The following is a 56,533-nucleotide window of genomic DNA, read 5'->3' on the forward strand; positions in this document are numbered from 1 at the left end:
CTGGGTGACCTCCGGCAGGGCCGGGGCGGGACGGGTGGCGCGGCCGGTTGGGGCCGGAGCTGAGGGGGCGGGCGCCTGACGTGCGGGTGGACCGGCGGAAATCTCCAGGGTGACGGTCCCGCCCGGCCGCAGCAGACCATCGGGGACGGCGCGTTCGACGCGTCCCCGCGGCTGCGTTCCTTCGACGGTGCGCACCTCGACCCGGTATCCGTCGGACTCGAGGACGTGGCGTGCGTCCGCCTCGCTGAGGCCGACGACCTCGTCCAGCACCGCGTGGGTGGTTCCCAGCTCGTAGCGCCCGTCGAGGGCGGGGAGAGTGCCGTTGAGTGCGGCGGGCGACAGGTTCGCGGTCTGGAACCAGGACCGGGCCGCCTCCTGGCCGCCGAAGAGGTTGCCGTCGGCGCACTGGCGCACCGGCGACGTGCACAGCGGGGAGGTGGTCGTGCCGTCGTTGTAAATGTACGGCGCGGCGGCGAAACCGCTGTTGAAGCCCAGGAATGCCGAGGACTGGTGGGACTCGGTGGTGCCCGTCTTGGCGGCGGCCTGGCCGGACCAGCCGCTGGTGCTCGCGGCCTGCGCTCCGGTGCCGATGGTCAGGTCGTCGGCCATGCCGACGGCCAGCGCGTCAGCCACTCCCTTGTCCACCACGTTCTCGCAGTCGGGGCGCTCCAGGTAGACCTCCTGGCCGTTCCGGTCGGTGACCGAGGCGATGGGGTCGGGTTCGCACCACCGGCCGCCGGAGGCGACGGTGGCGCCGACGTTCGACAGTTCCAGCGGGTTCACGGGCGTGGGGCCCAGGGTGTAGGAGCCCAGGTTGGCCGCCTTCATGTATTCCGCGATGGAGCGTTCCCCGTCGTGGGTGCCGGGCTGCGCGTAGCTGCGCAGGCCCAGCTTCACGGACATGTCCACCACCGCCGGCACCCCGACCTGCTCGATGAGCTGGATGAAGGTGGTGTTGGGGGAGAAGGCCAACGTCTCGCGCAGCGTCATCCGCGGCTGGTAGGTGCCGGCGTTCTCCACGCAGTAGATGTTGGGCGGGCAGTTCTCCGCGCCGCCGGTGCCCAGGCCGCTGGCCTCGTAACGGGCGGGGACGTCGAGTTCGGTGTCCAGGCCCATGCCCTGTTCGATGGCCGCGGCGGCGGTGAAGATCTTGAACACCGAACCGGCGCCGTTACCCACCAGCGAGCTGGGCTGCGGCAGGAGGGTCTCGCCGTTGTCCAGGTTGAGGCCGTAGTTCCGGGAGGAGGCCATGGCGAGGATATCGCGGGAATCGGAGCCGGGTTCGACGACGTTGAGCACCTCGGCCACTCCGGCGGCCATGGGGTCGACGTTCCCGGCGACGGCGGCGCGGGCCGCGTCCTGGGTCTGCGGGTCCAGGGTGGTGGTGATGGTGTAGCCGCCCTCCTGCAGCTGCTCGCGGCTCAGGCCCTTCGAGTCGAGGTAGGTGAGGGCGTAGTCGCAGAAGAAGCCGCGGTCGCCGGCGGCGATGCAGCCGTTCGGCAGGGTGGCGGGGGAGTCGAGGACTCCCAGCGGTTCTACGATATAAGCGTCGGCCTCCTCTGCGGAGATGTAGCCGTGGGCGGCCATCGCCCGCAGTACGGAGTCCCGGCGGAGGGTCGCACCCTCGGGGTTGGTGTAGGGGTTGAGCCCCTCGGAGGACTGCACCATGCCCGCGAGCAGTGCCGACTGCGGCACAGAGAGCTCGGCGGCGCTGACGCCGAAGTAGGTCCGGGCGGCTGCTTCGATGCCGTAGGAACGGTTGCCGAAGGGCACGAGGTTGAGATAGCCGGTGAGGATCTCGTCCTTGCTCAGGTCGCGGTCCAGATCCGCGGCCAGGCGCATCTCCCGCAGCTTGCGGGGGATGGACTGTTCGACTGCGGCGGCCTGCTCCGCTTCCGTTTTCGCCTCGATGTGGAGGAGGTAGTTCTTGACGTATTGCTGGTTCAGCGTCGAAGCGCCCTGTTCGACGCCGCCGGCCAGCAGGTTGGTCGCCATGGCGCGGATGGTTCCCTGCATGTCCACGCCGTCGTGCTCGTAGAACCGGTGGTCTTCGATGGCGACGATCGCGTCCTTCATGGGTTGCGCGATCTGATCGCCTGGCACCTCGTAACGGCGCTGGTCGTAAAGCCACGCCATGGGCTGGCCCGTGGCGTCGGTGATGGTGGTCACCCCCGGCGTGTCACCGTAGCTGAGGTCGGAGAGGCTGGATTGCATCGTCTCGTTCGTCCGGGTGATGCCGACCCCGGAGATACCCGCCACGGGGGCGAGGGCGAGGGCACCCGCGACACCGGCGACGGTGGTGGCGGCAACCAGATTGGCCAGGGATTTCCAAACAGACACGCCCTTTACCCTACGCAGATATGGGGTAGCGGGAAACTAATGATTGCCCCCCGGAAGTGTGACGTACTCGACTTCGTGTTAAGACTGTGAATAGACTTACATGCATATGGCCGGGCGGCCGGATGCAGAGTCTGATCGCAAGGACTGTTTGAAAGGAACGAATGATGGCTACCCCTCTCGTCGGAGACACCCTCCGTTCTCCGTTTGACCAGCAGCCTGTCTGCTATGAACGGGGTGAGTGGATTACGCAGGCAAAGTGCCGCACCGGTGATCCGGATGCCCTCTTCGTGCGTGGTGCGGAACAGCGGAAGGCGGCTGTCGTCTGCCGCCACTGCCCGGTTCTCACTGAATGCCGCGCCGATGCGCTGGACAACAAGGTGGAGTTCGGGGTGTGGGGAGGTCTGACCGAGCGTCAGCGCCGCGCACTGCTGCGCAACAATCCGCACATCACCAACTGGGCGGAGTACCTCGCGTCCGGCGGGGAGCTCACCGGCATCTGATCCCGGTACGCTGGTGCGTATGACTACTTGGGAATACGCCACCGTTCCGTTGCTCACGCACGCCACCAAACAGATCCTCGACACCTGGGGCGAGGATGGTTGGGAGCTCGTCACCGTCGTGCCCGGGCCGAACCCGGAGAACGTGGTGGCGTACATGAAGCGGGAGAAGAACTAGATGACTACCGTGTCCGAGCGGCTCGCCGAGCTGCAGATCACCCTCCCCGCCGTCGCTGCCCCCGTCGCGGCCTACGTGCCCGCGATCCGGACCGGCAACCAGGTCTGGACCTCCGGTCAGCTGCCCTTCGTCGACGGTCAGCTGCCGGCCATCGGCAAGGTCGGTGCGGAAGTGACCGCCGAGCAGGCCGAGGATCTCGCCCGCACCGCGGTCCTCAATGCTTTGGCCGCTGTCGACGCTCTCGTGGGCATCGACAAGGTCGCCCGCGTGCTCAAGATCGTGGGCTTCGTGGCCTCAGCCGAGGGTTTCACCGGCCAGCCCGCAGTGGTCAACGGCGCATCCAACCAGATCGGCGAGATCTTCGGGGAGGCCGGGGAGCACGCCCGTTCCGCGGTGGGCGTCGCCGAGCTCCCCCTCGGTGCGCCGGTGGAGATTGAGCTCGTCGTGGAGATCGCGGATTAAGCTGCTCCCCGGTTCGGCAGGTCACGTAAACCGGGCTAAGCTGGTGCGCATGGAGCATCCTGCCTACAGCCAGCTTCGACCGGTCACACCTTCCGTCTCTGTGGTTCTCTGCCCGAATCCGGGCTACGCGGCCCTGGAGGGGACGAACTCCTGGGTCATCCGTGCGGAAGGGGACCCCCGCAGCATCGTGATCGACCCGGGCCCGGAGGACGAGGGCCACCTCAACGTACTCGGCGCCAAGGCCGAGGAGGTGGCGCTCGTTCTGCTCACCCACCACCATCCCGACCACGCTGACGGGGCGCACCGTTTCCGGCAGCTGACCGGCTCGCCGGTCCGGGCCTTCGACCCGACGGCCTGCGCCGGCGAGGTCCTGCCGCTGGCTGCTGCCGAGGTGATCGCCGTCGAGGGGGTCACCCCCCAGATCGAGGTCGTCCACACCCCGGGCCACACCGCCGACTCGGTGTGCTTCTTCATCTGGTCGGGTGTCCCGGGCGAGTCGACGCTGGAGGGCATCGTCACGGGCGACACCATCGCCGGCCGGCACACCACCATGATCTCCGAGACAGACGGCGACCTGGGCCAGTACCTGAAGACCCTGCACCTGCTGGAGACGCGGGGCAAGGACGTCACCCTGCTTCCGGGCCACGGCCCGGAAGGCGCGGACCTGTCGGCCTACGCCCGCAAGTACATCGACCGTCGTGATCACCGCCTCAACCAGATCCGGGAGATCCGCGGACGCCTGGGCGGGGACGTCGATCTGAAGACCCTCATCGATGAGATGTACGACGACGTCGATCCGGTGCTGCGGCACGCTGCGGAGCAGTCCACGCGCGTCGCGCTGCGCTACCTCGACGCGGAAACGCCCGCCTAGCACCTCGGGGACGGAAGAACCCGCCGGTCACCATCAGGTGGGCCGGCGGGTTCTCTGCCATCCGGGGACCTAGCGGGCGCGCTTGGCCAGGGACTCGGTGTCCACGATGAGGACGGACTTGCCCTCGAGGCGGATCCAGCCGCGGTGGGCGAAAGTGGCCAGAGCCTTGTTCACGGTTTCGCGGGAGGCGCCCACGAGCTGGGCGATCTCCTCCTGGGTGAGGTCATGGTGGACGCGCAGCGCGCCGCCCTCCTGGGAGCCGAACCGGTTCGCCAGCTGCAGGAGAGTCTTGGCCACGCGGCCGGGGACGTCAGTGAAGATGAGGTCCGCCAGGGAGGCGTTGGTGCGGCGCAGGCGGCGGGCCAGAACGCGCAGCAACTGCTGGGCGATCTCCGGGTGGTCGGAGACCCACTGCTTGAGCATCTCCGAGTCCATCATCGCGGCCTGGACCTCGGTGACGCACACGGCGGAGGAGGTGCGCGGGCCCGGGTCGAAGATGGACAGCTCGCCGAACATGTCGGAGGGGCCCATGACTGTGAGCAGGTTCTCCCGGCCGTCGGAGGCGTGGCGCGCCAGCTTCACCTTGCCGGCGGTGATGATGTAGAGACGGTCGCCCGGCTCGCCCTCATCGAAGATGGTCGTTCCCCGGGGGTAGCGGACCGTCTCCATGTCCTGGATCAGGTTGGCCACAGCCACCGGATCCACCCCCTGGAAGATTCCGGCGCGGGACAGGATCTCCTGTACACCTTCCACTTGTGCTCCTCTGTCATGTTTCGGTATGCGTAGACAGCGCGCCGGGACCGTTCTCGATGTCACACGAGGTCCCCCTGCGGGGTGCAGCTGTGACTTCCGGCGCAATGTGTTCCCCACCACCCTACCGTGGAACTGGTCACTAGTAGGCGGGGGGAGGGAAATTTGTCACATTACCAGCTCGTCGGCCCCCCGGTCACTCGAGGGCAGACTCGTCGCCCGTGCGCAGGATCACGGACTCGAGCTTCTCCATCTGCAGCGCGAACAGGGCCAGTAACAACGGGGCGGCCACCACGAGAACGACAATCATGTCTGCCCATCGTAATGGCTAAGCTGTCCACTATGCCGGTCACGTCTGATCATCCCCGCCCTCCCGCCCGCGGCACGGAGACTGACCTGGGACGCACCCGGCGGGCCCGCCGCATCAACCGGGCCCTGGCCCAGGTCCACCCGGATGCCTGTTGCGAGCTGGACCACCGGAACCCGCTGGAGCTGACGGTCGCGACGGTCCTGTCCGCGCAGACGACCGACGTCCGCGTCAACCAGGTCACCCCGGAATTGTTCCGCCGTTTCCCCACGGCCGCCGCCTACGCCGCCGCCGATCCTGCGGAGATCGAGGAGATCATCCGCCCGACCGGCTTCTTCCGCGCCAAGACCCGCCACCTCATCGGGCTGGGGGAGGCCCTGTCCGCGCGTTTCGACGGCCAGGTGCCCCGGGACATGGAGGACCTGGTGTCCCTTCCCGGGGTGGGCCGCAAGACGGCCCTCGTGGTGCGCGGCAACGCCTTCGGGCTGCCGGGCCTGGCGGTGGACACCCACGTCGCCCGGCTGGCGAACCGGCTCAAGCTCGCCGAGGGCCGGGATCCGCTGAAGGTCGAGCAGGCGCTGTGCGCGCAGATCGAGAAGAAGGAGTGGACGATGTTCTCCCACCGCCTCATCTTCCACGGGCGCCGGGTCTGCCACGCCCGTCGCCCGGAGTGCGGCGCATGCGCCATCGCGAAGGACTGCCCCTCATACAACCCGACCCCCGGAGCCTGGTCATGAACCGACAGAACGTCTGGACAATCGTCATCGGCGCCATCCTCACCCTCGCGGTCTTCGCGGCGGCGTTCGTTATGCTGAGCACCGTCAACGAACCCGCCGGGGCGCCGCAGGCGGCGGACCCCACGGCGTCGACCACAGGGGCGTCGCAAAGCGAAGTGGCCGACCGGCCGGACTGCCCCTCCACCGGGGCGGGCGGCGTCGCCCTGGACTGCCTGGGCGGCGCCAACTCGGCGGCACCGGCGGAGGGCATCACCGTGGTCAACGTGTGGGCCTGGTGGTGCGGACCCTGCCGGGACGAGTTGCCCTACTTCGACGAGTTCGCCGACGCGAACCCCGAATACACCGTCGTCGGAGTGCACGCCGACGCGAACCCGGGTAACGGCGCGGACATGCTGGATGAGCTGGGCATCCGCCTGGCCAGCTACCAGGACCTGGACAACACTTTCGCCGGCACCCTGGGCCTGCCCGGTGTCATCCCCATTACGGTGGTGTTCGACGGCGCCGAGCAGGTGGCGATGTTCCCGAAGACTTTCGGGTCGGCGCAGGAACTGGATGACGCCGTCGCAGAAGCCGTGGAGGGTACATGAGGACAGATTTCGGGCCGGATCAGCCCGGGGCCAACACGAAGCTGAATCCCGGGCAGGCGCCGCGCTGGATGCGGCGCCTGGTGTCGGAGGTCTCCGCCGCCCACTCGCACCCCGACGTCCGGGGCGTGGACGCCTGCATGACCAACCGGGAAGGGCCGGACCGCTCCGCCGCCGTCCTCATCCTCTTCTCCGGCGCCGACCACTTCGCGGCAAACCCGCCCGGCAACGCCGCCGTGCTACTGACCCACAGATCACCGTCGATGCGCTCCCATTCCGGACAGATCGCCTTCCCCGGGGGGCGCGTCGACTCCACCGACCTCAACCCCGTCGACGCCGCGCTGCGGGAGGCATGGGAGGAGACCGGCCTGGACCGCTCCACCGTCACCCCCGTCGCAGAGATGGAGCCCGTCCACATCCGCGCCTCCGGTTACCCGGTCCACCCGGTGCTCGGGCACTGGCACACGCCCGGCGACGTGGGGGTGGCCAGCCCCGCCGAAGCCGACGACGTCTTCCCCGCCTACGTCTCCGATCTCCTCGACCCCCGTAACCGGCTCATGGTCGGCTGGGCCGGGTGGAAGGGGCCGGCCTTCACCATCAACGACTACCTGGTGTGGGGGTTCACCGCGGGCCTCTTGTCCGCGATGCTGCACCAGGCCGGGTGGGAACGACCCTGGGACCGGGGCACCACCCTCGATCTCCAGGACACGCTGGCGAAGTCCCGCAACAACGAACCTCGCTATTCGGACCCGGGCAACCGGGTAAGATTTCTCCGGTAATCACCGGACGCCGCTTCCGGCACGCACACTGGACAGGAACACCGAACACTCGTGACCAACGCGCTCCTCGTCGACGGCCTCATTCTGCTGGCCGTATTGCTGGCGATCGCCACCGGTTGGCGCCAGGGCGCGTTCGCCTCCGTGCTCTCCACCGTCGGCGTGGTCGCGGGCCTGATCATCGGCGCCGCCCTCGCCCCGCCGGTCATGCAATTGACCGATTCCGTGGCCCTGCGTTTCCTGCTCGGCCTGGGCACGATCATCATGCTCGTCGGACTGGGCAATCTGGTCGGCGGCGTCCTCGGCTCCTCCGTCCGGGATCGGATGCGCATGCGCGCCTCCCAGACCGTCGACTCCGCGATCGGGTCGGTCTTCACCGCGGCCGCCACCCTCATCGTGGTGTGGTTGATCTCGATTCCCCTGGCCACCGGGCTGAGCGGTCCGGTCAGCCAGGGCATCCGCAACTCGGAGATCCTGGGTTTCGTCGACCGGAACACCCCGCCGGGGTTGGAGCAGCTGCCCGCCCGCGTCACGGTGCTCCTCAACGATTCGGGCCTCCCGCCGTTGTTCTCCCCCTTCGACGAACCTCCGGCCCGGGAGGTCGCGGCGCCGAACATCCAGATCGACGATTACGCCCTCGTCGAGGAGGTTCGGCCGTCCGTCATCCACATCCAGGGCGACTCCAGCGAGTGCCTGCGCCGTCTCATGGGTTCCGGCTTCGTCACCGCCCCCGACTACGTGGTGACCAACGCGCACGTGGTCGCCGGGACGGAGACGGTCCGTCTGGACACCGTCCTGGGGGTCCGGGACGCAGAGGTGGTCTACTACAACCCCGCCGTGGACGTCGCGGTCCTCCATTCGCCCGGGCTTGGGCTGCCGGCCGTGCCCTGGGCGGAGGTTCCGGCGGTCTCGGGTGACGACGCCGTCGTCATGGGCTTCCCCGAATCCGGCCCGTTCGAGGCTGCCCCGGCCCGCATCCGCGACAAGCTGCTCATCGCCGGGCCGGACATCTACGCCGCCGGCCGGGTGGAGCGCGAGGCGTACACCGTCCGCGGCACCATCCGCCAGGGCAATTCCGGTGGCCCGCTGCTGGACACCGAGGGCCGGGTGCTGGGCGTGGTCTTCGGTGCCAGCGTCGATCAGACCGACACCGGCTACGCCGTCACCGCCGCAGAGGTCCAACGCCAGATCGGCGACGTCACCTCACTGGTCTCGCCGGTGGACACGCAGGGGTGCGTGGCCGGCTAGATGTACTTCCCGGCGAAGTCGGCGACGGCGTCGACGAAACCGGCCGGGTTCTCCAGCTGCGGCAGATTCCTCGTCCCGGGCACGTGGGCGACCTCCACCGGGCCGGCGACCCGCTCTCGCGACCGGCGGGCCAGATGGTGCCAGGCCCGCTGCGGCGGCTGGACGAGCAGCGTGGGGACGGTGACCCGCATGCTCAGCCACCGCTCCGAGACTGCGGCGGTGAGCAGCCGGTTCGTGCGCACGATGGCCTGCTGGGCATTGCTGATCTGCGCGGACGTCAGGCGCAGCAGGAGCGCTTCCTCGAAGGCGGGGCCGCGGGCGAAGTCACCCGTGGTGTTGAGCCTGAGGTGGCGCCGGTAGGCGGCCGCGGCGAGACCGGGGAACAGCCGGAGGACGGACAACGGCAGGTGCGAGACCACTGAACGGGCGCACAGCCAGGGGAAGTTCCAGGGGCGCGCCGCGATCGCCCGGCGCAGGTCCACCGGATGGGCGGCGCTCACGGACACCAGCGCCGCGACCAGGTCCGGATACTTCGTGGCCAGCGCCCAGGCGACCGTTCCGCCCGTGTCGGAGCCGACGACCACCGCGGAGTCGTGGCCCAGCGACCGGATGAGTCCGGCGATGTCGCCCGCGGCGGTGCGCAGATCGCCGCCGGCGGTGGCCGGCGGCTTGTCGCTCATGCCGTACCCGCGGGCGTCGACAGCTGCGACGTGGAACCCCCGGGCGGCCAGCGGGGCGATGACCTCCCGGAAATCGAACCAGCCGGAGAACGCGCCGTGCAGGAGCACCACCAGCGGATCTCCCGGGTTGCCCGCCACCGCCGCGTGCAGCCGCACCCCGCGCGTATGGACCAGCTCATGGGTGAAAGGGCCGTCCAGCTCCACCACGGAGGGGGAGAGCGCGGGACGGTGGAGCTTGAACACGGTGGGGGTTTCCTTTCGGCGGGCCGTCGAGCCGGGGACGGAACAGAAACCGCCCGGCCGCTGCCGGGTGGGGGAGCGGTCGGGCGGAGAAAGCGGGAAAGGTCAGCTGTACATGCCGCGGTCGCGGCCCTCGATGCGCTTCGTGGCCTGGCCCGGGACCAGGTTCTTCAGTTCGTTGACCGACTTTATGGTGTGCTTCGGGGCACCGATCTTCTTCACCTTCCGCCATCCGACGAGGGCGAGCACGGCGGCGAGCAGGATCATCACGAGGAAGACGATGAGGAACGCGGCCCAGGGCTCCAGCCAGATCATCAGCAGCGCCGCGACGAAAAAGAAGAAGAAGAAAGAGGAGTAGAGAGCGATGACGCCGGCCACTCCGAACAGGCCGCCGCCGATCGCGCCCTTCTTCGCCTCACCGGCGATTTCGGTCTTGGCCAGCTCGATCTCCGCGCGGAAGAGGCTGGACATCTGGGCCGTGGCGTTGGAGACAAGATCGCCGACGGATCCCTCACCCGGGCGGGTGCTGTCGACGTCGCTGAGCGGGATCGAGCTGACCCGCGGAGTAAAGTCCTTAGGTCCGTCGGTGAAAAGTCCGTTGTTGCTCACGATGTGCCTTCCTGATGCGGTGTCATGCATTTTCGTCCATGGTGCCACGGATTCTCTGTGAATGCGCGTCTCTTGCAGCGCTATCGTAGTGGATATGTCTGCGGTTGACCCCCTGCAACCCCGCCTCTGGCTCGGTGACGTGTCGGCGCTGGCCGCCGAGGCGGGGTCCGCCGTCGCGGCGGTGCACCGTGGGCCGTGGGCGCGCCGACGCCGCGGGGGCGCGCACGGCCTTTTCGGCCGGGCTCATCCAGATGCTCCGGTGGATGCCTCAGGCGGAGCCGCGGCGGCCGCGCTGGGCCCACCAGATCCCGCCGGCGGCGGCCGCGGTGACGACGGCGACCACGCTCGCGCCGATGCTCACCTCGCGCGGGGAGGGCAACTGGAACAGTGGCACCGGGTGGCGGAAGCTGCGGATCTCCCAGCCGTTCTCCAGCGCGGCCTTCTTCATGGCCCGGTCGGGGTTCACGGCCACCGGGTTGCCCACGGCCTCCAGCATCGGGATGTCCGTCGCGGAATCCGAGTAGGCGTAGCTGAGTGAGAGGTCGTAGTGCTTCTCCGCGGCCAGGGCGTCAATGGCCTCCGCCTTCGCCGCCCCCTTGCAGTAGAAGAGGATCTCGCCCGTGAAGTGGCCGTCGGCGACCTCGAGTTCGGTGGCCACAACCTGGTGGATGCCCAGTTCCTCGGCGATGAGGTCCACCAGGTGGGAGGCCGAGGCGGAGATGATGATCACGTCGTGGCCGGCGTTGCGGTGGAAGGCGATGAGCTCGCGGGCCTCCTCATAGATGGCGGGGGTGACCACGTTGTGCATGGTTTCCGAGGCGATCTCGCGCACCTGCTCCACCGACCAGCCGGCGACCAGCGCGGCGAGCTGGTCGCGGGTGGTGTCCATCTGCTCGCTGGACTGCCCCGCGATCATGTACGTGGCCTTCGCCAGTGACATGTGCAGCGCCTCGGAGGTGGTGATGAGGCCGTTGTGCATGAACTCCCGGCCGAAGGCGAAGGCGGAGGACGTGGCGATGATGGTCTTGTCCAGGTCGAAGAAGGCCGCCACGCGGGGTGCATGTTGCGTGGTGGCCTGCTGGTTCGCAGGGGACCCGGTCGTCATGTGGACATAGTCTAGACCTCTGCCCTGTGAAGCGTAAGGGGAGAGTGTTTCTGGAGTGGCCGATGTTGCGGAAGGGGTGACAGTGTAGGTAAGTCTGGACATGGAAAACTCCCTCGAAAAGTTATTCGAGAAAGTCGGCGGGGCGGTATTGTCTTGGGCTGAAAGGTGTGCCATAATTCCACTTGCAAGGCCCCGATATACCGTGTGGCCTGCCCCGGCTATCCCCCCCGATGCCGGGTTACTGACGGCCCGCGCACACCCCCCCCGAGGCGCGGGCCGTCCCTTAATTTCCCTCCGCTTCGACGGCAGTCCATTGTGACGGCACCGGCTGAACGCTCCGGCCAATGACAGCGTCTCCCGCCCGGGCCCGCGCCGCCAGCGCCGCCGGAGAGTTGTCCACAGTTCCGCGGTGATATGTCAACCACATCACCGGTTGTCCACAGAAGAGGAACGCGACTCTTGTCCCGCCCCGTCTTCTCCGGCGATGGTGGGGCCATGAGCAGCACCTACATCCTCGTGGCAGTCGGCGATCCCGTCATCCACCCCGAAGCCACACACGTCGCGGCCGCGACCGGCCACGGGGTCGTCGACACCGTCGACCCCCGCGAGATCACCCGCCTGATGTCCCGCGCCCACGCCGTGCTCGTGGACGCAGACACCGCCGGCCACGTCGCCACACTCGACCGGCGGCCCGGCATCCACTTCCTCTCGGCTGACCCCGGCCCCGTCGACTGGCGCGCGGCCCTGCACTGCCACGCGGAGAACGCCTACGTTCTCCCCGCCCAGGCCGCCGACCTGCTCTCCGCACTGGGTCACGCCCGAGCGCCGGGCACCGGGTCCGGCCACGCCTCCGGCCGCGCGTCAGGGCGGGCGGCCGACCGTGCCGCGCAGGACCCGGCACCCGCACCCACGCAGGGCACCCTCATCGGCGTGTGCGGATCCGCCGGCGGGGCAGGCGTCTCGACCCTGGCGGCCGCCCTCGCCCGCACCGCCGTCCGCCACCACCCGGTCACGCTCATCGACGCCGATGACCGCTCCGGCGGACTGGACCTCCTCCTCGGCCTGGAGGACGCCGCCGGTGCCCGCTGGCCGGACCTGCGGCTCGGCGAAGGAACCGTCGCAGGCGCGGACCTGCGGGCGGCGCTGCCCGCCACACCCGACGGAATCGCCGTCCTGTCCACCGCCCGCAGCACTCTCGCCGACCCTTTCCGGCTCACCGGGGACAACGTGCGACCCGTGCTCGAGTCGCTGGCGGACTCGCCCGGGGTCACCGTCGTCGACCTGCCGGCCCACGGCCCTGCCACGGGGGCAATCACCGATGCCTGCGACAGGGTCGTCCTGCTCATCCCCGCCGAGGTGCGCGCCGCGGCGGCCGCCGCCCGCCTGGCCGCCGACCTCACGCGCACCCGGACGGCCACCGTCGGCGTCGCCCGCCACCGCGGCTGGTCCGGGTTGAGCGCCGAAGACCTGTCCAAGATCACCCGGTGCCAGATCCTCGGCGAACTCGGACACATCCCCCGCCTGGCCCGGGTCGCGGAACTCGGCGGGCTGCCGGAACGCCTCCCCGGCGCGCTCACGGCCACCGCCCGCCTGGTGCTGGCCGACGCGGGGGTGCCGCTGTGAGCATCCCCGCCGGCACCTCACTCATGGAGAAAGTGCAGCGCAGGCTCGTGGACTCTCCCGCCGCTGCCACCGACGCCGCCGAACTCGCCCGCCTCATCCGGGAGGAGGCGGGCGTCATCTCCGACGTCGACGTCCTCGACCTGCTCCGGCGCCTGCGCCACGACTCCACCGGAGTCGGGCTGCTCGAGGCAGTACTGTCCCTCGACGGCATCACCGACATCGTGGTCAACGGGCCGGACCAGGTGTGGTTCGACCGCGGCGCCGGGCTGGAACGCGCTGAGGTCGCCTTCGCCGACGACGCCGAGGTGCGCCAGCTGGCCACCCGCCTGGCCACCGCCTGCGGCCGCCGGCTCGACGACGCCCAACCCTTCGCCGACGGTCGGCTCACCCGCGACGACGGCTCCATCATCCGCATCCACGCGCTGCTCGCCCCGCCCTCGGCCCACCACACGTGCCTGAGCCTGCGGGTGCTGCGCCAGGCGACGACCACGCTCAGCCAGCTCGTCGCCCGCGGGACGGTGGGCGAGGAGATCGCGCAGGTGCTGCGCGGCGTCGTCAAGCACCACCGCGCCTTCCTCGTCGTCGGCGGCACCGGCACCGGGAAGACCACTCTGCTGGCGGCGCTGCTGGCAGAGGTCAGCCACAGAGAGAGGATCCTGTGCATCGAGGACACCGCAGAGTTACAGCCCCCGCACCCGCACGTGCTCAACCTGGTGGCCCGGTCCCGCAACATTGAGGGCAGCGGCGAGATCACCATGTCCGACCTGCTCAAACAGGCGCTGCGTATGCGGCCCGACCGCATCGTCGTCGGCGAGATCCGCGGGGCGGAGGTCGTCGACCTGCTCGCGGCGCTCAACACGGGGCACCGGGGAGGAGCCGGCACCATCCACGCCAACTCGCTGGCGGAGGTCCCCGCCCGTATGGAGGCCCTCGCGGCGCTCGGCGGACTCGACCGGGCGGCACTGCACTCCCAGTTGGCGGCGGCTGTCGACGTGGTCGTCGTGATGCGCCGGCTCGACGACGGCCGCCGCATCGTCCACCAGCTCGGCCTGCTCAGCGGCGTACCCGTGGCGGCGCACCCCGTGTGGGACAGCGACCACGGCGCGCTCCCGGGCTTCGAGGCTCTCAGGCAGGCCCTCCCATGACTGTCCTCCTGTTGACGGCCGCCCATCTGGCGTTGACCGCCCCCGCACCGGCCGGCCGGCTGCGTCCCGGCCCGCCGACGAAGCTCCGCGCGCTGCTTCCCCTGGCCGCGGGCGCGGGTCTAGCGGCCTTCCTGGTGCTCGGCCGGCTCAGCGTCGCGGTCGCCGCGCTGCTCATCGCCGGCACCGCGGGGTGGGCGGTCCGCGGCATGCGCACACGCCGCCGCACCCTCCGGCGTGAAACCGTCGCCGCATCCTTCCTCGGCCACCTCTGCGGTGAACTGCAGGCCGGCAGCGCCATGCCCGACGCGGTGGAGCACGCCGCCGCCAACCTGCCCGAGGACACCCCGCCCGAGCTCGCCCGCACCCTGCGCCGGGTCTGCGGTCACCTCCGGCGCGGGGCGTCGGGGGCGCGCATCCTGACGGAAAGCTCGGGCGAGGTACCCGAACTGGCGGGACTGGGGACGCTCTGGTCGCTCGCCGACCGCCACGGGCTGCCGCTGGCCCCGCTGGTGGGGCAGGCGCAGACGCGCATCGACACCCGCCTGCGCCACCGCACCGCCACGTCCGCCACGCTCCAGGGGCCGCAGGCGACCGCGGTGATCCTCACCCTGCTGCCTTTCGCCGGAATCGCGATGGGCACCGCGATGGGGGCCGACCCTGTCGGCTTCCTCCTCGGCGGGGGACTGGGCGGCATCCTGCTGGTCGCCGGCACAGCCCTGGCAGCGGCCGGATTCGTGTGGTCCCGCCACATCATCGGGAGGGCGGCCCCGTGACACTCGTCCTCCTCGCACTCGTGCTGCTCCTGCCCGAACCCCGCGCCGCCGACCGCCTGCGGGTGCGCGGTCCGAAGACCCCGCGCGACGGGCCGCGCGCCGGCGCCGATCCTGACCGCCTGGCGCTCGCCGCCGACATCGACCTCTACGCCGCGTGCCTGCGCGCCGGGTTGACCCCGGCCGCGGCCGCCGTGGCCCTGGCCGAGGCCGGCAGCGACCCCGTCACCGGGGAGGCCTGGCGTGCCGTGTCTGCGCTCCTGGCGATCGGGGTGCCCGCCGAACGTGCCTGGGCGGAGGTCGCTGACCTACCAGGCCTGGGCGACCTCGCCGGACTGGCCCGGATGTCCGGGCGCTCCGGCTCCGCCATGTCGGAGGCCTGCGGACGCATCAGCGCCGGCCTGCGGGCCGCCGCCGCCGACCGGGCCACCGCCCGCGCCGAACGCGCAGGGGTGCTCATTGCCCTGCCGCTGACGGCCTGTTTCCTGCCCGCCTTCCTCGTGCTCGGCCTGGCCCCCGTGGTCATCAGCCTGGGCACCGAACTACTCAGCTGACATCACTCACCAAGGAGAAGAACATGACCCTCTACCACCGAACCCGCACCCTGCTGACCAGCGACGACGGAATGTCGACGGTGGAATACGCCATGGGTAGCCTCGCGGCCGCGGCGCTGGCCGCCGTGCTCTATGCCGTCGTCAACGCCCAGGGCGTGGTCGACGCGATCGAGTCGATCATCACCGACGCTCTGTCCAGCGCCCCCTGATGTCCACGATCGAATCGGCACTCGGCCTGGCTAGCCTCGTCGCGGTGTGCGGGCTCATCGTGGGGGCGATCGCCACGATGGCAGCCCACCTGACTGCGGTCGACGCCGCCGGGGCGGCGGCCCGCGCCCACGCCATCGGCGTGGACTACCGCCCCGTGCGCGGAGAGGTGCGCGTCACCGAATCCGGCGGTCTGGCCACCGCTACCGCCACGGTGCCCTCGCCGTTGGGCGACCGTACCCACCGGGCGATCTTCCCGGTGGAGGCGCACTAACCGTGCCGACCATCGCCGCCGCCGGGTTCTCCGCCGCACTGATCAGCCTGTCGCTGGTGGTGGTCGGGGCGGCCGCCCAGGTCAGCGCCCACCATCAGGCCCGGGTGGCGGCCGACGTCGCCGCAGTGGCGGCCGCCGCCGCGCACTCCCGCGGCGAGGACGGCTGCGCCGTGGCGCGGCAGGTGGCGGGGCGCAACGGGGCCTCGATGAGCGGGTGCGGGGTGTCGGGGGCGGACGTCACCGTCACCGTGGCTGTCCGCGGAAGGGAGGTCACGTCGACGGCGGGGCCGGTGTAGCTCCCGTCATGGTCACCAGGGCGCCCAGCAGCTTCAACGCGCCGGCCTTGTCCAGCGGGTTGTTGCCGTTGCCGCACTTGGGCGACTGCACGCACGAGGGGCAGCCCGACTCGCAGCCGCAGGAGCGCACCGCCTCGAAGGTCGCCCGGATCCACTCCGGGAAGCGGGCGAATCCGGCATCGGCGAAACCCGCGCCGCCGGGGTGTCCGTCGTAGACGAACACCGTCGGCAGGTGCGTGTCCGGGTGCAGGGCGGTGGACACCCCGCCGATGTCCCAGCGGTCGCACGTGGCGATCAGCGGCAGCAGCCCGATCGCCGCGTGCTCCGCCGCGTGCAGCGAGCCCGGGGCGTCGGCTGCGGCGATGCCCATCGCCTCGAGCGCGAGCGGGTCGACGGTGTAGGCGACCGCGCGGGTGCGCAGGCGCTGCTCCGGCATGTCCAGGGGGACGAGATCGGAACTGCTGCCGTCGGCGAGTGTGACCAGGTAACCGGTCACCCGGTCGGTGACCTCCACCTCCACGTTCGCCGCCCACAGGCCGGGGGAGTAGTTGACCAGCTCATCCCCGCCCGGGGAGTCGAGGATGCGGATGTCGGTCGTCGAGCGGGCGACGGTGCTGTAGTCGGGGAGCTCCGGACGGGCCAGGGCGATGTGGTCGTCGAAGTCGAGCTCCTCGACGACGAAGCTCTCGCCCTGGTGCAGGTACACCGCGCCGGGATGGACCTGGGCGGCGGCGCGCGCCGCGTCGACGGTGCCGAGCAACCGGCCGTCCGAGACATCGACGATCATGACCTCCTGCCCGGAACCGCCGCGCAGGTTGACGGAGGAATGGGCGGTGTCGGGGGTGAGGGGGGCGTCGCGGAGCGGGGCCGGGAACCAGCCGCGCGGGCGGCGGCGCAGAAAACCTTCGGCGGTGAGTTCGTCGACCACCTCCTGCGCCCCGAAAGCGACGACGTCCCGGTCGCTCAGTGGCTTCTCGACGGCTGCGCAGTAGACGTGTCCGCGCAGCACGTAGGGGTTGCGGGGGTTGAACACCGAACGCTCCACCGGCCGGCCCAGGAGCGCGTCGGGGTGGTGGATGAGGTAGGTGTCCATCGGCTCGTCGCGGGCGACGAGGACCACGATCGAGCCCTGCCCGCGCCGGCCGGCCCGCCCGGCCTGCTGCCAGAAGCTGGCGACTGTGCCGGGGAAACCGGCGGTGACCACGGCGTCCAGGCCGCCGACGTCGATGCCCAGCTCGAGGGCGTTCGTCGTGGCCACACCCAGCAGGGTGCCGTCGTCGAGTTCGTGCTCCAGCCGGCGGCGGTCCTCCGCCAGGTAACCCGCCCGGTACGCGGCGATCCGACGTGCGAAATCCGGGCGGCCCATCGCCGACAGTGCCTCCCTGGCGCTCATCGCCACCACCTCTGCAGACCTGCGGGAACGTACGAAGGTCAGGGTGCGCGCGCCCTCCGCCACCAGGGTCGCCATGATGCCGGCGGCCTCCGTCGTGGCGGCCCGGCGGACCGGGGCACCCTGCTCGCCCTCCACCCCTTCGAGGAAACCCGGTTCCCACAGCATGACCGTCCGGGCCCCGGCCGGGGCGCCGTCCCCGGTCACCGCGGTGACCGGCCGGCCGATGAGGTTGGCCGCGTGGCCGGCGGGGTCGTTCGCCGTCGCAGACGCCAGGATCACCGTCGGCCGGGCCCCGTAGTGTGCGGCGATGCGGAGCAGTCGGCGCAGCACCAGGGACACGTTCGCCCCGAAGACCCCGCGGTAGGTGTGACACTCGTCGACCACGATGAAACGCAGGTGCCGCAGCAGCCGGGCCCAGCGGGCATGGTTGGCCAGCACAGACATGTGCAGCATGTCCGGGTTGGTGAACACGAACCGGGTGGCGTCGCGGATGCCGGCGCGCGCCTCGGAGGGTGTGTCCCCGTCGTAGGGGGCGGGGTGGATGGTCTGCAGTCCCCCGACTTCGCGGGTGAGGCGGCTCACCGCCGCGAGCTGGTCGGAGCCCAACGCCTTCGTCGGGGTCAGGTACAGGGCGCAGGCGGTGGGGTCGTCCGCCAGCCGGGTGAGGATGGGCAGGAGGTAGCCGAGCGACTTCCCCGAGGAGGTGCCGGTGGCGAGAACGACGTCGTTTCCCTCGTGGGCGAGGTCCGCGGTCTGCGCCTGATGGCTGTAAAGGGCGGTGATTCCGGTCTCGGCGAGAAAATTCTTCAGACCGGGGTGAACCCAGCCGGGCCATGCCACCGTGGCGGCGGGGCGGGCGGCGAGAGTTGTGGAATAAGTGCAGGTGGAGTCAGGAAAGCGGCGGATTATCTCGGCGGCGAGTTCTTCGCCCAGGGGGTTCGGCGTGGTCATTAAGTACACCCCTTTCCGTGGGAGAACGGTGGGTATTTCAGACCGGAAATGCCGTAAGACTATCGCGGAGGGAAGATTCATGACACACTGGGACCTGGTCAAGGTTCTGTGCGTTACGTTTACGTGCTCGCAAGGGATTTATGCGCGAGCACCCGAATCACCTCTCCTAATCAGGGGTTTGTGGTTTATCGGGGGTTCGATTACGACCCGGTTGCCGGCATGTGTCGGCGCCGTACCTCCACATCAAGAAAAAGGTTAAAAACATGGCACAGGGAACTGTGAAGTGGTTCAACGCTGAGAAGGGCTTCGGCTTTATCGCTCCGGCCGATGGCTCCGCTGACGTCTTCGTCCACTACTCCGAGATCCAGGGCGCGGGCTTCCGCACCCTCGAAGAGAACCAGCAGGTCGAGTTCGAGGTCGGCGAGGGCGCCAAGGGCCCGCAGGCCCAGGCTGTTCACCCGCTCTAAATCTCTCTGAGCACTTCAAGGAAACTTTCGGCTCTCCAGTAGAGCCGGAAACAGTTTTCTCGCATGACCGTCCACCGCGTTTCGCGGGCAGGGCGGTCATTGTTGGTTTTCAGCCTGTTTCCGGTACACGTGTTCCTGCGCCCGCTGGATCACCAGGCCGACGAGCGTGCCCAGGGTGATGCCCACAGCCATGCCGATGAGGGGGTAGTCGGAGAACATCCGGCCCCCCAGGTAGCCGATGAGCGTGGCCTGGGTCGCCCAGATGAACACCCCGATGGTGTCGTAGAGGAAGAACCAGCGCCAGGGGTAGCGGACCGAGCCGAGCATGATCGTCATGAACCAGCGTGCCCAGGGGATGAACCGGGCGACGATGATGGTGGTGCCGGCCCTCCGGCGGATGTTGAGGCGCACCCACGAGACTGCCCTCCCCCGGGCGGAGTCGTCGGGGACGCGCTCGACGAACCCGATCAGGCGGGTGCCCAGGAAATAGCAGAGGTTGTCGCCGATCATGGCGGCGGCCACGGCAATCTGGATGACCGTGAACAGGTGCGGGACTCCCCGGGCCCCGGACCAGGATCCGGCCAGGGTGAGGACCGCCTCGCTGGGGATGAGCGGCAGCAGGGAATCCAGGATGACCAGCAGCGCGAGGACGGGGTAGAAGGCCGGAAGCGTCAGCAGGGTCTCCACCCAGGTCACGATCTGGTCCGTCATTCAGGCGACGCTATCCGCCGCGCCGGACAGGACGCCGTGCATCCAGCTGTGAGTTTCCGGTGAGTCGGGCGGCCACAGGAGGGCCATTAAATACTGTGTAACGTGTTACCCAGTCCCGGGTGTCAGCTAGAGTCACCCGGAAAGGACGGGTTCACCCGTCGAACCGGCAGTGGCAGCAGGATGAGAGGGAAGTTTCCCCGTGGCAGAAGCTAAGGGATCAGGGAAGAAGACCCTGGTCATTGTGGAGTCGTCGACCAAGGCGAAGAAGATCCAGCCTTATCTGGGCAGCGACTATATTGTCGAGGCCTCGGTCGGCCACATCCGTGATCTTCCCCGCGGTGCCGCCGACGTGCCGGTGAAATACAAGAAGGAACCCTGGGCCCGCCTCGGCGTGGACACGGAGAACGGTTTCGCCCCGCTGTACGTGGTCAGCCCGGACAAGAAGAAGAAGGTCGCCGACCTCAAGGCGAAGCTGAAGCTCTGCGACGAGCTGCTGCTGGCCACTGACCCCGACCGCGAGGGCGAGGCCATCGCGTGGCACCTGCTCGAGGTCCTCAAACCGACGGTGCCGGTGCGCCGGATGGTGTTCAACGAGATCACCAAGCCGGCGATCCTCGCCGCCGCGGAGAACACCCGCGAGCTGGACGAGAACCTCGTCGATGCCCAGGAGACCCGCCGCATCCTCGACCGCCTCTACGGCTACGAAGTGTCCCCGGTCCTGTGGAAGAAGGTCATGCCGCGGTTGTCGGCCGGCCGCGTCCAGTCGGTTGCCACCCGCGTCATCGTCGAGCGGGAGCGCGAGCGCATGGCGTTCATCTCCGCCGAGTACTGGGATCTGAGCGCCGACCTGGACACCGGCAACGAGGCCGAGGACCCGGAGAACCCGCGGAACTTCCAGGCGAAGCTGGCGACGATCGACGGTCGACGGGTCGCCCAGGGGCGCGACTTCGATGACCGCGGACAGCTCAAGGGGGAGGCGGTGGTCGTCGGCAAGCAACAGGCCGAGGCGCTCGCCGAGTCTCTCCGGGGCGTGGACATGCAGGTCTCCGGAGTGGAGGAGAAGCCCTACACGCGCAAGCCCTACGCGCCGTTCATGACGTCGACCCTCCAGCAGGAGTCCGGCCGGAAGCTGCACTACACCTCGGACCGCACGATGCGCATCGCGCAGCGGCTCTACGAGAACGGCCACATCACCTACATGCGTACCGACTCGACCTCGCTGTCCGCGCAGGGCATGGAGGCGGCGCGTCAGCAGGCGAAGGAACTCTACGGGGACGCCTTCGTCGCCGCCACGCCCCGCAGGTACGACCGCAAGGCGAAGAACTCGCAGGAGGCGCACGAGGCGATCCGCCCCGCCGGCGAGCGCTTCGCCACCCCCGGCGAGCTGCACGGACAGCTCGACGCGGAAGAATTCAAGCTCTACGAGCTGATCTGGCAGCGCACCGTCGCCTCGCAGATGTCGGACGCGAAGGGCACCTCCATGAAGGTGACCATCGCCGGCACCGCCCGCACCGGCGAGCGGACCGAGTTCTCCGCCACCGGCCGTACCCTCACCTTCCCGGGTTTCCTGCGCGCCTACGTGGAGACCACCCGGCTCTCCGACGGCCGCGACGTCGCCGACAACGCGGAGAAGCGCCTGCCGAACCTCGCCGAGGGCGACCGGCTCACCGCCACCTCGATCAACGCCGACGGACACTCCACCAACCCGCCGGCCCGCTACACCGAGGCCAGCCTGGTCAAGAAGATGGAGGAGCTCGGCATCGGGCGCCCGTCGACGTACGCGTCCATCATCAAGACCATCCAGGACCGCGGTTACGTCGTCCCCCGCGGCAACGCGCTCGTGCCCAGCTGGGTTGCGTTCGCCGTCGTCGGCCTGCTGGAGAACAACTTCGGCCCGCTGGTGGACTACGACTTCACATCCTCCATGGAGGACGAGCTCGACAACATCGCCGCAGGCGAGGAGGACCGCACCGAGTGGCTCACCGGCTTCTACTTCGGCGACGCCGAGGCCGATGACAGCACCGCCGAGTCCGTCGCCCGCCACGGTGGCCTGAAGGCGCTGGTGGGTGAGAACCTCGAGCACATCGACGCCCGCTCGGTGAACTCGCTGCACCTCTTCGACGACGAGGAAGGCCGACCCGTCTACGTCCGCGTCGGCCGGTACGGCCCCTACATCGAGCGCAAGGTCGGCGAGAACGCCGACGGCGAGCCGGAGTACCAGCGCGCCAACCTGCCCGAGACCACCACCCCGGACGAGCTCAGCCTGGAGTTCGCCGAGAAACTCTTCGCCACTCCGCAGGGCGGCCGCGAGCTGGGGGTCAACCCGGCCAACGGCCGCACCATCGTGGTGAAGGAGGGCCGCTACGGCCCCTACGTCACGGAGGTCGTGCGCGACGACGAGCGCGCCACCGCCGAGGCCTCCGCTGAAAAGGTCGTGGTGAAGGAACGCGCGGAGGAGGATGCCCAGCGCGCCGCCGAGGGCAAACGGGCCAAGAACTGGGAGACCAAGACCGCGGCCGCCCAGAAGGAGAAGCGGATCGCCGCCCTGGTGGAGGAGAACCTCAAGCCGGGTACCGCATCGCTCTTCAAGACGATGGAGCCGGCGTCGGTGACCCTCGAGGACGCCCTCCGTCTGCTCAGCCTCCCCCGCGAGGTCGGCGTCGACCCCGCAGACAACGAGGTCATCACCGCCCAGAACGGCCGCTACGGCCCGTACCTGAAGAAGGGCACCGACTCCCGCTCCCTGACGGACGAGGACCAGATCTTCAGCGTCACGCTGGACGAGGCCCGCCGCATCTACGCCGAGCCCAAGCGCCGGGGACGAGCCGCCGCGCAGCCTCCCCTGAAAACGCTCGGCGACAACGACGTCTCCGGCAAGCCGATGACCGTGAAGGACGGCCGTTTCGGCCCCTACGTCACCGACGGCACCACCAACGCCTCGCTGCGCAAGGGCGACAACCCGGAGACCATCACCGACGCGCGCGCCAACGAGCTGCTCTCCGAGCGCCGCGCCAAGGAGGCCGCGGACGGCGGTGCCCCCGCGAAGAAGGCCCCCGCGAAGAAGGCCCCGGCCAAAAAGACGACCGCGAAGAAGACGACGGCGAAGAAAACGACACGCAAGGCGCCCTCCCCGGGCACCAAGCGCGTGGTCAAGGCGGGCACGCGGAAGAAGTAGGCCGCTTTTCGACGCCGCCGGTGGCGGGCCCGCCGGCTGACTACTCTGGGAGGCATGAACCAGATGGTCAACCATACCCGCGACGGGGTCGACGCCCTGGTCGCCTCCGTCACCGTCGCCACGCGGGAGCCCGAGCGCCTCGCCTACCTCGGGGTCGGCGAGCTCATCGCCTGGTCGCAGGTCTTCCGCTGGCGCAAGGTGCGCAACGTGGTCACACCGTTCCTCCACCCCCTGCTCGCCGCCACGATCCTGCGCACCAACCGTGAACCCGTGCTGCTCGCCGGGATGGGCGGCGGGCTCGTGGGGAACCTGGCGAAGCTGAAGCACCCGGACACCACCCCGGTGCTGGGCATGTTCGGCATCGCCGCGAACCACGCCGCCTACTCCGCGGCGCTGGTCACCCACGGCGCCCGCCCCTCGCCGGTGCGGGTGGGCCTGCGGGCCGCGGCCTGGGCCTCGGGAATCGGGCTGGCGGTGTGGAAGAAAAAGCAGCTCATCGCTCCGACGATCGTGGCCGGAGTCTTCGTCTCCGCGACGTCCGCGCTTGCCGACGACCCCGCACTGCAGGACGGCTCCACCCCGGCGAAGGGACTCGGCCACGCCGGTAACCTGCTGTTCCTCTCCGAAGGCATCGCCCTGCTGCGGGAGACGGTGCTCACGGGTGATTCGCTCGGCCACCGGATCCTCGACGCCACAATGACCGTCGCGGGGGTCATCGGCCACATGCTCATGGTGGACGGACTGACACGTCGCTGATCTCGGGCGGCCGAGCGGTTGCGGCGCGGCGTCGAGAAACTAACTGTCGCGGAAGCGCGCCAGCGGCGGACCGAGCAGCGGCTGGAGACGCTTGACGGTGTAGCCGATGAGGAACGCCGCTGCCAGGGTGCCCTCCCGCACCCCCACGAGCTCGCCCAGGAAGGTCACCGCCAGGATTGCCGCGGAGGAGACCAGCAGGACGTCGAAGGCGATCTTCACGTAACCGAAGGCGAAGAGCCGCCGCTGGCCGAGGACCCGGGAGAGTTCGTTGGCGATGGTGAGCACGGCGGCCTCGCCGGCGAGCATGATCGACTGCCCGGCGATCTGGAAGCAGATGCCCACACCGAGCAGCCCGATCCCGGCGAGCACCAGCAGCCACTGCTGCCAGTAGGCGGAGTAGCCGACCCATTCCGTGGCCCACAGCGCGACGTCGTTGAAGACGCCGAAGGCGAGGAGAACCGGGATCTGCAGCAGCTGGATGGCCTGGAAGCGGCCGCGCAGGATGAGGATCTGCAGCAGCACCAGACCCGAGTTGACGATGATCGACGCGGAGCCCAGTGTCAGGGGGCTGATGAGGCTGAGCACATAGGGGAGCGAGGAGATGGTGGTGGTGCCCAGGTCGCTGCGCACCGACAGGGCGATGCCGAAGGCCATGATGACCATGCCGATGAACAGCAGGACGAGCCTGCGGGGTTGAAGAAGCGTCATGTCAGGAACGGTCCGCCATCGTCGCGCGGATCGGTCGGGCCAACTGGGTCATCTCCCGGCGTCCGCGCAGTTCCACCGACTTCATCACGGTCCAGCGGGCCTGTTCTGCCTCGTTGGCGCCGCGCAGCGTGGCCGCGTTGGTGAGCACCCGTCCCGGGGTGTCCTTGGCCAGTTCGGTGAGGCGGGCGGCGGAGTTCACGGCGTCGCCGATGACGGTGTACTCGAAACGGTCCGAGCCGCCGATGTGGCCGGCGACGACGTGGCCCGCGGCGACGCCGATGCCGGCCTGCAGGGTCATCCCCTTGAGCTCCTGGCGCAGTTCGCGGGCGGCGGTGAGGGCGTGCGAGGTGGAGTCGGGCAGTGAGATCGGAGCGCCGAACACCGCGAGCGCGGCGTCGCCCTGGAACTTGTTGATGATGCCCTTGTTGCGGTGCACCACCGTGACCACGTGCTCGAAGAACTTGTTCAGCTCCTCGACGACTTCCTCCGGGGTGTGGTTCACCGCGAAAGCGGTCGAACCGATGACGTCGATGAATAGCACGGCGACTTTGCGGTCCTCACCGCCCAGGGTGGGGCGTTCCTCCAGGGCGCGCTTGGCCACCTCGGTGCCGACATAGCGGCCGAAGATGTCGCGCACCCGCTGGCGTTCCTTCAGCCCGCGCATCATCTCGTTGAAACCTGCCTGCAGGACGCCGATCTCGGAGCCGTCGTAGATGTCGACCTCCGCGTCGGTGTCGCCCCGGCGTACCTTGTTGATGGCCTCCTGCAACTCCAGGATCGGGTCGACGACGCTCATGATGGCGAAGCTCGTGCCCACGAAGCCGGTGACCAGCGCGGCCACGGCCAGGGCGACGACGGCGGGGATGATCTCCGCCGCGTCCTCGGTGAAGAAGTTCTGGCGCTGGCCGAGGATGATCAGCAGGATGCCGATGAGCGGCAGCGCCGTGGTCATCACCCAGGTCATCCGCAGCCGCTGCGTGATCGGGGGTTCGAGGGTGGAGTCCTCGAAACGCCGCGCCAGGGCGGAGGCCGCCACGGGGCGCACGAGGCGTTCGGCCAGCAGGTACGTGATCAGCGTGACGATCATGCCCGCCAGCAGGGTCGCCAGCCCGATGACCAGCGACAGCCGCGTACTCGACCCGGCCGCCACCGCCACCGCGATCGCAATGCCGATCAGCCACACGACGGCGCACACCACCGCCTGGTAGACCGGCAGACGCATCACCAGGTTGCGAACCATGTTCGGGTCGTGTTCTTCGGGGTGGCGTTGCCAGTCCAGCACCGGCCGGAACAGGAACAACGTGGCCACCACCGCGACCAGCACCGCGAACGCCAGGTACGTCAGGCCGATGACCTCGAGGTGGGGGACGTCGGAAGTGAATCCGCGCACCTCCGGCATCGGGATGAGGAAGCGCACGAACAACATGATCGCCAGCGCCCCGATGACGTTGGCCGCGAGCACCACAGCGGCGTAGAGGGGCCACGATGTGCCCCACAGCCACTTCAGTGCGCGCAACAGTCGACTCATGGTTTCTTACTCTAACCGCACGGCCCCTCCCACGTGGGCACCGCTTGACCCCGGGGAATAGGGTGGGTGGGGTGAACACCGTCGCCAGCCGTCTCGCCGACACCCCAGCCGTCCGCGATGTGGTGCTCGCCGCCGCCGCAGCCGCCCGCGCCAAGGTGCGCGGGGAGGTCCCGGAACTGGGCAACGCCATGGCGCATGCCTGGATCATCACCGGGCCCCCCGGCTCCGGCCGCTCCGTCGCGGCGCTGGCACTTGCGGCCGCGCTCCAGTGCACCGACCCTGTCGACATCGGGTGCGGTCGTTGCCCGCACTGCCACGACGTGTTCGCCGACGCCCACACCGACGTCCTCCGCATCATCCCCGCGGAACTGTCCATCGGCATCGACCGCATGCGCGCGGTGCGCACCGAGGCTGCGAAGTTGCCGACCGTCTCCCCGTGGCGCATCGTCATCATCGAGGACGCCGACCGGCTTTCCGACGCCGCCGCCGACGCCATCCTCAAGACCGTCGAGGAGCCCCCGGAGCACACCGTCATCATCATGTGCGCCCCCTCCATCGACCCGGAGGACTTCTCGCCGACACTGCGCTCGCGCTGCCGGCACCTCTACGTCCCGTACCCCTCGGTGGGCCACATCGTCGATCTCCTGGTGGCGGAAACCGGCGCCACGCCCGAGGACGCCCGTCTGGCCGCCGTCGCCTCGGGCCGCCACATCGGCCGCGCCCGCCGCCTGGTCACCGACCCCGACGCGCAGCAGCGCCGCGCCAGCATCCTCAACCTGGCCGAACTGATCTTCCACCACGACGAGGCCTTCAAGGCCTCCACCGCCTTCCTCAAGACCGTGGACAAGCAGGTCAAGTCGTTGAGCGACGAAGAGGACGCCGGGGAGCTGGAGAAGCTCGAACGTTCCCTGGGCAAGGGCGGGCGCGGTAAGGGCACCCAGAAGGCCATGGACGGCTCCTCCGGCATGGTCAAGGACCTGGAGAAGAAGCAGAAGATGCGCCGCAGCCGCCGCAACCGCGACTTCCTCGACCTCGCCCTCGTCGACCTCGCCGGCCTCTACCGCGACGCCCTCCTGCTCTCCGTGGGCGCCGACGTCCAACTGACCCACCCCGACTTCGAGGGCCTGTCCCGTGACCTGGCGGCCAAGGTCAGCGAGCCGGGTCTGGTGGCCTGCCTGGACGCGGTGACAATGGCCCGCGGGCACATCGGCGTCAACGTCACCCCGACCACCGCCATCGACGGGATGATCGGACGTATCCGACTGGCCTGCGGGGTCTCGTGATGCCCCCTGAACTGCGATTTTTCCGCCCGGCGGCCGTGCGCTAGAATGGCCCATCGGTACTGGTTCCCGGTGCCGAACGCCGCCTTAGCTCAGTCGGTAGAGCGTCTCACTCGTAATGAGAAGGTCGCGAGTTCGATTCTCGCAGGCGGCTCAACCAGATACAGCCGGCCCGGAAGGTTCATCCTCCGGGCCGGCTGTCCTGATTCTCCCGGCCTGCGGCGGCGCGTAGACTCTCGCCCCATGTTAAGCCACACGATCACGCGGAGCCGGCCGCGGCAACCTGCCCCCGCGGTCCTGGCCCTCGTCACCGTGCTCGTCGCGGGGCTGGTGCTGCGCGCGTGGGTGGTGTCCCGGGGGTGGTTCTACTGGGACGACCTCATCCTGCTGGCCCAGGCGCGGGAATCAGGCCTGGGGGAACTGCTCCTGCGCCCCCACGACGGCCACCTCATGCCCGGTTCCTGGCTGATGATCTGGCTGTTCGCGGCGGCCGTCGAAGGCCTGAACTGGCCGGCGGCCGTCGCGGCGCTGGTGGTTGGGCAGACCGCCGCTGCCGGAGCGGTGGCCTACGCGGCGTGGCGCATCCGGCCACAGCATGCCTGGTGGGTGACTGCCATTTACCTGCTGATTCCGCTGGCTCTGCCCACGTCCACCTGGCTGGCGGCGGCAGTCAACTCGCTGCCGCTGCACACAGCTGCCGCGGTGTGGCTGGCGCATGGTTGGCTGCATCTGACCCGGGGGCGCACGTCCGACGCCGTGGCCGCGGCAGCCGCGGTGGCGGCGGCGGGACTGTTCAGCGAACGGGTCGTCCTGTTGGCTCCGGCCACACTCCTGCTCCTCCTGGTGTGGGCGCCCGGGGCGCGGCACCGGGTGACGTTGGCCGCCGGACTCCTGGCACCTTCCGTTGCCTGGGCGGGGGTCTACCTGGCGGCGGTGGGGGACCCGCGGCTCCCGGGCGGAGATCCGGGCTCGGCCGGGCAGCTCATTGCCCACGGCTATCTGCAAGCTTTCCTTCCCACTCTGGCCGGCGGCCCCTGGTCCTGGGACAGGTGGCACCCCGGCCCGCCCTTCGCGGCGCCGTCCGTACCGGCCGTGCTCGCGGGGTTGCTGGCCTGCGCCGGGCTGTTGTGGTGGGCTGGGCGGCAGCGCGGCGGGAGGGGGATTCTCGCCGCCGGGATCGTGCTCGCATATCCTCTGCTGCCCTTCCTCGCGTTGGCGGTTGCGCGTTCCGGCGGCGACACCGCCGCGGAGATCACCCAGACCCTGCGGCATTTCGCCGAGGTTTCGGTGCCGCTCGCGCTGACCTGCGGAGTGCTGGCGGGGCGGCCGGTCGGGCGGCCAGGTGGGCTGCCGCGCGGATGGTACCTGGCGTTGCTGGTGGTGCTGACGGTTTCCTCTCTGGTCAGCACGGCCGCGTACGCCCGATCCTGGTCGCAGCAGCCTGCGCGGGAGTATTTCACCACCCTGAGCGCCGGATTGGCGCAGCGGGAACAGCCGATCCTCGACCAAGCGGTTCCGCTTGAGGTGCTGCTGCCGGTGGCGCACCCGTACAACCGGCTGTCCGCGCTGCTCGAGGAACCCCGCATCAGCCAGGTCACGTCAGATCCGGCGCTGGCGGACAGGCACGGGAACCTGGTCCCCGCCGAGCTTTTCCCCCTGCGCGCCACGGGTTCCGAGCCGGGCTGCGCGGAAGGGGAGCTTGCGGTTCCTCTCGACGGTCCGCTGCTGGAGCGCGACTGGGTCCTGAGGCTGAACTACCTGGCGGAAAACCCGGGGGAGGCGTCGGTGTCCCTCGACGGGGAGGCCGTTCGCTTCCCCGTCGAGCAGGGGCTCAACCAGGTGCACGTCTCCCTCCACGGGGGCGGCGACGCACTGCTCGTCACCGCCGACGGGCTCTGCCTCGGCAGGAGTGAGGTGGGGCTGTTGGCGCCCTCGCGTTGAAAGCCGGGCAGGTCAGGCCGGGTTCCCACGGGGGGGGGGATTCGGGTCCTGAATCGATGGAAGGGCCGGTGGCGGACCCGTAAAGTTCACTTCATGCCGACCTCTTCCCTGCGTTCTTCTTCCCGCCTCTGCGTAGCGTTTGTCCTGGCGCTGCTCCTGCTGGTCGGCGTCATCTTCGCGCCGGCCTCCCAGGCGCGGACGCGCAACCTGGTGGTCTTCGGCGATTCCGTCGTCGCTGATCCGCCCGTCGGGGAATATCTGGCACGGAAGGTGGAGCGCGGTTCCTCCAACTCCACTGACGGCCGGTTCTGCCCGACGTCGCAGAGCAACTTCGGCGTCCGCGCCGCCACCAAGCTCGGGTTGCAGGCGGCGGATTACTCCTGTTCGGGCGCCACGGCCACCGGCACGAGATCTTTCTTCGGCGGCGGGCAGACCATCGGGGTCCAGGTCGACCGGGCGCTCGCCGACGGGGCTCTCACCCCGGCCACCGCCCGGGTCGTGGTCTCCAACGGTTTCAACGACACCTACAGCAATGCGGGGCTGCCCGGCGAGGAGGTGCGCGCGCGTTTCGTCGCTTCGATGGCTCCGCAGATCGGGCGTATCAGGGCCGCCGCGCCGAACGCCCGCATCCAGGTCGTCGGTTACGCCACCATCGCTGACGGCGGATATGTCTGCCTGTTCAACGCGGGCGGGGATCTCCGTGACCGGACCTACGCGCCGCAGGTCGGGCAGTGGGAGCAGCTCGCGCAGGACATGCAGCGGGATCTCGCAGCTGCGGCGGGGGTCGAGTTCCTGGATCTCAAGCCCTCCACCGCGGACCGGGGGATGTGCGCGCCGGACCACCTGCGTAACTGGGCGGGCATCGTCGATGTCAACGCCAGCCCGCAGAACCTGCCGTTCCACATGAACGCCCGCGGGCACGAGCACGTGGCGGAGGTCGTCGCCCGGAGCTGATCAGCGGGCCGTCTACGGCGGCCCTACCTGTCGGGCAGGAACCGGGGCATGACCTTGCCGGTGGCGTTGCGGGGGAGTTCGTCGATGAAGTGGACGTCGCGGGGGATGGAGTGTTCGGCGAGCCGCTCGCGGACGTGGTCGCGGACGTCGTCGGCGGTCAGCGCGGCACCGCGGGCGGAATCCTCGCGGACGATCCAGGCGGCGATTCGCCGGAAGGTGACGTCGTCTTCGACTCCGGCGGAGTAGACGTCGGCAACACCGGGCATGGCGTCGAGAATGGCGTCGACGGAGCCGGGGTAGACGTTTTCGCCGCCGACGATGATCATGTCGTCGATACGCCCGAGCACGCGGAGGTGGCCTTCCTCGTCGAGGTAGCCCAGATCACCGATGCGGACGAGTTCCCCGACCTTGTCCACGGGGATGCCGGGGTTGGTGTAGCCGGTGAGCGTGGTGGAGTTGCGCAGGTGGATCTGCCCGACGGTGCCGGTGGGGACTTCCCGCCCGTTGTCGTCGAGGATCTTCAGCTGCGTGCCGATGGCGACCTTGCCGGAGGTCGTGGGATCTGCGGCGAGTTCCTCCGCGGAGGCCACGGAGGCGAGGGTGAGTTCGGTCGATCCGTAGACGTTGCAGAGGATCGGGCCGAAGCGTTCCTGGGTGTGCCGCACGAGGTGCGGGTTCAGCGAATGGCCGGAGGAGACGATGAACTCGAGGTGGGAGGTGTCGTATTTCTCGTTGTCCGGGACCTCGAGGATCTGCTTGAGGAAAACGGGGGAGGTGACCATGGCCTCCAGCTGGTGCTCGTCGATGTCGCGGAGCACCTGCTCCGGGTCGAAGACGCGGTGGGTGACGATGGTGGCGCGCGCCGCCAGCGCGATATTGACGGCGCTCCAGCCCCAGGTGTGGAACAGGGAGGCGTGCAGTTGGACGCGGATGTCCGCGCGCCACGGCACCTTCTTCAGCATTCCCGCGAGGACAAGCGGCAGCCTGGGTTCGGGGCGCATGACGCCCTTGGGGATGCCGGTCGTGCCGGAGGACATGAGGACGATCGGCCCGTGCTTCGGCAGGGCCGGCAGGGACACGTTCTCGGTGACCCAGGGGCGGTCGACGATGTCGCGCAGGGTGATGTGGTCCTCGTGCCCGCGGCTCTGGTGGCCGACGATGACGTGCAGGTCCTGCTTCTCGACGACCGCCGGATCCAGCCGCTCGAGGAACTCGTCGTCGAGGACCAGCACGTTGATGCCGTTCTCCTCGATGCAGCCGGTGAGCTGCTCGAGGGAGGAGCCGACGTTCAGGAGGTAGATGCTGGCGCCGGCGTAACCCTTGGCGGCGAGCGGGTAGATGATGCCGCGGCCGTTGCGGGCGAGGACGCCGAGGCGGATCTCGTCGAGGTCCAGACCGAGGAGGTGGCGGGCCAGGGTGCGGGAGTTCTCGCGGAGCTGGCGGTAGGTGAGCTCGCCGTCGTCGTCGATGAGCGCGAGACGGTGCGGCGTGGCCAGGTTCCCCTGCTCAACCTCCCGCGCCGTGGTGAACCAGTACCGGCCCAGGGCGCCGGCCTGCGCCGGGCCGCCGCGGAGACTGAGGATGCCGGAACGCAGCACCGCCGGGACGAACTCTCCCAGGGCGCGTGCGGTGACGGCGGTGTCGTGGAAGCGGTCGGTGAATGGCACGTGGAAATGCTCCTTCAGGGACGGGGTGTCGATAACCATAGTTTCTTGAGCCTACATATCTCCATATACTGATGATGCCTTAAATATTGCTCCGCGCTAAAGTGTTCTGCGACCCTTCCATACCCTACTGGTGTGGCCGCTGTGACTCGAGTGACAAAATCGCCCGGGTGGCGGACACTGGTGGGCAGCAACCGGCACCCAGGACCGTAAGGACCCCACATGCTCAACGCCCCGTTCGCCCCCCGCCGCCTTCTGGCGGCGCTCGCCTCCCTGCTGATGCTCGTCGGTCTCGTCGTGGCAGCACCTGCCTCGGAGGCTCAGCAACGCAACCTGGTGGTTTTCGGCGACTCGATCATCGCCGACACCCCGACGCCGGAGTACCTGGTTAACCGCCTCGGTGTGGCGAGCTCGACCTCCTCGCTGAGTTCGCTGGGTTCTTCGGGGTCGTCGGAAAGCTCCGGCAGCAGCTTCCAGCAGTGCCCGACCTCGGCCAACAACTACGGCGTCCGCGCGGCGTACAAGCTGGGCATGCCTGCCTGGGACTACTCCTGCGCCGGCACGACGTCCATTTCCCCGGGGCCGCAGTTCTCCACCCAGGTTGACCGTGCGCTGGCCACCGGGGCGCTGACCCCGGCCACCGGGCGTGTCGTGGTCACCACCGGCTTCAACGACACCTACAACAACGACAGCCAGAGCGACCAGCAGATCCGCGCCCGCTTCGTCGACGCCATGCGCCCGCAGATCCAGCGCATCCGCAACGCCGCCCCGAACGCGCGGATCCAGATCGTCGGTTACGCCACGGTCACCGACAACGACCACGCCTGCCTTGTCCACCTCGGGGCGAACATCCACGACCGGACCTACCTGCCCCAGGTCGGCCGCTGGGAGCGTCTCGCACAGGACATGCAGCGTGATCTGGCATACGCCACCGGCACGGAGTTCCTGGACATGAAGCCCTCGACCCGGGACCGCGGCATGTGCGCCGCGGACCACATGCGTAACTGGGCCGGCGTCCTCGATTTCCACGCCGGCCCCGGCAACATGCCGATCCACATGACCCACCGCGGCCACGAGCATGTTGCGAATGCGATCGCCGGATCCTAGCTCTCACCCGGGATCCTCCCACGTCAGGAATAGGTAGGCTCGGATCCACCGAGACAACCACCAACGTGAGGAGACCACTTAAGTGAGTACCACCGTCACCGGCATCATCGCCCGCACCAAGGGTGCCCCGGTCGAACAGACCGAGATCGTCATCCCGGATCCGGGCCCGAACGACGTCGTCGTCAAGGTGCAGTCCACCGGCGTCTGCCACACGGACCTGGCCTACCGCGACGGCGACATCAACGACGAATACCCCTTCCTGCTGGGCCACGAGTCGGCCGGCGTCGTCGAGCAGATCGGCGAAGCCGTCACCCACGTCGAGGTCGGCGACTTCGTCGTCCTCAACTGGCGCGCCGTGTGCGGCGAGTGCCGCGCCTGCAAGAAGGGTGACACGAAGAACTGCTTCAACACCCACAACGCATCGAAGAAGATGACGCTCACCGACGGCACCGAACTCACCGCTGCCCTGGGGATCGGGTCCTTCGCCGAGAAGACCCTCGTCCACGAGGGCCAGTGCACGAAGGTCAACCCGGATGCCGACCCGGCCGCCGTCGGCCTGCTGGGTTGCGGCATCATGGCCGGCCTCGGCGCCGCCGTGAACACCGGCGACATCCAGCTCGGCGAGTCCGTGGCCGTCTTCGGTCTCGGCGGCGTGGGCATGGCTGCCGTGGCCGGCGCCAAGCTGGCCGGGGCGGCGACAATCATCGCCGTCGACCTGGACGAGCGCAAGACCGAGCAGGCCCGGGAGTTCGGCGCGACGCACACCATCGTCTCCAAGGGCATGGACGAGGACGCGGTCATCGAGGCCGTCCGCGAGCTGACGGGTGGCTTCGGCACCGACGTGGCCATCGACGCCGTGGGCATCATGCCCACCTGGCGCCAGGCCTTCTACTCCCGCGACCACGCCGGACGCATGGTCATGGTGGGCGTGCCCAACCTGACCTCGCGCATCGACATCCCCGCCATCGACTTCTACGGGCGCGGCGGCTCCCTGAAGCCGGCCTGGTACGGCGACTGCCTGCCGGAACGCGACTTCCCGGCCTACACCCAGCTCTTCGCCAACGGCCAGTTCCCGTTGGACAAGTTCGTCTCCGAGCGCATCGCCCTGGGTGAGGTCGAAGAGGCCTTCGCCACGATGAAACGCGGCGACGTCCTGCGATCGGTGGTGGTCCTGTAATGAGCGGGCTGCGCATCGACCACGTCGAGACATCGGGGAAGTTCATCCTCGACGGCGGCGAGTGGGACGTGGACAACAACATCTGGATCGTCGGCGACGACTCCGAGGTGTTCATCATCGACGCCGCCCACGACGCCGCACCCATCATCGAGAAGGTGGCCGGACGCAAGGTCAGGGGCATCATCTGCACCCACGCCCACAACGACCACATCACGGTCGCCCCGGAGCTCTCCGAGAAACTCGACGCCCCGATCTACGTCCACCCCGGCGACCAGATGCTGTGGGACGAGACCCACGCCGGCGTGGCGCACGAGAACCTCTCCGACCAGCAGGTCTTCCACATCGCCGGCACGGACATGCGGGTGCTCAACACCCCCGGGCACTCGCCGGGCTCCTGCTGCCTCTACCTGCCCGAACCGGGGGAGCTCTTCTCCGGCGACACCCTCTTCCAGGGTGGTCCGGGGGCGACGGGGCGCAAGTACTCCTCCTTCGACACGATCATCGAGTCGTTGAAGACCTCCGTCCTGGACCTGCCGGCTGAGACGATCGTGCGCACCGGCCACGGCGACCACACCACCGTCGGAGCCGAGGCCCCGCACCTGGAGGAATGGATCCGGCGCGGCCATTAGTATCCCCGGCGACCGGGGGCGGATTCCTGCACCCGGGGAGTCCGCTCGCATTAGAGTGGACGCAAGAATCGTTGCCGAATTCTTCCGGTAAACACCGATCTCCGAGGATGACCCATGTTCCTGAAAACACGCTTCCCCCTGGCCCTGCGCCCGCTGCTGCTCGCCGTGCTGGTGGCGGGGTTCCTCCCGGCCGCAGGCCTCGCCCACGCGGCTCCGGACACGGAGAAAAACCTCGTCATCTTCGGTGACTCGGTCCTGGCTGATCCACCCCTGGGCATCTACCTTGCTAACGAGAACAGCTCCGGGGAGCCTGTGGACCTGTCCGGGTCAGTGGCCTCAGCGAGTTCCCGTGAGGGCATCGGCGTCGGCTCGGTCGGCAGCTCCGCCGGCGACATCGAGGGCATCTGCCCCAGATCTCTCAACAACTACGGGATCCGTGCGGCGGAGACCCTCAACCTGGCCGTGTACGACCACTCCTGCAACGGGGCGACGGTACTCCCCCGGAACTCGGCGCTCTTCCCCAACGACGAGCTTTTCGAGTGGCAGGTTGATAGGGCGTTGGAGGAGGGGGCGCTGGGGCCGCAAACTGCGCGGGTCATCGTCACCCTGGGATTCAACGACACCTACTCCAACGCCACCCGCCCGGAGGATGAGACCAGGGAGCGCTTCCTGGCAGCCGGTACCGAACAGATCCAGCGGGTGCGCGCGGCGGCGCCCCAGGCACGAGTGCAGATCGTGGGGTACACGACCATCGCGGGCGGGGACTTCATCTGCCTGGCGCACCTGCCCGGCAGTAGCGCGACGAAAATCCCCCTCCCGGTCGTAAACTACTGGGAAGGCCAGGCGCAGGAGTGGCAGCGCGACCTGGCAGCTGCCACCGGGGTGGAGTTCCTCGACCTCAAGCCCTCCACCGCCGATACCGGTATCTGCGCCCCGGACAGCCTGCGGATGTGGACCTCACCGGTAGACGCCGGAAGCGGACGCTCGCACCTGCCCTTCCACCTGAACCAGCGGGGCCACGAACACGTGGGGGCTGTGATCGCCGCCAGCTGATCCTCTCCCGCACCCCGATCCCCGGATGATTCACGGAGGCGCTGCTAGAGTTCCGGGCATGCATACTCTCGTCACCGGCGGCGCCGGTTTCATCGGCTCCCACCTGGTTGATCTGCTCATCGGGGAGGGCCACGACGTCGTCGTCGTGGACAACCTCTCCCACGGACGACTGGACAACCTCGCCGGGGCGCAGGCCACCGGCCGCCTCACCTTCGTCGAGGCCGATGTGCTGGACGTGGATTTCGACGCGCTCGTCGAGAAGCACCGCCCCGAGGTGATCTTCCACCTCGCCGCGCAGATCGACGTGCGCGCCTCCGTCGCGGACCCCCTCCACGACGCCGAGACCAACATCCTCGCCACGATCCGCCTGGCGGATGCCGCCCGCAGGCACGGGGTGCGCAAGATCATCCACACCTCCTCCGGTGGCTCGATCTACGGCACGCCCGAGACGTTCCCGGTCTCCGAGGACGTGCCCGTCGACCCGCATTCGCCGTATGCGGCCAGCAAGTACGCCGGCGAGGTGTACCTGAACACCTTCCGCCACCTCTACGGGCTGGACTGCTCGCACATCGCGCCGGCGAACGTGTACGGCCCGCGCCAGGATCCGCACGGCGAGGCCGGTGTGGTGGCCATCTTCGCCCAGCATCTGCTGGCAGGTCAGCCCACGAGGGTCTTCGGCGACGGCTCCAACACCCGCGACTACGTCTTCGTCGGCGATGTGGTGCGTGCCTTCTACCTGGCGTCGGGGGAGAAGGGGTCCGGGATGCGCTTCAACATCGGCACGTCCGTGGAGACCTCCGACCGTCAGCTGCACTCCCTGGTCGCCGCGGCCGCCGGTGCACCGGATTCGCCGGAGCTGGCGCCGGCCCGCCTCGGTGATGTGCCGCGTTCGGCGTTGGCCTTCGGGCGGGCGCGTGAGGTCCTCGGCTGGGAGCCGTTGACCCCCATCGAGGAGGGCGTGGCCCAGACCGTGGAGTACTTCCGCTCCCGGGCTTGATGGGGCGTGCCGGGGTCAAACACCGCGATCGGTGGTGAGAGGGACCGGGCTATCGGGCAGCACGGTCCTCATCGGCCCCCGACACTGCCGGAAGTACCACGGTCTGCAGTGCCACCGCCCGGGCGAGGCGGGCGTAGCGCAGCTCCTGCTCGCGGAAGCGGATCCACGTGGACAACGTGGTGAACAGAAACGCGACCACCACCACATAGAGAAGCAGGTCCGTGCCGCGGTCCACACCGACGAAGTTGGCGAGGACGGTCAGGTCGTCCGGGCGCAGGACGGCCCACACGGCGGCGACGATGAAGAGGACGAAACCGAGTTTCACCCCGGCTTTGGCGCGGGCCTTGCGTCGGCGGGACAGGAAGTACACGACCAGCATGAAGGTGGCCAGCAGCAGCAGGATCTGGAAGAGGATGATGGTCACGGGAGCCTCCTGGCCAGAAGTCCGTCGGCGAGGATGTTCACGCCGTTGATGAGCGACTGGCCCTTGCTCATCGAGTATTCGGTGTAGAGGATGTCGACGGGTTCCTCGGCCACCCGCCATTTCTGCTCGGCGATCATAGAGACCAGCTCCGAAGCATGTGACATACCGTTCATCCGGATGTTCATCTCGTCGGCGACTTTCTTATTGAACACGCGCAGTCCGTTGTGGGCATCGGTGAGACCCAGTTTACGGGTCGTGGGGGAGAGCAGGACTACGGTCTTGAGCACCACTCGTTTGATCCAGGGCACCTGATCGCCCTCGGCGCGCGGGCGGCCGAAGCGGGTGCCCACGATGATGTCCACGGGTTCTTCCCGTAGGCGGGCGATCATCCGCACGACGTCCTTGACCTGGTGCTGGCCGTCGGCGTCGAAGGTGACAAAGTACTGTGCACCGGGCTGGCTGCGGGCGTACTCCACCCCTGTCTGTATGCTGGCGCCCTGCCCCAGGTTAACGGGGTGATTGACCAAGTGAGCGCCGGCTGTGTGGATCTCCTGGGCCGAGTGGTCGGCGGAACCGTCGTTGACGGCGACGATGTTGGGAAAAGTCTCGCGGGCGTGGCTGAGGACCTCCCGGATCACGGTGGCTTCGTTGTAGCAGGGGACGATTAGCCACGTGTCCGAGAAATCAGGGGAAATTGTGACATCCATGATGGGGCTGAGCCTAGTGCAGTCCCGGGGAAAAGGAGTGCAGGCACCCGGGGCGACCCTGGAGCAGGGTGGTCGGGGTGCCGAGTTACCTCGGCCCGGTGTACCGGCGACGGTATGCTACCTGGAGAATATGCCGCATACTTGAAGGGACCGTAGATGTCGGAGAACACCGCAGCTGCCCGGATCGGGGTGGTCATCGTCTCTTACGGCCATGAACGCGATGTCGTGAGACTTGTTGATTCCTTCGCGGATCAGTTGCGCGAGGGCGACCGTGTGGTGGTCGTGGACAACAAGAGGCCGTGGGTGCTCGAGGGGGTTGCCGGGGAGGCTCTCCGCGAACACGGAGTGATTATCGTCGAGCACGACAACGGTGGTTTCGCCGCCGGCTGCAATATCGGTGCGGAAGCGGTCGTCGACGACGTCGATCTGCTCTTCTTCCTCAACCCTGACACCCTGGTGGAAGATCCGAAGTTGCTGGACACGCTGCGCTCGGGCGTCGACACAGATTACGCCGCATGGATGCCGTACCTGCTGTTGCCGGACGGCACCATCAACTCTGCCGGCAACGCCTTGCACATCTCTGCGTTGTCCTGGGTGGAGGGGCTCGGGGAGCTGCCGCAGCTGTCGGAGGGGTGGTCGGACATCTCCGTCGCCTCCGGCGCGTGCCTGGTGGTCCGCACTGAATGGTGGCGCAGGCTTGGAGGCATGGAAGAGACCTACTTCATGTACCACGAGGACACGGACTTCAGCGCCCGGCTCCTGCTGGCCGGTGCCCGGGTCGGGTTGTGCCACGGGACGTCGGTCACCCACGATTACGACTACGCCAAGGGCGACTACAAGTGGATCTACATCGAACGCAACCGCCATGTCCTGATCCTCAGCGTGTGGCCGACGTCGGTCATCGCAGTATTGGCACCCCAGATCCTCGCGGTGAACCTGGCGCTGTGGCTGATCGCCGCGAAGGAGGGGAGGCTGCGGTTGAAACTGAAGTCGCTGGGGCTTCTGTTGCGGGGTCTGCCGGAAACTTTCCGGCTCCGGAAGAAGGTACAGCCCGTGCGCAAGGTGTCGGGCGCTGAGTATCTCGCGCATATGGAGCACCGGATCGACAACCCGAACCTGGGTGCGATGTCCGAATCCCGTGCGGTCGCCGCTGTCTACCGCGCTTATTACGGGTTGAGCATGCTTCTGCTGGGCGTCTTCGCTTCCCGACGCCCCCGCTGAACGTGCGGGGGAGTGCGCATTAGGCCTCGCGCACGGCGTTGCGCAGGTAGCGTCCATACCCGGACTTCAGCAGGGCGCCGGCGAGCTTCTCCAGCTGCCCGGCGGTAATGAAGCCTGAGCGGTACGCGGCGACCTCGGGGCTGCCGATGATGTTGCCGGTGCGCTTCTGAATGACCTCGACGTAGGCCGACGCCTCGCTCATCGAGTCGATGGTTCCCGTGTCCAGCCACACATCGCCCCGGTCCAGGCGCTTGACTTTGAGTTCCCCCAGTTCCAGGTATGCCTCGTTGACACTGGTGATCTCCAGCTCGCCGCGCGCGGAAGGCGTGATCGACTTCGCGATGTCGACGACCCGGTTGTCGTAGAAGTACAGCCCGACCACGGCGTAATGTGATTTCGGGCGGGCGGGTTTCTCCTCGATGGATACAGCAGTGTCGTTCTCGTCGAACTCCACGACGCCGTAACGCTCCGGATCTGAGACCTCGTAGGCGAAGACGGTGCCACCCTGCGGATCGAGGCAGCCCCGGAGAGAGGAGGAGAACTGGTGGCCGTCGAAGATGTTGTCGCCGAGGACCAGCGCGACGGAATCATCGCCGATGAAGTCCTCGCCGATGAGGAATGCCTGGGCTAGACCGTCGGGGGAGGGCTGAACGGCGTAACTGAGCCGGATTCCCCAGTCGGAGCCGTCCCCGAGCAGACGGCGGAAAGCATCGGAGTCCTCCGGCGTGGTGATGATCATGATCTCGCGGATGCCGGCCTGGATGAGCGTGGTCAGCGGATAGTAAATCATCGGCTTGTCGTAGATGGGCATCAACTGCTTCGAGATACCCCGGGTGATCGGGTAGAGCCGGGTGCCGGAACCTCCGGCTAGGATAATGCCCTTCATGACGGGGAAAGGTTCCTTTCAGTCGCGGTTGGCCAGGTGCAGCGCCAGCCCCACCCGCCAGTCGGTGGGGGTGAAGCCGGTGGCGGTGATCTTCGACAGATCCAAGGTGCTGTCGGCCGGGCGCGGGGCATGCGGTGTATCCCTGAAGTACTGCGCAGTGGTCACCGGGGTGACATCGGCCGGATCGTGGCCGGTGGAAGCGTAGACGGCCATGGCCACCTCCGCCCAGGAAGCCGGATGCCCGGAATTGCTGAGGTTGTAGGTGCCGTAGTCCGGCCGGGTGTCGAGCAGGTGCCGGATGCCGGCGGCGATCTCGCCGGTGAAGCTCAGACGCCCGACCTGGTCATCGACCACGCTGGGGGCGATGCCGCGTTCGGAGAGGCTGGCCATGGTGTCGACGAAGTTCTTGCCCTCCCCGACCACCCAGCTGGTGCGCACGATGTAGTGGCGCGGCGCAACAGCGGCGGCTAGGTCGCCGGCGGCCTTGGACTGGCCGTAGACGCCCAGTGGGCTCAGCGGGTCGCTTTCGCTCCAGTTCCCGCGGGTGCCGTCGAAGACGTAGTCGGAGGAGACGTGCACCAGGGTGAGGTTGTTCTCCGCCGCCACGCGGGCCAGGTTGGCCGGTCCTGCGGCGTTGACCGCCCAGGCGGCGGCGCGGTCATCTTCGGCGGCGTCGACGCCGGTGTAGGCCGCGGCGTTGATGATCGCGGAATAGCTGCGCCACGGGCGGGCGTCGGCCAGCTCGGGTGAGGTGATGTCCAGTTCAGCACGGGTGCAGAATTCCGCCCGCGGGAAAACCTCGCGCAGGGCGCGGCCGAGCTGACCGTCCGCGCCGGTGACCAGGATCTTGCGGGGCGGGACGGCAACGGCATCTGCCAGGGCCGGATGACTTTCGTCCTTGGCGGAGAGCTCCGTGGGCTCAAGCGGCCAGTCGATCATGTCGAGGTTGACGTTGGAGTACAGCGCCTCGGGCGACCAGTGGTCGTTGACCAGGTAGGTGTAGGCGGTGTTCTCTGCCAGCGCCTGGAAACCGTTGGCTACCCCGCGGGGGACGTAGATGGCCACGCCGGGGGTGATCTCCTGGGTGTGGGTCCGCCCGAAGGTCGGCGATCCTTCCCGCAGGTCGCACCAGGCGCCGAAGACCGCGCCGGTGGCCACGGAGACATACTTGTCCCACGGCTCGGCGTGCAGCCCGCGGGTGACTCCCTTGGCCGCGTTGAGGGAGATGTTGTTCTGCACCGGGCCGAAATCCGGTAGACCCGCGGCGGTCATCTTCGCCCGCTGCCAGTTCTCCTTGAACCAGCCGCGCTCATCGCCGTGAACGTCGAGGTGGACGACCAGCAGCCCCTCGACCGGGGTGGATTCGATCCGCATCTACTGGCCCCGCTTCGCGTACTGCTTCTCGACGCCGTCCTTGGCCGTACGCCACCAGTCCTCGTTGTCGCGGTACCACTCAATGGTCTGGGACAGCCCCTCGCGCATGCCGGTGTCGTTGTCGGTGTACTGCGGGGCCCAGCCGAGCTCCTCGCGGAGCTTGGTCGAGTCCATGGCGTACCGCAGGTCGTGGCCGGGGCGGTCGGCGACATGCTCGTAACCGTCCTGGCCCATCAGCTCGCAGATCAATTCGATGACCTGCTTGTTGTTCACGTGGTCGTTGTCCGCGCCGATGATGTAGGTCTCCCCGAGGCGGCCCTTGTCCAGGATGAGGTGGACGGCCGTGTTGTGGTCGTCGACGTGTATCCAGTCCCGGACCTGCTCGCCGGTACCGTAGAGCTTCGGGGTCAGCCCGGAGAGGATGTTGGTGATCTGTCGGGGAATGAACTTCTCGATGTGCTGGTACGGGCCGTAGTTGTTGGAGCAGTTGGACACGGTCGCCTTGATCCCGAAAGAGCGGATCCAGGCACGCACCAGGTGATCCGAACCGGCCTTGGTCGCCGAGTAGGGCGAGGAGGGGGCGTAAGCGGTGGTCTCCGTGAAACGGTGGGGGTCGTCGAGCGCGAGGTCGCCGAAAACCTCGTCGGTGGAGACGTGATGCAGCCGCACATCATGGCGGCGGACCGCCTCGAGGATGGTGTAGGTGCCCACGATATTGGTGTTGACGAAGGGCCAGGGGTCGTCGAGGGAATTATCGTTGTGCGACTCCGCGGCGAAATGGACCACCAGGTCACTGTCGCGGACCAGCTGATCCATCAGGGGGGCGTCGCAGATGTCGCCTTCGACGAAGCTCACCTTGTCCTCGGGCAGCCCGGCGAGGTTTGCTCGGTTGCCCGCGTACGTCAACTTGTCAACCACAGTGACCGAGTAACCGGGGTGATGCGCGAGCGTGTGCCGCACAAAATTCGCCCCGATGAACCCGGCTCCACCGGTAACCAGCATTCTTGTCATGCCTTCACACTATACGGGCAGCTCCGCTGCTCCGCGGGGCGCGCGCAGCAGGCCCGCCGCGTGGATGAACAGACCGCTCAGTGGGCCGACGATCAGGGCCAGAGCTGCGGCGGTAGCCAGTTCCCAGGGCCCGAGCAGCAGGCTGACGGCGACGACGGTGGCTACTATCCAGCCGCTCAGGTAGAAGTCGTGCCGGTTCACGGCGATCGCGGCTGCACCGGTGACCATGAGCGTTCCGGTGCATGCCGCACCAAGAGTGAAAGCGGCCAAGAGGTGGCCGGGCACCGCGAATATCTCGTTGCGCAGGATGGTCTCCATCAACCACGGACCGAGCAGCCAGGCCGCGCCGGAGCCAGTCAGGCCCACCGCCCACACCAGGCCCACCGGAGCGGCGAGTGCTGCGAAGGGGTGCCCCTGATGGCGTACGAAACGGACGATGATCGCCGACTGGAACTGCTGCAGAGGAACCAGTAGCGGGGCACGGGTGAGCGTCACAGCGTAGATGACGGCGGCGGCGGTCACCGCCTGCCCGGTGGTGTCAGGGTTGGTGACCCGCACGAGCGTGGGAAAGCCGGTGATGAGCACCGCCGTGGCGCCGGAAGCGGCCATCGCTGTGCCACCCTGGCGCAGGAATTCCCGGGGAGAGACGTCGGTGACCGCGGAACGCAGCGTGGCCCGCACCTTCGACGAGGAGGCGGCGATGAACACCCACGTGCCTGCCCCCACCACCGTGATCACCAGGAAGGCCAGGATTCCCCACCCCGCTAGCCAGGCGATAATCGCGATCACCATGCGGATTCCCGAGTCGACCGCGACCAGCACTGCGTACTGCCTCCATAACTGGCAGCCCGACAGCACGCCGGAGACTGCCGCCTGCATTGCGTAGCTGGCCAGACCGACCGCGAGGAGCCCCACTCCGATTCCCTGGTGGGTACCCAGAACTAGGTGCATCCATGCCGGGGCGGTCACCGCGATCAAGACTCCGGCGAGCAGCGCAATTCCGGCCGCCACAAGCAACGGTCGGGCGTAGTCCCGCTTGTCGACGTCCGTTCCTCCCGCCGTTTTTCCGGTCTCGTCGCGACGGGAGACGGACACCGCCCGGGTGGTTTCCTGCATGAAGCCCGTGAGCACACCCGTACCAGCGAAGAACAGGCCCCAGTAGGCGTTGAAGTCAGTCGTCAGGGCGGCGTCGTCGCCTAGCGCCCAGGCCGCGACAATAATCACGACGAAGCCGGAGATTCCCGCGATCGCGGTGGCGAGCGTCAGGTATCTCATCGCTGGTGGCTCAGTGATCTCATCTGCGGGGCTCCGGGAAGGGGGGCAGCTCGAGCTGGTGGAGCCACGCGCGCCAGAGGTTCTTGACCTCGTCCTCGGGGATGCCCAGGGTCGCGGCCTCCGCGAGGATCTCGCGTTTGAGGTCGACGGGTTCGACGACGGAGTGGGCGCCGGCGGCGACGTAGCGGCGGAGCGCGCGGAAGAAGGGGGCGTCGCCGAGCAGGGTGCGCAGGGCGTGGACGGTCAGGGCGCCGCGCTTGTACACGCGGTCGTCGAACATGTCGCGCGGGCCGGGATCCGCCAGGAGGATGTTCTGCGGCTGAGCGGCGATCTCGGCGTAGTGCTCGCGGGCGGAGTCTGCGGCGTGGCGGCCGGTGGAGTGCTCGAACCACAGCCACTCGGCGTAGCAGGCGAAGCCCTCGTTGAGCCAGATGTCGTTCCACTGGGCCAGGCCGAGGGAGTTGCCGAACCACTGGTGGGACAGTTCGTGGGCGATGAGGCGTTCCCAGGTGTGGTCGCCCTGGATGTGGTTGGCGCCGAAGATGGACAGGCCCTGGGCTTCGAGGGGGATCTCCAGCTCGTCCTCCGTGACGACGACGGAGTAGGAGTTGAAGGGGTAGGGGCCGAACAACTCGGAGTAGAGGGCGAGCATGCGGGACTGGTCAACAAACTCCTCGCGTGCTGACTCCCGAAGTTCGGCCGGGACCCAGGCGCGGACTGGGACGCCACCGGGCTCGGAGAGGAGTAGCTGCGTGTACTCGCCGATCTGGATGGTCGCCAGGTAGGAGGCCATGGGGTGGCCGATCCGGTAGTGCCAGGTGGTGCGCGATCCGGCGGTCTGCTTCGACAGCAGGGTGCCGTTGACGGCGACGACGTAGGGGTTGTCGGTGGTCACGATGATCTCATAACGCGCCTTCTCATCTGGCGTGTCGTCACAGGGGAACCAGCTGGGTGCGCCGTTGGGCTGCGAGGCGACTAGGGCACCGTTCTCCAGTTCCTCCCAACCGATGTCGCCCCACGGCGAGTGGATCGGGCCGGGGGTGCCGGAGTAGCGGATGACCAGGGAGAACTCGGAATCCACCGGGATCTCCTGGGCGAAGGTGATACGCAGCTTGCCGCCTGACTGGCGGAAGCGGAGGACCTTCACGGTGTGTCCTGCGGTGCCCTGCGCGATGATGCGGGTGGCCCGCATGCTGGGTGCGAGATCCAGCGTCATGGATTTCAGGGGCCGCCAGTTGTCCAGCTGCAGCGTCGCTATGCCGCTGAGGTTGTTCGGGCCGACCCGGTAGTTGAGGTCTAGATGGTAGGAGCGGACGTGGAAGCCGAGGTTGAAGTCGACTCCGGTGTACTCGTCTCGCGTGCCTGGAATGGGTGTGGAACGCAGCCTTCTCATGGTCATGGTCCACAAGATGTTACCGATCACCTATCCGACATGCTGATTCAGCCACTCGAAGATGAGTGCCTCCACCCGTGCGACCTGCTTGTTGTCGGCTGCCCCGGCGTGCCCGCCCTCGGTGTTCTCGAAGTAGTCGACCGGCTGCCCGGCCTCGCGCAGCGCGTGGGCGAAAAGGCGTGCGTGCGCGGGGTGGACGCGGTCGTCGCGGGTGGAGGTGGTCACCAGCGCGGGCGGGTATCCGCCTGCCCCGGACGGGGACACGTTGTGCAGCGGCGACCACGTCTCGATCGCCGCGCGTTCCTCCGCCACCGCCGGGTCGCCGTACTCGGCCATCCACGACGCTCCCGCGGACCAGGTGTGGTAGCGCAGCATGTCGGTCAGGGGCACCTGGATGACGGCTGCGCCGAAGCATTCCGGGTACCGGGTGAGCGCGCCGGAGGTGAGCAGCCCGCCGTTGGATCCGCCGCGGATGGCGATCTGCTCCGGCGCCGCGTAGCCCCTGGCGACGAGGTCCTCCAGCACTGCACGGTGGTCCTCCCACACCTTGTGCCGGTTGGTCTTGACCACCTGGGTGTGCCAGGTCGGCCCGAATTCACCGCCGCCGCGGAGGTTGGGTTGGACGAAGTGGCGGCCGGTCTCGAGCCAGCCGATGCCGCGCACCGCGGAGTAGCCGGGGGTCAGCGAGACCTCGAAGCCGCCGTAGCCGCCGACCAGCGTCGGCCTCGGCCCGCGGGAGAAATCGCCGGTGATGAAGTAGGGGAGCCGGGTGCCGTCGGCGGAGGTGACCCAGTGCTGGCGGGTCTCGAGGCCGGCGGCGTCGAAAAGCGCGGGGGAGCGGCGCACGAGTTCCGGCGACAGGCCGTCCGCGAGGTCGAGGCGGTAGAGCGTCGTCGGTTCGGTGAAGGACGAGGTGGTCAGCCACACCTCGTCGCCGTCGAGCGGGCTGGTGGCCACCACCGAGGCGGTCACCAGGGGCGGGAGCTCCAGGTCGCGGCCCGGTGAGGTCGGGTCGTCGAGGGGGTGGATGAGGACGCGGGTGGCGACGTCGTCGAGCAGCGTCACTACCAGCCACTCCCGCGTGAACGACATGGCCTGCAGCGATACGTGCCCGGTGGGGGTGAACACCGGCCGGATGCCGCGCTCGCCGCCGAGGAAACGGTCCAGTTCGATCACGCCGAGGCCGCCGGCGGGGATGCCGGCGTACTCCTCGCGGGGGGCGACGAACAGCCATTCCCGGTGGAGCGTCGCCCGGCAGTCCTCCGGCAGCTCGAGGACCTGGAGCGGTGCGTCCGGGTCGAGCGGGGCGACGGACTGGCGGGTGCGGTAGAAGTCGAGGGCGCGGGAGACGATGATCCGTTCGTGCCCGGGGGTGGTGTCGGCCCACGCGCCGACGGCGACGTCCTCGTGGCGGCCGGCGGTGTACACGGGGGCGTCGAGAAGTTCGGTGCCGCGCCGCCACACGCGGACCTGCGCGGGGTAACCGGAGGAAGTCAGGGAGCCGGCGCCGGTGTCGGTGCCCACCAGGAGGGTGTCCGCGTCGATCCAGCTGACGTCGGTCTTCGCCTCGGGCAGCTCGAAGGGGTCCGCGGTCACGAACTTCCGCGCGGCCAGGTCGAATTCGCGGACGACGGTGGCGTCCGCGCCGCCCCGGGACAGGCGGACCAGGGCGAGGTCGTAATCGGGGGCGCGGACGTGCGCGCCCTTCCAGACCCAGTTCTCGTCCTCGTCCGCCGCGAGCTTATCGACGTCCACCAGCACCTCCCACTCCGGTGAATCGGAGAGGTAGGAGGTCAGCGTCGTGCGGCGCCACAGGCCGCGGACGTGTTCGGCGTCGCGCCAGAAGTTGTACAGCCATTCGGCGCGGCGCGCGACGAAGGGGATGCGGTCGTCCACGTCCAGGGCGGCCAGGATCCGCTCGCGCAGCTCCGGGTTGTCCGCGGCGCCCTCCGTCGCGTCCGACCACTCCTGCGCCCAGGCGAGGGCGTCGGGGGAGTCGATGATCTCGAGGGACTGCAGGAGTTCGGGGGAGTCGGTCATGGGTTCCAGGCTACGTGCGGGCCCGGCCGGGAATGCGGAGGCACCGCCCACCGGGTGGTGGACGGTGCCTGTCGGTTGCGCGGGATCAGGAGAAGAGGGCGCGCTCCAGGGTCGGCCAGGACTTCTCGACGTCGTCCAGCCAGTAGTTCCAGGAGTGGGTGCCGGTCGGACGGTGGTTCCAATCGGCCGGGATGCCCAGGCTGTCGAGCTTGGCCTTCAGGTTGTGGGTGCAGATGTTGGTTGCGCCCTCGATGAGGCCGCCCTCGACGATGAGGGTGGCGGCACCCGCGGAGGCGGTGGCCGGGTCGTAGCCCTGAGCGATGTAATGGCCCGGCATGTCCCACTCGCCGGCGAGGCCGGTGGCGTTGGAGATGTAGAGCTCGGAGCCGCGCAGGCCCTCGGCGTGGACGAGGGCGTCGTTGGCGATGTTGTGCGGGCTGCCCATCGGGCCGAGCATCTCCCGGGCGGTGGTTCCCGCGCGCTGGACGGTCAGGTCGACGGAGGTGTATCCCAGCGGTGAGGCGGTCTCGGCGCAGCCGGAGAAGGAACCGACTCCGTCGAAGAAGCCCGGAGCCTTCTCGGCCAGGAGCAGCGAGGAGGTGGCGGACATGGAGAATCCGGCGATGGCGCGGTTGTTGTTGGCGCCCAGGTAGGGCTCGATGCCGCCCGGCAGCTCGCGGAGGAGGAAGTCCTCCCACTTCTGGGTGCCCTTGAGGTAGCCGGGGGCCGCCGCGGGGTTGGGGTTGTCCCAGTTGACGTAGTACGAGAACGCGCCCTCCTGCGGGATGACCACGTTCACGCCCTTGTTGGCGTAGAAGTCGACGATCCCCGGTGCGCGGACGAGCCAGTCCATGTTCTGCTCGGCGCCGCCGGCACCGTTGAGCAGGTAGAGCGTGGGGGCGTTCGCCGGCTTGCCCTCGGGGCGGATGACCGCGAGGGGGATGTCGCGGCCCATCGCCGTCGAGTAGGCGTTGAGGTGCTCGACCCGCGAATCGCCCGCGGTCTGGGTGCGCCAGCCCGGCATGGGGTCGGCGTTCGTCATGGAGGCGATCACGGAGGGCTTGACTGTGGAGGCGTCAGCGACCGGCGCCGCGAGAGCGGACGCGCCGATGGCGAGGGCCGCGACCGGGGCGGCGATCTTGCGGAGGAACTTCATGGGGTGGCTTCCTTGGGTCGTGTTGTGGCCGGATGCGGCGACTAGTTGTTGCTGGGACGCACCCTGGCCGAAAGCTGGACGCGTTCACAGGGGTACATCGTAACGGCTGTACCGCATGTTAACGGTCCACCCCCGAAAGTGCAGGGCTTCGGGGGTGGAACGATGGTCATATACCCGACTCATGTTACAGAAGTTATAGGTGGTAGGCAAGGGGATGCTGTGTCATAATGCTGACAGTTCGTTTCCGGTGGCCTGCGTAACGGTTTGCCCGGATTCGGCGCTAATACTTACTGGTAACCCGCTGACATCCAGAGAAAGAAGCCACGCATGTCCATTTTCGAGCAGATCATCGTCGCCATCAACACCTTCCTCGGCTCGGGGGTCCACGGCCTGTCCTCCGCATCCTCCAACGCGGCGCTGTTCCTCGGTCTCTTCTGATCAACCCGTTCCGCCCGACGCCCCGGCCACCAGTTCCACCCGGCCGGGGCGTCTTTTTGCCGCGGGGCCCCCGGCCGGTGACACAGGGGGCGACAGTCACCTATTCTTGATGGCGTGACTGAACATTATGACGTTGTAGTACTCGGTGCGGGCCCCGGCGGCTACGTCGCCGCCATCCGCGCAGCCCAGCTCGGCAAGAAGGTTGCCGTCGTCGAGAAGCAGTACTGGGGCGGAGTCTGCCTCAATGTCGGCTGCATCCCCTCGAAGGCGCTGATCAAGAACGCCGAGGTCGCCCACATCTTCACCCACGAGAAGAAGACCTTCGGCATCAACGGCGAGGTCTCCTTCGACTACGGGGACGCTCACAAGCGCTCCCGCCAGGTCTCCGACAAGATCGTCGGCGGCGTCCACTACCTGATGAAGAAGAACAAGATCACCGAGGTCGACGGCTTCGGAACCTTCAAGGACGCCAACACCATCGAGGTCACCGAGGGCAACGACGCCGGAAAGGTGCTCACTTTCGACGACTGCATCATCGCCACCGGCTCCGTGGTCAACAGCCTCCGCGGCGTCGAGTTCTCCGAGAATGTCGTCTCCTACGAGGAGCAGATCCTCAACCCGGTCGCCCCGGAGAAGATGGTCATCGTCGGCGCCGGCGCCATCGGCATGGAGTTCGCCTACGTGCTCTCCAACTACGGCGTCGACGTCACCGTCATCGAGTTCATGGACCGCGTCCTGCCGAACGAGGACGCGGAGGTCTCCAAGGTCATCGCCAAGGCCTACAAGAAGATGGGCGTCAAGCTGCTTCCGGGCCACGCCACCACCGCGGTGCGCGACAACGGCGGCTCCGTCGAGGTCGATTACCAGAAGAAGGGCTCGGACAAGACCGAGACCATCACCGCCGACCGCGTTCTGGTCTCCGTCGGTTTCCGCCCGCGTGTCGAGGGCTTCGGCCTGGAGAACACGGGCGTCGAGCTCACCGACCGCGGCGCCATCGCCATCGACGACTTCATGCGCACTAACGTTGCGCACATCTACGCCATCGGCGACGTCACCGCGAAGCTGCAGCTCGCCCACGTCGCCGAGGCCATGGGCATCGTCGCCGCCGAAACCATCGCAGAGGCGGAGACCCAGGCGCTGGGCGACTACATGATGATGCCGCGCGCCACCTTCTGCAACCCGCAGGTGGCCTCCTTCGGCTACACCGAGGAGCAGGCCAAGGAGAAGTGGCCGGACCGCGAGATCAAGGTCTCCTCCTTCCCGTTCTCCGCGAACGGCAAGGCCGTCGGCCTGGCCGAGCCGGACGGCTTCGCCAAGATCGTCGCCGACGCAGAGTTCGGCGAGCTGCTGGGTGGACACGTTGTCGGCGCCAACGCCTCCGAGCTGCTCAACGAGCTGGTCCTTGCGCAGAACTACGATCTCACCACCGAGGAGATCAGCCGCGCCGTGCACATCCACCCGACGCTGTCGGAGGCCGTCAAGGAGGCCGCCCACGGTGTCAGCGGCCACATGATCAACTTCTAAGGGCGCATCCCGCTCCCACCTGCAAGGGGTCTCCTACCGGAGGCCCCTTGTTCCCTTTCTCCAGGAGGTACCGGCACAGATGGCCACGATCGGAATTCTGGCTGACGACGGACAACCCTCGCGCGACGTCACCCGCATCGTCGAGGACCTGCTCGACGACCCCCGTTACGACAACGAGGACGACGGCACCCGTACCCTCACCGGCACCTGGCCGGGGGTGGGGGAGGTGGAGGTCCGCGTCGAGACAGTCCCGATGAGCCCCGACGGCGACGTGATGCTCTCCGACCACGCCCGCCAGATCCTGCAGACCCGGGGGTGGGACCGCTTCATCTACGTCACCGACCTTCCCCTCACCGCCTGGGAGAGGCCCGTGGTCAGCCAGCGGGCGCGTGCCGACGCCGCCGTGCTCATTTCCCTGCCCGCCCTCGGCGCCTTCGGCACCACGCGCAGACTGCGGCGCGAACTCATCAGCCTCGTCGAGGAGGACCGCCCCGTGGCCGGCGCGCGGCGCGGGGGGCCCGACCTGGTGGAGGGGGAGGACTCGGATGACTCCGCGGGCGTCGAGACCCGCGTGCTCGACCACCGGGGCAGGACCATGCGCATGGTCTTCGGGATGATCCGGGGCAACCAGCCCGGCCGGCTCCTGCCGGTGCTGTCGAGTTCGTTGGCGGCCATGGTCGCGACCGGCGGCTTCGGCGTCTTCTACGGGTCCATCTGGAAGCTCGCGGAGGAGATGAGCTGGTCCCGGCTGCTGCTCATCAGCACCTTCGCCGTGGTCTCTTTCACGGCCTGGCTGATCATCCACAACCGGCTGTGGCAGCGTTCCCACACCCAGGAGACCAGGTGGCGGGAACGCATCGACAACCTCGCCACCATCGGCACGATCGGGATGACGGGGCTGATCCTCTACCTGCTGGTCATGGCCGTGCTCTTCGTCTCCTCGGCGGTGGTCATCCCGGTGGGCTACCTGGAGGCGGAGCTGGAACGCGAGGTCGGCCTGCCCACCTACGCGTCCATCGCGGCGCTCAGCGCCTCCCTCGGGGCGATGGCCGGTGCGCTGGGCTCCAACTTCGACCGCGACGTGGAGATCCGTTCGGCCACCTACAACCTGCGGGAATACGAACGCAGGCTGCAGAGCGGGTACTACGCGGGCAAGGGCCGGACGGAAGGCTAGTTGTAAGGGGCGACCGAGGAGCGGTGGGCGTCGATGGTGATCTCCTCGTGGATCGGGGGGAACGCGCGCTGGGCGCAGTTCTCCCGCGGGCACACGCGGCAGCCCGCGCCGATGGGGGTCGCGCTCGACAGATCCTCCAGATTCAGGCCCTCGGCGTACACCGTGCGGTCGGCGTGGCGGGCCTCGCAGCCCAGGCCGATGGCGAAGAGCTTGCCGGTATCGCCGAACCGGCCCCGGTGGTGGCGCACCGTGCGGGCGATCCACAGGTAGTTCCGGCCGTCCGGCATCTGCGCCAGCTGGCGCTGGATCGTGCCGGGGTTGGTGAACGTCTCGTAGATGTTCCACAGGGGACAGGTTCCGCCGGAGTTGGCCAGGTGGAAGCCGGTCGCGGACTGTCGTTTGGACATGTTTCCGGCGCGGTCCACGCGGACGAAAGTGAAGGGGATCCCCCGCAGGTTGGGCCGCTGCAGGGTGGACAGCCGACTGGCCACGGTCTCGTAGCCCACGCCGAAGACCTGACAGAGGAAGTCGATGTCATAGCCGGAGCGCTCGGCCTCCGCGTGAATCCCCTGGTAGGGGAGGAGGACGGCGGCAGCGAAGTAGCTGGCGATTCCGCGGCGGGCCAGGTTCGCGGAGGCCTCGGAGGTGAAGGACTCCTCGGCGACCAGGGACTCGATGTCCTCGCCCACCTCCAGGTACGCCAGCTCCATGCCCATGCGGAACGCCCGCTGGCCGGTGTGCAGTCGGCTGGCCAGCTGCAGGTGGCCGGTCTCCCGGTCGAGGCTGTGGAGGGTGCCGTTGAGGTCGGAGGAGGTGGAGATTTCGATGCCGTGGTGCTGGCGCAGCCGTTCGGCGATGGCGTCCTCGGTGCCACGGATGGAGAACCTCTCGACGCCGAGTTCCCCGGCGATGGATTCGGCGGAGGTGTCGAGGTCGTCGAGGTAGTTCTGTCGCGAGTAGAAGAAGTCGCGCACCTCGTCGTGGGGCATGGACAGGGCCTGCGCCCCGGGGGAGGAGTTGATCGGGCCAGCGAGCCGGCGGGTGTCGGTGGCGATGGACAGTTTGTCGCGGACGTTGCGGTAGCGGCGGTGCATGTCCACCATCGTTCTGGCGACCGCCGGGTGGTTGTACACCAGCTCGGACAGCTCCTGCAGCTCGACCGGGGTGGGGCACAGCTCCTTGTCCAGGACGACGTCCTGGATCTCGGCGAGGAGCCGGGAGTCGTCGTCGCGCGAGAAGAAGGTCGCGTCGACGCCGAAGGCCTCGGTGATGCGGAGCAGGACGGGGACCGTCAGCGGCCGGACGTCGTGTTCGATCTGGTTGACGTAACTGGCGGACAGTCCGAGGGTCGACGCGAGCGACGCCTGGCTCAGGTCACGTTCGCGGCGGAGTTGGCGGAGCCGTGAACCTACGTAGGTCTTTCCCATGCCCGACATCGTAGCGTGATGGCGCTCACTCCCAGGCATTGTTTGCGAACTTTGTGTGGAGAACGTAGAGCCTGGAGCGAATGTTGTGGTGGGAAACGTTCGCACAGGTGAAAGCAATCGAAAGTTTGATACCTATCGGGGTGGGCCGATCTAGTCTTGGGGGAATGGGTGAGCAACGTCACAAGATGCTGGGAACACGCTCCGACAGGGCCGGTACCTCTCGGTCCGGAAGGTAAGGGGCGTGGCAGACGGCAGTTTAAGGGCTTTTCGCGGCAATTTTGCCAGGTAAGGCTATCCTCAAGTCCTGCCTGTGACGGGTGGGGTTTCCCGGGGCCCGGCCGGGAAGTTTGCCCGAAAGTGGTTCCGACCGGGGGTGTGACCGTAAAGTATGAGCGACACTGGAGGTGCCATGACTGTTAAAAACGCAGACCGTGACGCAATCGTTCACGGCAAAATCACTGAGAAGCCGCTGCGCGAGCGGCCGTCCTACCCGACCTGGGCCATCAAGCTGGTGATGGCCGTCACCGGCCTGATCTTCGGACTCTATGTCCTGGTCCACATGGTCGGAAACCTGAAGCTCTACATGCCCGACCACAACGGCGTCGCCGCCATCAACGAGTACGGAGAGTTCCTCCGCACCGTGGGCGCGCCCATCTTCCCGCGTGAGTCCATCGTCTGGATCCTGCGCATCGTGCTGCTGGCCGCCCTGGTTCTCCACGTCCACGGCGCGTTCACCCTCAACGCCCGCTCCCGCACGTCGCGCGGCAAGTTCGCCCGCACGAACCTGGTGGGCGGCCTGAACTCTTTCTCCAGCCGCTCGATGCTGATCACCGGCATCATCCTGCTGCTGTTCGTGATCTTCCACCTTCTCGACCTGACCATGGGCGTCGCCCCGGCCGCCACGGACACCTTCGTCCACGGCGAGATCTACGCGAACCTCATCGCCAGCTTCTCCCGCTGGTGGGTCGCCATCTTCTACATCCTCGCCATGGTGGTGCTCTTCCTGCACCTGTCCCACGGCATCTGGCTCGCTGTGTCCGACCTGGGCATCACCGGCCGGCGCTGGCGCAAGGTTCTCCTCGTCGTCGCCTACCTGGTGCCGGCGATCGTTATGATCGGCAACATCGTGATGCCGCTGTCCATCGCACTGGGCTGGCTGAGCTAGGTCCTGAAGGGAAGTTTGAGAAAAATATGAGCAACACCGAGACTGCTTCTCGTCCCGAATTCGTCCACCCGGCCTCGATGGTCGAGGGCGTCATCCCGGGCACCGTTCTGGACAACGCTGAGCCGAAGGGTGTCCCGACCAAGGACATGTGGGAGTACCAGAAGGAGCACATGAACCTTGTGTCTCCGCTGAACCGCCGCAAGTTCAAGGTCCTCGTCGTCGGCACCGGCCTGTCCGGCGGCGCCGCTGCGGCGGCCCTCGGCGAGCTGGGCTACGACGTCAAGGTCTTCACCTACCACGACGCCCCGCGCCGCGCGCACTCCATCGCAGCCCAGGGCGGCGTCAACTCCGCCCGCGGCAAGAAGGTGGACAACGACGGCGCATACCGCCACGTCAAGGACACCGTCAAGGGCGGCGACTACCGCGGCCGCGAGTCCGACTGCTGGCGCCTGGCCCTCGAGTCGGCCCGAGTCATCGACCACATGAACGCCATCGGCGCCCCCTTCGCCCGCGAGTACGGCGGCACCCTGGCCACCCGTTCCTTCGGCGGCGTGCAGGTGTCCCGCACCTACTACACCCGCGGCCAGACGGGCCAGCAGCTCCAGCTGTCCACCGCTTCCGCGCTCACGCGCCAGATCGGCCTGGGCAACGTGGAGATCTTCACCCACGCCGACGTCGTCGACCTCATCGTCACGCAGAAGGAGGGGAAGAAGCGCTGCGAGGGCATCGTCACCCGTAACCTCATCACCGGCGAGCTGACCCCCCACACCGGCCATGCAGTGCTGCTGGCTACCGGCGGTTACGGCAACGTGTACCACATGTCCACGCTGGCCAAGAACTCGAACGCCGGCGCCCTGATGCGCGCGTACGAGCTCGGCGCCCACTTCGCCTCCCCGTCCTTCATCCAGTTCCACCCGACCGGCCTGCCGGTCAACGCGACCTGGCAGTCGAAGACCATCCTGATGTCGGAGTCGCTGCGTAACGACGGCCGCATCTGGTCCCCGAAGAACCCGAAGGACGACCGCGACCCGAACTCCATCCCGGAGGAGGAGCGCGACTACTTCCTGGAGCGCCGCTACCCGGCCTTCGGCAACCTGGTTCCGCGCGACGTCGCCTCCCGCGCGATCTCGCAGCAGATCAACGCCGGGCTCGGCGTCGGACCGCTGTTCAACTCCGCGTACCTGGATTTCCGCGACGCCATCGAGCGCCTCGGCCAGGACACCATCGTCGAGCGTTACTCCAACCTCTTCGAGATGTACCGCGACGCCATCGGCGAGGACCCCTACTCATCCCCGATGCGTATCGCCCCCACCTGCCACTTCACCATGGGCGGCCTGTGGACCGACTTCAACGAGATGACCTCCATCGACGGCCTCTTCGCCGCCGGCGAGGCCTCCTGGACCTACCACGGCGCGAACCGCCTGGGTGCCAACTCGCTGCTGTCCGCATCTGTCGACGGCTGGTTCACCCTGCCGTTCACCATCCCGAACTATCTGGCCAACTACCTCGGCCAGGATGTTCTGCCGGCGGACTCCCCGGAGGCCGCTGAGGCTGTCGAGCGTGCCCAGGCACGCATCGACCGTCTCCTCAACATCAAGGGCCCGAACCCGCGCGGCGCGGACTACTACCACCGCCAGCTCGGCGAGCTGCTCTACTTCGCCTGCGGCGTCTCCCGCAACGTCAAGGACCTGCAGGACGCGATCGTCAAGATCCGCGAGATCCGCGCGGACTTCTGGACCAACGTCCAGGTCCCCGGTGAGCAGAACTACATGAACCAGGAACTCGAGTACGCGGCGCGTGTCGCCGACTACATCGACCTGGGCGAGCTCATGTGCGTCGACGCCCTCGACCGCGACGAGTCCTGCGGCGCCCACTTCCGCGACGACCACCTCTCCGAGGACGGCGAGGCAGAGCGCGACGACGAGAACTGGTGCTTCGTCTCGGCATGGGAGCCGGCTGGCGAGGGCAAGTTCATCCGCCACGCTGATCCGCTCGTCTTCGAATCGATCCCGCTGCAGACAAGGAACTACAAGTAATGAAGCTGACACTTGAGATCTGGCGGCAGGCCGGACCGACCCAGGAGGGCGCCTTCGAGACCGTGCAGGTCCCGGACGCCGTCCCGCAGATGTCGATCCTGGAGCTGCTCGACCACGTGAACAACCGTCTGGTCGGGGAGAACAAGGAACCCTTCATGTTCGCCTCGGACTGCCGCGAAGGCATCTGCGGCACCTGTGGCCTGATGGTCAACGGCCGTCCCCACGGCCCGGGCCAGAACACCCCGGCCTGCCAGCAGCGTCTGGTCGGCTTCAGCGAGGGCGACGTCGTCAAGCTCGAGCCGCTGCGCTCCGCTGCTTTCCCGGTGATCAAGGACATGGTCGTCGACCGTTCCGCACTGGACCGCGTCATGGAGAAGGGCGGTTACGTCTCGATCAACGCGGGCACCGCACCGGACGCCGACACCCTGCACTTGAACCACGAGGTTGCCGAGCTCGCGCTCGACCACGCCGCCTGCATCGGCTGTGGCGCCTGTGTCGCCGCCTGCCCGAACGGTGCCGCGCACCTGTTCACCGGTGC

52 protein-coding genes and 1 tRNA gene (2 of these 53 cut by a window edge) are annotated in these 56,533 nt (G+C 68.3%); 33 read left to right on the top strand and 20 right to left on the bottom strand.

Translation table 11 applies throughout. From position 1 onward, the window contains the following. A protein-coding gene (locus B840_RS01115) for a penicillin-binding protein (RefSeq protein ID WP_042620596.1) crosses the window boundary here: on the bottom strand, window positions 1-2,340 show its 5' portion. It extends 51 nt beyond the left edge of the window; only the first 2,340 of its 2,391 coding nucleotides appear in the window; it begins with the start codon at window positions 2,338-2,340; the stop codon falls past the left edge of the window. 164 nt (window positions 2,341-2,504) lie between these two features. On the opposite strand from B840_RS01115, the gene B840_RS01120 reads away from it, so the two are divergent. From B840_RS01120 to B840_RS01130, 4 genes are read left to right on the top strand one after another with little or no spacing between them, the layout of a single operon-like run. Continuing rightward, entirely contained in the window at window positions 2,505-2,840 is a 336-nt protein-coding gene (locus tag B840_RS01120; protein WP_084603056.1) for a WhiB family transcriptional regulator, read from the top strand. 19 nt (window positions 2,841-2,859) lie between these two features. Then, a complete protein-coding gene (sp36, locus tag B840_RS13405) occupies window positions 2,860-3,015 on the top strand; it encodes a Sp36 family protein (RefSeq protein WP_156971808.1) in 156 nt (51 codons plus the stop codon). Then, entirely contained in the window at window positions 3,016-3,477 is a 462-nt protein-coding gene (locus B840_RS01125; RefSeq protein ID WP_042620597.1) for a RidA family protein, read from the top strand. Window positions 3,478-3,526: 49 nt separating this feature from the next. Beyond that, the gene (locus tag B840_RS01130) at window positions 3,527-4,348 is read left to right on the top strand and encodes an MBL fold metallo-hydrolase (RefSeq protein WP_042620598.1); all 822 of its coding nucleotides are present in this window, start codon (window positions 3,527-3,529) and stop codon (window positions 4,346-4,348) included. Between the two features lie 69 nt (window positions 4,349-4,417). Here the strand turns inward: B840_RS01130 and glxR are convergent, their stop codons facing one another. Continuing rightward, window positions 4,418-5,101: a CRP-like cAMP-activated global transcriptional regulator GlxR gene (glxR, locus tag B840_RS01135; RefSeq protein WP_042620599.1), complete on the bottom strand. Its 684-nt coding sequence runs from the start codon at window positions 5,099-5,101 to the stop codon at window positions 4,418-4,420. Between the two features lie 339 nt (window positions 5,102-5,440). Between glxR and nth the strand changes: the two genes are divergently transcribed. From nth to B840_RS01155, 4 genes are read left to right on the top strand one after another with little or no spacing between them, the layout of a single operon-like run. Next, window positions 5,441-6,142, top strand: coding sequence for an endonuclease III (nth, locus tag B840_RS01140; RefSeq protein ID WP_229676551.1), 702 nt, complete (start codon window positions 5,441-5,443; stop codon window positions 6,140-6,142). Next, on the top strand, window positions 6,139-6,729 hold the full coding sequence (locus B840_RS01145) for a TlpA family protein disulfide reductase (protein ID WP_042620600.1): 591 nt from the start codon (window positions 6,139-6,141) through the stop codon (window positions 6,727-6,729). The genes nth and B840_RS01145 overlap by 4 nt, the downstream gene beginning before the upstream one ends. Next, entirely contained in the window at window positions 6,726-7,505 is a 780-nt protein-coding gene (locus tag B840_RS01150; RefSeq protein ID WP_042620601.1) for an NUDIX hydrolase, read from the top strand. Before B840_RS01145 ends, B840_RS01150 begins: the two co-directional genes overlap by 4 nt. 51 nt (window positions 7,506-7,556) lie before the next feature. Then, window positions 7,557-8,750, top strand: a complete 1,194-nt coding sequence (locus tag B840_RS01155) for a MarP family serine protease (RefSeq protein ID WP_042620602.1) — start codon at window positions 7,557-7,559, stop codon at window positions 8,748-8,750. Here the strand turns inward: B840_RS01155 and B840_RS01160 are convergent. The 3 genes from B840_RS01160 to B840_RS01170 all read right to left on the bottom strand — a co-directional run bounded on the left by B840_RS01160 (window position 8,747) and on the right by B840_RS01170 (window position 11,384). Beyond that, window positions 8,747-9,673 (bottom strand): alpha/beta fold hydrolase, encoded by a 927-nt coding sequence (locus B840_RS01160; protein ID WP_042620603.1) that lies wholly within the window; start codon window positions 9,671-9,673, stop codon window positions 8,747-8,749. The two genes, B840_RS01155 and B840_RS01160, sit on opposite strands and share 4 nt — an antisense overlap. Before the next feature lie 102 nt (window positions 9,674-9,775). Beyond that, a complete protein-coding gene (locus B840_RS01165; RefSeq protein WP_156971929.1) occupies window positions 9,776-10,282 on the bottom strand; it encodes a phage holin family protein in 507 nt (168 codons plus the stop codon). Window positions 10,283-10,547: 265 nt separating this feature from the next. Next, on the bottom strand, window positions 10,548-11,384 hold the full coding sequence (locus B840_RS01170; protein ID WP_042620605.1) for an HAD family hydrolase: 837 nt from the start codon (window positions 11,382-11,384) through the stop codon (window positions 10,548-10,550). Between the two features lie 495 nt (window positions 11,385-11,879). Between B840_RS01170 and ssd the strand changes: the two genes are divergently transcribed. Genes ssd through B840_RS01205 form a run of 7 tightly spaced genes read left to right on the top strand, consistent with a single transcriptional unit; the run spans window position 11,880 to window position 16,253 of the window. Next, the gene (ssd, locus tag B840_RS01175) at window positions 11,880-13,007 is read left to right on the top strand and encodes a septum site-determining protein Ssd (protein WP_042620606.1); all 1,128 of its coding nucleotides are present in this window, start codon (window positions 11,880-11,882) and stop codon (window positions 13,005-13,007) included. Between the two features lie 23 nt (window positions 13,008-13,030). Further along, window positions 13,031-14,152, top strand: coding sequence for a TadA family conjugal transfer-associated ATPase (locus tag B840_RS01180; protein ID WP_042622416.1), 1,122 nt, complete (start codon window positions 13,031-13,033; stop codon window positions 14,150-14,152). Beyond that, window positions 14,149-14,925, top strand: a complete 777-nt coding sequence (locus B840_RS01185; RefSeq protein ID WP_042620607.1) for a type II secretion system F family protein — start codon at window positions 14,149-14,151, stop codon at window positions 14,923-14,925. Before B840_RS01180 ends, B840_RS01185 begins: the two co-directional genes overlap by 4 nt. Beyond that, the gene (locus tag B840_RS01190; protein WP_052491035.1) at window positions 14,922-15,476 is read left to right on the top strand and encodes a type II secretion system F family protein; all 555 of its coding nucleotides are present in this window, start codon (window positions 14,922-14,924) and stop codon (window positions 15,474-15,476) included. The genes B840_RS01185 and B840_RS01190 overlap by 4 nt, the downstream gene beginning before the upstream one ends. 23 nt (window positions 15,477-15,499) lie before the next feature. After that, a complete protein-coding gene (locus tag B840_RS01195) occupies window positions 15,500-15,685 on the top strand; it encodes a DUF4244 domain-containing protein (RefSeq protein WP_042620608.1) in 186 nt (61 codons plus the stop codon). Continuing rightward, complete coding sequence (locus B840_RS01200; RefSeq protein ID WP_042620609.1) at window positions 15,685-15,957, top strand: hypothetical protein; 273 nt, start codon at window positions 15,685-15,687, stop codon at window positions 15,955-15,957. The genes B840_RS01195 and B840_RS01200 overlap by 1 nt, the downstream gene beginning before the upstream one ends. A gap of 2 nt (window positions 15,958-15,959) precedes the next feature. Continuing rightward, window positions 15,960-16,253, top strand: coding sequence for an Rv3654c family TadE-like protein (locus B840_RS01205; protein WP_042620610.1), 294 nt, complete (start codon window positions 15,960-15,962; stop codon window positions 16,251-16,253). Here B840_RS01205 and B840_RS01210 read toward each other — a convergent pair. Continuing rightward, window positions 16,228-18,597: a DEAD/DEAH box helicase gene (locus B840_RS01210; RefSeq protein ID WP_042620611.1), complete on the bottom strand. Its 2,370-nt coding sequence runs from the start codon at window positions 18,595-18,597 to the stop codon at window positions 16,228-16,230. The two genes, B840_RS01205 and B840_RS01210, sit on opposite strands and share 26 nt — an antisense overlap. A 263-nt stretch (window positions 18,598-18,860) precedes the next feature. Here B840_RS01210 and B840_RS01215 point away from each other — a divergent pair, with 263 nt between their 5' ends. Beyond that, a complete protein-coding gene (locus B840_RS01215) occupies window positions 18,861-19,064 on the top strand; it encodes a cold-shock protein (protein ID WP_042620612.1) in 204 nt (67 codons plus the stop codon). Window positions 19,065-19,160: 96 nt separating this feature from the next. On the opposite strand, the gene B840_RS01220 is transcribed toward B840_RS01215, so the two are convergent. After that, window positions 19,161-19,775 (bottom strand): DedA family protein, encoded by a 615-nt coding sequence (locus tag B840_RS01220; protein WP_042620613.1) that lies wholly within the window; start codon window positions 19,773-19,775, stop codon window positions 19,161-19,163. A gap of 199 nt (window positions 19,776-19,974) precedes the next feature. On the opposite strand from B840_RS01220, the gene topA reads away from it, so the two are divergent. Together topA and B840_RS01230 are read left to right on the top strand one after the other, a co-directional pair. Further along, window positions 19,975-22,950 carry a type I DNA topoisomerase gene (gene topA, locus B840_RS01225; RefSeq protein ID WP_042620614.1) on the top strand — a complete coding sequence of 992 codons (2,976 nt, stop codon included), beginning with the start codon at window positions 19,975-19,977 and terminating at the stop codon, window positions 22,948-22,950. Between the two features lie 54 nt (window positions 22,951-23,004). Continuing rightward, the gene (locus B840_RS01230) at window positions 23,005-23,706 is read left to right on the top strand and encodes a lysoplasmalogenase family protein (protein ID WP_042620615.1); all 702 of its coding nucleotides are present in this window, start codon (window positions 23,005-23,007) and stop codon (window positions 23,704-23,706) included. A 39-nt stretch (window positions 23,707-23,745) separates the two neighbouring features. Here the strand turns inward: B840_RS01230 and B840_RS01235 are convergent, their stop codons facing one another. Then, a complete protein-coding gene (locus tag B840_RS01235; protein ID WP_042620616.1) occupies window positions 23,746-24,414 on the bottom strand; it encodes a YczE/YyaS/YitT family protein in 669 nt (222 codons plus the stop codon). A 1-nt stretch (window position 24,415) separates the two neighbouring features. Continuing rightward, window positions 24,416-25,942: an adenylate/guanylate cyclase domain-containing protein gene (locus tag B840_RS01240; RefSeq protein ID WP_042620617.1), complete on the bottom strand. Its 1,527-nt coding sequence runs from the start codon at window positions 25,940-25,942 to the stop codon at window positions 24,416-24,418. A gap of 71 nt (window positions 25,943-26,013) precedes the next feature. On the opposite strand from B840_RS01240, the gene B840_RS01245 reads away from it, so the two are divergent. The 4 genes from B840_RS01245 to B840_RS01260 all read left to right on the top strand — a co-directional run bounded on the left by B840_RS01245 (window position 26,014) and on the right by B840_RS01260 (window position 30,117). Next, window positions 26,014-27,225 carry a DNA polymerase III subunit delta' gene (locus B840_RS01245; RefSeq protein ID WP_042620618.1) on the top strand — a complete coding sequence of 404 codons (1,212 nt, stop codon included), beginning with the start codon at window positions 26,014-26,016 and terminating at the stop codon, window positions 27,223-27,225. A 78-nt stretch (window positions 27,226-27,303) separates the two neighbouring features. After that, window positions 27,304-27,376 (top strand) — tRNA-Thr (locus B840_RS01250). A gap of 89 nt (window positions 27,377-27,465) precedes the next feature. Further along, window positions 27,466-29,163 carry a hypothetical protein gene (locus B840_RS01255; RefSeq protein WP_052491037.1) on the top strand — a complete coding sequence of 566 codons (1,698 nt, stop codon included), beginning with the start codon at window positions 27,466-27,468 and terminating at the stop codon, window positions 29,161-29,163. A 93-nt stretch (window positions 29,164-29,256) separates the two neighbouring features. Continuing rightward, window positions 29,257-30,117, top strand: coding sequence for a GDSL-type esterase/lipase family protein (locus B840_RS01260; protein ID WP_052491038.1), 861 nt, complete (start codon window positions 29,257-29,259; stop codon window positions 30,115-30,117). A 23-nt stretch (window positions 30,118-30,140) separates the two neighbouring features. Here B840_RS01260 and B840_RS01265 read toward each other — a convergent pair whose 3' ends face one another. Further along, entirely contained in the window at window positions 30,141-31,823 is a 1,683-nt protein-coding gene (locus B840_RS01265) for an AMP-binding protein (RefSeq protein WP_084602698.1), read from the bottom strand. A 180-nt stretch (window positions 31,824-32,003) separates the two neighbouring features. Here B840_RS01265 and B840_RS01270 point away from each other — a divergent pair, with 180 nt between their 5' ends. The 5 genes from B840_RS01270 (at window position 32,004) to B840_RS01290 (ending at window position 36,744) form a co-directional block, all read left to right on the top strand. Further along, window positions 32,004-32,888 (top strand): GDSL-type esterase/lipase family protein, encoded by an 885-nt coding sequence (locus tag B840_RS01270; protein ID WP_042620619.1) that lies wholly within the window; start codon window positions 32,004-32,006, stop codon window positions 32,886-32,888. An 82-nt stretch (window positions 32,889-32,970) separates the two neighbouring features. After that, on the top strand, window positions 32,971-34,065 hold the full coding sequence (locus tag B840_RS01275) for an S-(hydroxymethyl)mycothiol dehydrogenase (RefSeq protein ID WP_042620620.1): 1,095 nt from the start codon (window positions 32,971-32,973) through the stop codon (window positions 34,063-34,065). Next, on the top strand, window positions 34,065-34,694 hold the full coding sequence (locus B840_RS01280; protein ID WP_042620621.1) for an MBL fold metallo-hydrolase: 630 nt from the start codon (window positions 34,065-34,067) through the stop codon (window positions 34,692-34,694). Before B840_RS01275 ends, B840_RS01280 begins: the two co-directional genes overlap by 1 nt. Before the next feature lie 114 nt (window positions 34,695-34,808). Then, the gene (locus B840_RS01285; RefSeq protein WP_042620622.1) at window positions 34,809-35,747 is read left to right on the top strand and encodes a GDSL-type esterase/lipase family protein; all 939 of its coding nucleotides are present in this window, start codon (window positions 34,809-34,811) and stop codon (window positions 35,745-35,747) included. Window positions 35,748-35,805: 58 nt separating this feature from the next. Next, entirely contained in the window at window positions 35,806-36,744 is a 939-nt protein-coding gene (locus tag B840_RS01290; protein ID WP_042620623.1) for an NAD-dependent epimerase/dehydratase family protein, read from the top strand. A 49-nt stretch (window positions 36,745-36,793) separates the two neighbouring features. Here the strand turns inward: B840_RS01290 and B840_RS01295 are convergent, their stop codons facing one another. Beyond that, window positions 36,794-37,168, bottom strand: a complete 375-nt coding sequence (locus B840_RS01295) for a DUF2304 domain-containing protein (RefSeq protein WP_084602700.1) — start codon at window positions 37,166-37,168, stop codon at window positions 36,794-36,796. Beyond that, complete coding sequence (locus B840_RS01300) at window positions 37,165-37,875, bottom strand: glycosyltransferase family 2 protein (RefSeq protein ID WP_042620624.1); 711 nt, start codon at window positions 37,873-37,875, stop codon at window positions 37,165-37,167. The genes B840_RS01295 and B840_RS01300 overlap by 4 nt, the downstream gene beginning before the upstream one ends. Before the next feature lie 156 nt (window positions 37,876-38,031). Between B840_RS01300 and B840_RS01305 the strand changes: the two genes are divergently transcribed. Next, complete coding sequence (locus B840_RS01305) at window positions 38,032-39,096, top strand: glycosyltransferase family 2 protein (protein WP_042620625.1); 1,065 nt, start codon at window positions 38,032-38,034, stop codon at window positions 39,094-39,096. A 19-nt stretch (window positions 39,097-39,115) separates the two neighbouring features. Here the strand turns inward: B840_RS01305 and rfbA are convergent, their stop codons facing one another. The 7 genes from rfbA to B840_RS01340 form a co-directional block, all read right to left on the bottom strand. Further along, on the bottom strand, window positions 39,116-39,982 hold the full coding sequence (gene rfbA, locus B840_RS01310; protein ID WP_042620626.1) for a glucose-1-phosphate thymidylyltransferase RfbA: 867 nt from the start codon (window positions 39,980-39,982) through the stop codon (window positions 39,116-39,118). A gap of 18 nt (window positions 39,983-40,000) precedes the next feature. Next, window positions 40,001-41,356: a sugar nucleotide-binding protein gene (locus B840_RS01315; RefSeq protein WP_042620627.1), complete on the bottom strand. Its 1,356-nt coding sequence runs from the start codon at window positions 41,354-41,356 to the stop codon at window positions 40,001-40,003. After that, window positions 41,357-42,367, bottom strand: a complete 1,011-nt coding sequence (gene rfbB / locus B840_RS01320; protein ID WP_042620628.1) for a dTDP-glucose 4,6-dehydratase — start codon at window positions 42,365-42,367, stop codon at window positions 41,357-41,359. A 9-nt stretch (window positions 42,368-42,376) separates the two neighbouring features. Then, window positions 42,377-43,642 (bottom strand): membrane protein, encoded by a 1,266-nt coding sequence (locus tag B840_RS01325; protein ID WP_042620629.1) that lies wholly within the window; start codon window positions 43,640-43,642, stop codon window positions 42,377-42,379. A 19-nt stretch (window positions 43,643-43,661) separates the two neighbouring features. After that, window positions 43,662-45,035 (bottom strand): M1 family metallopeptidase, encoded by a 1,374-nt coding sequence (locus tag B840_RS01330; RefSeq protein WP_188656881.1) that lies wholly within the window; start codon window positions 45,033-45,035, stop codon window positions 43,662-43,664. A gap of 30 nt (window positions 45,036-45,065) precedes the next feature. Then, window positions 45,066-47,075, bottom strand: coding sequence for a prolyl oligopeptidase family serine peptidase (locus B840_RS01335; protein WP_042620630.1), 2,010 nt, complete (start codon window positions 47,073-47,075; stop codon window positions 45,066-45,068). 85 nt (window positions 47,076-47,160) lie between these two features. Then, complete coding sequence (locus B840_RS01340; RefSeq protein ID WP_042620631.1) at window positions 47,161-48,231, bottom strand: alpha/beta hydrolase; 1,071 nt, start codon at window positions 48,229-48,231, stop codon at window positions 47,161-47,163. 552 nt (window positions 48,232-48,783) lie between these two features. Here B840_RS01340 and lpdA point away from each other — a divergent pair. Both lpdA and B840_RS01350 read left to right on the top strand, forming a co-directional pair. Next, window positions 48,784-50,193 (top strand): dihydrolipoyl dehydrogenase, encoded by a 1,410-nt coding sequence (lpdA, locus tag B840_RS01345; protein ID WP_042620632.1) that lies wholly within the window; start codon window positions 48,784-48,786, stop codon window positions 50,191-50,193. 79 nt (window positions 50,194-50,272) lie between these two features. Continuing rightward, window positions 50,273-51,367, top strand: a complete 1,095-nt coding sequence (locus tag B840_RS01350) for a hypothetical protein (protein WP_052491039.1) — start codon at window positions 50,273-50,275, stop codon at window positions 51,365-51,367. On the opposite strand, the gene ramB is transcribed toward B840_RS01350, so the two are convergent. Next, window positions 51,364-52,794: an acetate metabolism transcriptional regulator RamB gene (ramB, locus tag B840_RS01355; protein WP_042622424.1), complete on the bottom strand. Its 1,431-nt coding sequence runs from the start codon at window positions 52,792-52,794 to the stop codon at window positions 51,364-51,366. The two genes, B840_RS01350 and ramB, sit on opposite strands and share 4 nt — an antisense overlap. 409 nt (window positions 52,795-53,203) lie before the next feature. Here ramB and B840_RS01360 point away from each other — a divergent pair, with 409 nt between their 5' ends. The 3 genes in view from B840_RS01360 to B840_RS01370 are tightly spaced (at most 26 nt apart) and all read left to right on the top strand, a layout consistent with a single transcriptional unit that may run on beyond the window. Further along, complete coding sequence (locus B840_RS01360; RefSeq protein WP_042620633.1) at window positions 53,204-53,959, top strand: succinate dehydrogenase cytochrome b subunit; 756 nt, start codon at window positions 53,204-53,206, stop codon at window positions 53,957-53,959. Window positions 53,960-53,985: 26 nt separating this feature from the next. Then, window positions 53,986-55,995 carry a fumarate reductase/succinate dehydrogenase flavoprotein subunit gene (locus B840_RS01365; protein ID WP_042620634.1) on the top strand — a complete coding sequence of 670 codons (2,010 nt, stop codon included), beginning with the start codon at window positions 53,986-53,988 and terminating at the stop codon, window positions 55,993-55,995. Beyond that, window positions 55,995-56,533: the 5' portion of a succinate dehydrogenase/fumarate reductase iron-sulfur subunit gene (locus B840_RS01370; RefSeq protein WP_042620635.1), read on the top strand. It continues 211 nt past the right edge of the window; the window shows 539 of its 750 coding nt (coding positions 1-539); its start codon is at window positions 55,995-55,997; the stop codon falls past the right edge of the window. The genes B840_RS01365 and B840_RS01370 overlap by 1 nt, the downstream gene beginning before the upstream one ends.

Origin of the sequence: Corynebacterium marinum DSM 44953 (genome assembly GCF_000835165.1) — a bacterium.
Classification (GTDB): domain Bacteria; phylum Actinomycetota; class Actinomycetes; order Mycobacteriales; family Mycobacteriaceae; genus Corynebacterium; species Corynebacterium marinum.

Excerpts from the sequence above, each read along its gene's own strand:
- B840_RS01365 (WP_042620634.1), top strand. The coding sequence starts at position 53,986 with ATGAGCAACACCGAGACTGCTTCTCGTCCCGAATTCGTCCACCCGGCC.
- B840_RS01200 (WP_042620609.1), top strand. The coding sequence starts at position 15,685 with ATGTCCACGATCGAATCGGCACTCGGCCTGGCTAGCCTCGTCGCGGTG.
- B840_RS01325 (WP_042620629.1), bottom strand. The coding sequence starts at position 43,642 with ATGAGATACCTGACGCTCGCCACCGCGATCGCGGGAATCTCCGGCTTC.
- B840_RS01350 (WP_052491039.1), top strand. The coding sequence starts at position 50,273 with ATGGCCACGATCGGAATTCTGGCTGACGACGGACAACCCTCGCGCGAC.
- B840_RS01215 (WP_042620612.1), top strand. The coding sequence starts at position 18,861 with ATGGCACAGGGAACTGTGAAGTGGTTCAACGCTGAGAAGGGCTTCGGC.
- B840_RS01260 (WP_052491038.1), top strand. The coding sequence starts at position 29,257 with ATGCCGACCTCTTCCCTGCGTTCTTCTTCCCGCCTCTGCGTAGCGTTT.
- B840_RS01280 (WP_042620621.1), top strand. The coding sequence starts at position 34,065 with ATGAGCGGGCTGCGCATCGACCACGTCGAGACATCGGGGAAGTTCATC.
- B840_RS01335 (WP_042620630.1), bottom strand. The coding sequence starts at position 47,075 with ATGACCGACTCCCCCGAACTCCTGCAGTCCCTCGAGATCATCGACTCC.
- nth (WP_229676551.1), top strand. The coding sequence starts at position 5,441 with ATGCCGGTCACGTCTGATCATCCCCGCCCTCCCGCCCGCGGCACGGAG.
- B840_RS01180 (WP_042622416.1), top strand. The coding sequence starts at position 13,031 with ATGGAGAAAGTGCAGCGCAGGCTCGTGGACTCTCCCGCCGCTGCCACC.
- B840_RS01330 (WP_188656881.1), bottom strand. The coding sequence starts at position 45,035 with ATGAGAAGGCTGCGTTCCACACCCATTCCAGGCACGCGAGACGAGTAC.
- B840_RS01360 (WP_042620633.1), top strand. The coding sequence starts at position 53,204 with ATGACTGTTAAAAACGCAGACCGTGACGCAATCGTTCACGGCAAAATC.
- B840_RS01150 (WP_042620601.1), top strand. The coding sequence starts at position 6,726 with ATGAGGACAGATTTCGGGCCGGATCAGCCCGGGGCCAACACGAAGCTG.
- ramB (WP_042622424.1), bottom strand. The coding sequence starts at position 52,794 with ATGGGAAAGACCTACGTAGGTTCACGGCTCCGCCAACTCCGCCGCGAA.
- B840_RS01305 (WP_042620625.1), top strand. The coding sequence starts at position 38,032 with ATGTCGGAGAACACCGCAGCTGCCCGGATCGGGGTGGTCATCGTCTCT.
- B840_RS01230 (WP_042620615.1), top strand. The coding sequence starts at position 23,005 with ATGAACCAGATGGTCAACCATACCCGCGACGGGGTCGACGCCCTGGTC.
- B840_RS01120 (WP_084603056.1), top strand. The coding sequence starts at position 2,505 with ATGGCTACCCCTCTCGTCGGAGACACCCTCCGTTCTCCGTTTGACCAG.
- B840_RS01195 (WP_042620608.1), top strand. The coding sequence starts at position 15,500 with ATGACCCTCTACCACCGAACCCGCACCCTGCTGACCAGCGACGACGGA.
- B840_RS01130 (WP_042620598.1), top strand. The coding sequence starts at position 3,527 with ATGGAGCATCCTGCCTACAGCCAGCTTCGACCGGTCACACCTTCCGTC.
- B840_RS01125 (WP_042620597.1), top strand. The coding sequence starts at position 3,016 with ATGACTACCGTGTCCGAGCGGCTCGCCGAGCTGCAGATCACCCTCCCC.
- B840_RS01255 (WP_052491037.1), top strand. The coding sequence starts at position 27,466 with ATGTTAAGCCACACGATCACGCGGAGCCGGCCGCGGCAACCTGCCCCC.
- sp36 (WP_156971808.1), top strand. The coding sequence starts at position 2,860 with ATGACTACTTGGGAATACGCCACCGTTCCGTTGCTCACGCACGCCACC.
- B840_RS01315 (WP_042620627.1), bottom strand. The coding sequence starts at position 41,356 with ATGCGGATCGAATCCACCCCGGTCGAGGGGCTGCTGGTCGTCCACCTC.
- B840_RS01235 (WP_042620616.1), bottom strand. The coding sequence starts at position 24,414 with ATGACGCTTCTTCAACCCCGCAGGCTCGTCCTGCTGTTCATCGGCATG.
- B840_RS01145 (WP_042620600.1), top strand. The coding sequence starts at position 6,139 with ATGAACCGACAGAACGTCTGGACAATCGTCATCGGCGCCATCCTCACC.
- B840_RS01220 (WP_042620613.1), bottom strand. The coding sequence starts at position 19,775 with ATGACGGACCAGATCGTGACCTGGGTGGAGACCCTGCTGACGCTTCCG.
- B840_RS01240 (WP_042620617.1), bottom strand. The coding sequence starts at position 25,942 with ATGAGTCGACTGTTGCGCGCACTGAAGTGGCTGTGGGGCACATCGTGG.
- B840_RS01285 (WP_042620622.1), top strand. The coding sequence starts at position 34,809 with ATGTTCCTGAAAACACGCTTCCCCCTGGCCCTGCGCCCGCTGCTGCTC.
- rfbB (WP_042620628.1), bottom strand. The coding sequence starts at position 42,367 with ATGACAAGAATGCTGGTTACCGGTGGAGCCGGGTTCATCGGGGCGAAT.
- B840_RS01340 (WP_042620631.1), bottom strand. The coding sequence starts at position 48,231 with ATGAAGTTCCTCCGCAAGATCGCCGCCCCGGTCGCGGCCCTCGCCATC.
- rfbA (WP_042620626.1), bottom strand. The coding sequence starts at position 39,982 with ATGAAGGGCATTATCCTAGCCGGAGGTTCCGGCACCCGGCTCTACCCG.
- B840_RS01300 (WP_042620624.1), bottom strand. The coding sequence starts at position 37,875 with ATGGATGTCACAATTTCCCCTGATTTCTCGGACACGTGGCTAATCGTC.
- ssd (WP_042620606.1), top strand. The coding sequence starts at position 11,880 with ATGAGCAGCACCTACATCCTCGTGGCAGTCGGCGATCCCGTCATCCAC.
- B840_RS01290 (WP_042620623.1), top strand. The coding sequence starts at position 35,806 with ATGCATACTCTCGTCACCGGCGGCGCCGGTTTCATCGGCTCCCACCTG.
- B840_RS01185 (WP_042620607.1), top strand. The coding sequence starts at position 14,149 with ATGACTGTCCTCCTGTTGACGGCCGCCCATCTGGCGTTGACCGCCCCC.
- B840_RS01170 (WP_042620605.1), bottom strand. The coding sequence starts at position 11,384 with ATGACGACCGGGTCCCCTGCGAACCAGCAGGCCACCACGCAACATGCA.
- B840_RS01265 (WP_084602698.1), bottom strand. The coding sequence starts at position 31,823 with ATGGTTATCGACACCCCGTCCCTGAAGGAGCATTTCCACGTGCCATTC.
- B840_RS01270 (WP_042620619.1), top strand. The coding sequence starts at position 32,004 with ATGCTCAACGCCCCGTTCGCCCCCCGCCGCCTTCTGGCGGCGCTCGCC.
- B840_RS01210 (WP_042620611.1), bottom strand. The coding sequence starts at position 18,597 with ATGACCACGCCGAACCCCCTGGGCGAAGAACTCGCCGCCGAGATAATC.